Source organism: Pseudomaricurvus alkylphenolicus (assembly GCF_011683955.1).
GTDB lineage: Bacteria > Pseudomonadota > Gammaproteobacteria > Pseudomonadales > Cellvibrionaceae > Pseudomaricurvus > Pseudomaricurvus alkylphenolicus.
This window is the reverse complement of the sequence record NZ_JAAQPI010000010.1, coordinates 173,014-230,684: the sequence shown is the minus strand read 5'-3', so window position 1 is coordinate 230,684 and position 57,671 is coordinate 173,014. Positions and strand designations below refer to the sequence as shown.

The window sequence follows — 57,671 nt, the reverse complement described above, 5'->3', positions numbered from 1 at the left end:
TCGACGAAGATCGCGTACTGATCTCCAACGGAGGTCAACACGGTTTCTTTACGGCTCTGCTCGCGCTATGCCAGCGCGGAGACACCATTCTCAGCGATGGCCTGACCTATCCCGGTTTGATCAACACCGCCCGGCAGCTGGGTCTGCGATTAATTGGTCTGGATATGGATGAGCAGGGTTCCACGCCGGAGGCTCTGGAGCTGGCGTGCCAACGCCACCAGCCCCGCGCCATTTACCTGATGCCGCGTCTAAACAATCCCACCAGTCGGCAGATGTCTCGCGAAAGGGTGGAGGCGCTTGCCACCATTTGCCGCAAACACCGGTTGCATATTATCGAAGATGATGTGCAGGGATGCCTGACAGACACCGAGCACACCACGTTTACCAACGTCGCGCCGGATATCTCCATTTTGGTGAGCAGTTGCTCAAAAGCCCTGGTGGGCGGGCTCCGGGTCGGTTATATCCACCCCACAGAGCAAACATTCGAGCCCATCGCTAATGCCCTTAAGTCCAGCTGCTGGATGATAGCGCCGCTGCCTACAGAAGTGGCGAGCCGCTGGATCACCTCTGAACGTGCCGGGCAAATCATTGAGGCTCAACGCAACGAGCTGGAGATCCGGCACCAGATTGTGGCAGAGCACCTCCAAGACTACCGCTATGAATCCGTATCCAGTGCCTTTAATGTCTGGTTGCATCTGCCGGAACAATGGCGGGCCGCTGAGTTTGCAAGACGTGCGGCAGAAGTCGATATTTTACTGAAACCGGCAGAGCTGTTTGCCGCCGGCCAATACCCGGCACCGCAGGCTGTGCGGTTTTGTGTGGGTGGAGAATTAAGCCGGGAAAGATTAAAGTCCGGGCTGGTACGACTGGTGGAAATCCTCGGCGAAATGCCTGGAGGCACAGAAGGTCTGGTTTAGCGCGGGAAACTCTAGAGCTCTATCTCCAGAGCCTCAAACACACTACTGCGAGGGTAACCGTCCGCCACCATCTCGCGACTTTGTTGAAAAGCGCTGATGGCCGTACGGGTCGCCGGTCCCAGAATACCGTCAGGATTGCCAGTGTCGTACCCCATAGCATTGAGACGGGTTTGTAGCTCTTTGACCTGGGCGATACTCAGACGCTTAAGATCTTTAGGAGGCGAGCGTTGCAGTTTGCCGGCACCATTTATGCGGTCAGCCAGGTGCCCGACGGAAAGTGCATAGTAAACGGATCGGTTCCAACCCATGATGACATCGAAGTTGTGGTACACCAAGAACGCGGGACCGCGATACCCGGCGGGCAGCAGCACCGAAGCCGGCAAATCCAGATCAGCGAGCTCGGCGCCTGTTGCAGTGCGCAAACCCATGGCCCGCCACTGCTTCAGAGAGCGTTTTTGCTTAAAGCCCAACAACGTGAAATCAAAACCATCCGGCAGTTGCACTTCCCTGCCCCAACGTAAGTCCCTTTGCCAGCCCAGGTTATTGAGAAAGTTAGCCGCAGAGGTGAGTGCATCGGGGATACTTCCCCACAAATCCTTTTTGCCGTCGCCGTCGCCATCTATAGCGTACTTAAGATAAGCGGTGGGCATAAATTGTGTGTGCCCAACAGCACCGGCCCAGGAGCCCCGCATGGGATGCTCGACTCCAGGCACTTGTAACAGTTTCAGGGCCTCCATCAATTGGGCGGTAAAAAAGCGACTGCGACGTTGGTCACAAGCCAACGTGGCAAGGGAGTCCAGAGTCGGCATCTTGCCAAGATAACTGCCATAGTTGGTTTCCAGCCCCCAGAAGGCAACCAGATACTGAGCAGGAATACCGTATTCTTTAACCAGCTGATTAAGTAATTCACGGTGTTCGCGCAGCATTTTTCGGCCACGGGCTACCCGCCGGTGGTCAACCCGACGGGTGATGTAACTGCTAAAGGTAGTCGTAAATTCCGGTTGACGGCGGTCGAGCTCAATCACCTTGGGGACGTATTGAATCCCAGCCAGGGGACCCTGAACGATATCACTGGGAATCCCCTTATCGAGCGCCTCTTGTTGCAGGCGAACGACGCACCCATCCCATTGCTCTGGCGTGATGGTCTCGTCGCTGGGTGTCTCTGCGCTGGAGACCGCGCCTGACAACACCAGCCCGCAGGCTGCCAACCATTTCCCTACTAACTTTCCTGTTATTCGCCCTGATCCGTATGACACCGTTTTGACACCCGACTGCATTTAACACTGCGCCATTATAGGCCAATTCGCCCCAAAAACTTAACCCATCGTCAAGTTCCGGATGTGCACAAAAGCCTCGGCGAGATTCTTTTCCAGCTTATCTGCTTCGCCCAAATCTTGTCCTGCGGAAAAATCATTCTCAACAGCTATGCAGTATAATCCAGCGTTCTTGGCAGATTTGATTCCAGTCTCTGTATCCTCCACCGCTACACACTCACCGGGCTTTAATCCAAGCCGCTCCTGCGCCAGCAAATACACATCAGGAGCCGGTTTACTGTTTTGCACATCGTCCCGTGTGGCGATGGTTTTGAAAAAGTGACGCAATCCATAAGCTTCCATCGTCAAATCAATCTCACGGCTACCTGCTCCAGTCGCTATGGCGAGCGCATAACCGGCATCAAAGCTGTTTTGCAGGGTCTCCTTGGCAAAAGGCATCAACGGGCTGGGTTGCGCTGCAAAGCGATCGCGCGCCAGTGACAATTTCTTGTGAGTCAAATCGGTCGGTTCAACCGCTAACCCGTAGGTTTCAACGATAATCTCCGCATTGCGAATAGTAGGCACACCGTTGTGCTCGCGAATATATTCCTGCAACGTAAAATCAACATCGTAGTCCACCAGAATATCGCGCCAGCTTTCATAGTGCATTTGCTCGGAGTTGATCAGTGTTCCATCGTGATCGTAAATAATGCCTTTGATCATGTTGAGTCCCAGTGTAATGTATCTCAGGTACCACAAAAGGTTTCATAAAAACGGTCGCCGTCTTCGGGTGGTGTTTGATAAGCCTGAGTCTGTTCGGTTTGCGTATAGGGTTGGCGTAACACATCCAGCATTTTCAGCGCCGAAGCAGGATCACCACTCTCTTCGCATTCCTGAAGCACCGCCTCTACATGATGATTACGAGGAATAACCACTGGATTGCTGCGGCGCAAACATGCGTGTGTTTGTTCAGCGTCTTGGGTACTGATTCGTTGGTGCCAGCGTTCAATGACTTCACCCAATTGCGTGGCAATTTCGCCGCGAGCCTGCTCGCACTTCACAGAGCGAGTCAACAAATCAAAACTGATGGTGTAATCCAATTTGGCATCGGCAATGCCCTGCAGCAGCAGATCCATTAATTCGTCGTCGCTGTCTTCTACTTCAAGCAGGCCACATTTCGCTGCGACCATACTTCGATGTGCCTGCTGAAAACGCTCCGGGAAATTGTTAATCAGACCGGTCAGCTCCTGCATCAAAGATTCATCTTCCGTATCCAGCAACGGCAGCAGACTCTCCGCGAACCGAGCCATGTTCCAGTGGGCAATATGGGGCTGATTCCCAAACGCATAGCGCCCCTGATGATCAATGGAACTGTATACCGTTGCCAGATCATAGACCCCCATCATGGCACAGGGGCCAAAATCAATGGTTTCTCCGGAGATAGCGGTATTGTCAGTATTCATAACTCCGTGAATAAAACCAACACGCATCCATTCCACGATCAGTCTAATCTGGTTTTCGATAACACGATCGAGCAGCGCTACGCAGCGATGCTTTTCTGAATTCTTTACCTCGGGATAATGGCGCTCGATGGCAAAATCACACAGAGCTGACAGTGAATCCGCATCTTTCCGTGCAGCGAAAAACTGAAAAGTGCCAACCCGCAAATGACTGGTGGCGAGGCGAGTTACCACCGCGCCGGGGTGAGCCCCCTGACGAAACACCTTTTCTCCAGTAGTCACCACCGCCAGACAACGGGTGGTGGGCACCCCCAGGGCGTGCATGGCTTCGCTCATAATAAATTCGCGAACCGCAGGCCCAATGGCACAGCGACCGTCCCCACCCCGTGAAAACGCACTGGTACCGGAGCCCTTAAGCTGCAAGTCCCAACGCTCACCTTCGACCGTGAGCACCTCGCCCAATAAATGCGCCCGGCCATCCCCCAACTGTGGATTAAAACTGCCAAACTGATGGCCGGCGTAGGCGGTGGAAATGGGTTCCGCACCCTCAGGCGTTTGATTGCCGGCAAAGATCCTGGCCAAAGTGTCCTTATCGTTTATAAGGTCATCTGTTATGCCGATATGTTCGGCCAGCGCATGGTTCCACAGAAACAACTGTGGATCGTCCACCTCGGTCGGGTCATTTCTGTGGAAAAAACGCTCACCCAAGGTCACGTAAGAATTGTCAAACTTCATAAAGTCCCAACCGCCAAAACCATCGCTAGTGGAGACGTATGATAGCGCCGTGCGCTCAGGCTGGCACGCAGTTTTACGGTGGTTTATGATCCCCGCAGACATATCAACGCACCCTAAAGTGGCAGAATACCTATGCAACCCGAACTGCGCTCGAAATTACCCCACGTTGGCACCACCATCTTTACCGAAATCTCGCAGCTGGCGCTGGACTGCCAGGCGATAAACCTGGGGCAGGGCTTCCCGGATTTCGACGGCCCGGATCTACTGCGTGAGCGCCTCTGCCACTACGTGCAACAGGGCTTTAACCAATACGCGCCGCTGGCCGGGATTCCGAAGTTACGTGAGCAAATCGCATCCAAGGTCAAACGCCTGTACGGATACAACGCCTGCCCGGATACCGAAGTAACTGTGGTACCGGGTGCCACTGAGGCCATTTATTGTGCAATTACAGCCTGTGTGGGTAGCGGCGATGAGGTGATCGTTTTCGATCCGGCCTACGATTGCTACGAACCCACAGTGGCCCTGTGCGGCGGCAAAACCATTCACATTCCCCTGCAACCACCAAAGTTCGGCATTGACTGGCAACGGGTCAAGGACGCCGTCTCACCCCGTACCCGCATGATCATCCTGAACTCTCCTCACAATCCTACCGGTGCGCTCTTGTCGGCAGAGGATATGCAAACGCTGCGGGAAGTGGTTAAAGACACCAATATCCTGCTGTTATCAGACGAGGTATACGAACACCTGGTATACGATGGGCAACAACACGAGAGTCTGCTGCGATATCCCGATCTGATGCAGCGGGCGTTTGTGGTGTCATCATTTGGAAAAACCTATCATGTGACCGGTTGGAAAACCGGGTACTGTGTAGCACCGTCCCTCCTGACAACCGAACTGCGCAAGGTGCATCAGTACGTGACCTTTGTGGGTATTACTCCCATTCAGTGGGCGCTGGCAGACTTTATGGAAGCCTGCCCGCAGCACTGCGATGAGCTGCCGGCGTTCTACCAGAAAAAACGCGATATTTTTCTGGATGCTATGGCGAGCTCCCGCTTTGACATGATTCCCACTCCAGGTACCTATTTTCAGTTGGCTGAATACAGTGCAATCAGCGACAAAACGGATCGGGAAATGGTGCAATGGCTGACCCGCGAACAGGGCGTGGCCGCCATTCCCATCTCTGTGTTCTACCAGCAAGCGCCGGACATGCGCTACGTGCGTTTTTGTTTTGCCAAATCGGAAGCGACCTTGGTTGAGGCGGCGAAATTACTTTGTCAGCTATGAAATTGCTTTGCCGGCCATAGACATTTGCGGTCACTCATCCATGAATGTCCGCGCCGTTTGGCAAGCCATCTCAATCAACTCGCCCGTCATTTCGCGGGCGGTTTCGGTCTCGCGTCGCGATTGCACCCAACCGAGATATGTGAGGCCGCGAGCCGTCAAAAACAGAGGCAGCAGTGCCACATCCGAATCGCTTAACGGACGCAGTTGGCGATAACCGGCTATCAACGCCTCTCTGGCGGCATCGAAGTAATCTTCGCCCTGAACAAAGTACAAGGCCGTCGCCAATTCAAAAAGATGCCAGCCAAAACCGGCATCATCAAAGTCAATCACTCGAACATGGTCGCCGTCTACCATCAGGTTTTCGGGTACCAGATCCGCATGAATCATGCTGTAGTTGTCGGCGGACTGACCATAGCGTTGCAGACCCTCCGCTACCGCTTTTCGGGCGCGATTGATCAAACCCCGCTGCTGCTCCGACAATTCGGGCAGCTCCCAGAAGCGTCCCCAGAACGGCAAATCCCCGACCAGCCCTTCCGCGTCCCAGGCATGACGCTGAAATCCCTGGGGTAAATTCCAACTGCATGCCTGATTGTGTAACAGCGCCGCCTCGCGGCCTATGGTGGTAAACACGGAAACCACCTGCCCCGGTTCACTGCTCAGATCAATGGCCCCCAGCGGTTGGCCGCTGACCCAGGCAAAAAGATCCACCTGGCGCTTCTCCGCCAGAACATTTCCGCTGGCGAGCACAAACAGCTCACCCTCCGGCGTCGGAATCACATCCGGCACCTCGATACCGGCTTCCGCCAACGCCCGAATCCATTGCAGCTCCGCGTCCAATGCGGCATCACTGTGATATCCCGGCCGGTGAATTCTCAAGGCATATTGGTTGCCCTCAGACGTGGCCACCCGATAAACCGCATTTTCACGAAACTTCAGCAACGATAATTCTACCGGCTCAAGATCCCAGGCCTGTAAGGCATTGCTGGCAATCTCTTGCAGATGCTGCAATTGATCCGAGGTACTCAAATCTTCAAAAACGCTCATCGGACCACCTCCGTTTCTACCCATGCCAGGGTTTCATCCAGCTTTTGCAGCAACAGATCAGCGTGCTCCGGCTGGAATGGCATCGGCGGGCGCAGCTTGAGAATGCTGTCGTCACGACCAATCTTGCTGATCAATACACCTTCTTCGCGCATGCGGTTCACTAACAGGTGAGTGGCCTCCGGTGCCGGCGTTTTGTTGTCGCGGTCCTTAACCAGCTCTACGGCGAAGAACATGCCCAGGCTGCGAACATCGCCAATCAGCGAGTATCTCTGCTGCAGTTTTTTCAGTCCTTCAGTCACATAGGCGCCGGTAGAGACGGCGTTATCCAGCAACTCCTCCTGCTCCAGTACATCAAGCACCGCCATGCCCACCGCGGTGGAGACGGGGTTGCCACCAAAGGTATTGAAGTACATGGAAGAAGCGGCAAAACAATCAACCAACTCGCCGCGCGCCACCACCCCGGCCAGCGGATGGCCGTTGCCCATGGGTTTACCCAGAGTCACGATATCCGGCACCACGTCATACGCCTGATGCGCCCACATATGATGACCACTGCGACCGAACCCCGCCTGAACCTCATCGGCGATAAACAATCCACCGGCATCACGCACCAATGCAACCGCCTTTTCCAAAAAACCCGGGGGAACCTTAAGTAAACCCTCATTGGCAAAATCCGGGCACACCAACATCCCAGCCAGCTTAATGCCATCCGCCTCGAACGCCGCGATCGCCTCAGCGACCTTATCGGCGTATGCCTGAGCCAGAGCCTCGCCTTCGAGGCCGTCCATGCCACGGTAGGAATCCGGGATGGGAATGGAACGCACCCGGGCGCTGGCTTTGGCCTCCGCCATAAACGCGGTACCCAACTCTGCCACCGCCTCGGTATTGCCGTGATAGGCAAAGTCCGTGACCAGAATGCCGCTGCCGCCGCTACAATACCGGGCCATGCGAAGAGCCAGCTCATTGGCCTCACTGCCACTGCAAGTAAACATCGCCATCTGCAAGGAATCGTCAAACGTTGCGGTTAACCGCTCTCCATAGCGCACCACATTTTCGTGCAGATAGCGCGTATGGACATTCAGCGTCGATGCCTGCCGGCTCAGGGCCTCCACCACATGAGGATGACAATGGCCCACATGAGGAACATTGTTATAAACATCAAGATAACGCCTGCCGTCGGCGTCATACAGCCAGACGCCCTCCCCCCGGACCAGGTGCAGCGGATTATCGTAAAACAGCGGGGAATGCTGCCCCAACACCCGACGGCGTCGCTCTAACAGAGTTTGACTTGTGCTCATGAAACCTTCCTCACTCGTGCAATCCTTAAAAATTGTGTACCGAATGACCATCAGTGTAGGAATTGCGGTGATGGTCGCCTATCAGCCAAAGGGATGAGGTGAGAAATCAGGCCAACTCCTCTAGACTTAGCCAAGTCCAATCAGGCCTCAAAGGAATCGTGTAAAGGTGTCAGCTTCCCAGGTGAACGAGCTACCTCTGATCATTGCCGGCCCCATCCTGCGTCGTTGCGACAAAGAGCGATTTACGCTCTGGCTGGCAACCACCCAAGCAGTCAACTGTCGATTACAGCTGCAAGCGGGGCAAACGCCCATTTTTGAGCAATCACTAACCTGCCCGGATCAACAAAGACAGATTGCTATTGGAGAAAGAGGCTATATACAGCTGATCAGCGTATCGGCCGACATCCCCGAAGACCAGTCGATCCACTATGAGCTATGGCTGAAAACCGAAGGTGACTCGCAAGAAAGAGCGCTATCGTCACTGATACCACTGGGGCTCGATGACGGGCCGCGCCCCAGTTTCTTTATCCCGAGCCGCAGCCGCCAGATCCTGCACGGCTCCTGCCGCAAACCCCACTATGCCGGCCCTGATGCCCTGACCCGGGCCGAAAGCCTGCTGCGAGAAACCGCCGGCGACCCGAACCAACGCCCCTCACTGCTACTGATGAGCGGCGACCAGATCTACTGCGACGACGTCGCCGGGCCCATGCTGGACGCTATCTTCCAAGTGATCAAACTACTGGGACTCTTCCCTGAAAAACTGCAGGGCGCCATCGTCGACGATACCGAGGCACTCTACCAACACGCCTACACCTTCTATCACCGCGAACAACTGCTGCCCCTGTGCAGCGACACACCCTCACCGTTCAACCAACTGTTCAAAGGTGCGCGCAAACCCATCTTCACCAGCATTGCCGCCCACAACCACCTGGTCAGTGCCGCAGAAGTATTTGCCATGTACCTGCTGGTCTGGTCACCTCAGCTCTGGGCCTTTATTAGCTTCGACAACCAGCGGGTCGACGAAGACTTCCGCCAGCGCTACCAGAAAGAACAAACCGAAATCGAACGCTTTCGTGACGGACTCCCCCAAGTACAGCGAGCACTGGCCAACATCCCCGTCTGTATGATCTTCGACGACCACGACATCACCGACGACTGGAACCTGACCCGAGGCTGGGAAGAAGCCGCCTACCAGCACCCCTTCTCCCGCCGCATCCTCGGCAACGCCCTGCTAGGCTACTGGCTCTGCCAGGGCTGGGGCAACCGACCAGAAGCCACCCCGGAACCCTGGTTTGACCTGTTCCGTCCCTGCGACCAAGACTGGACCGACGATGCCCACAGCCAACTGATCGACGAACTCCTGCACCACAACCAATGGCACTACAGCCTGCCCACAACCCCACCCATCGTCGTCATGGACACCCGCACCCACCGCTGGCGCTCAGAAAGCAATCCGGACAAACCCTCGGGACTGATGGACTGGGAATCCCTCAGCGACCTACAGCAACATATTATTCATCAGGAATCGGTCATTCTGGTTTCCGCAGCGCCCGTATTCGGCGTCAAACTGATCGAAGTCATCCAGCGCATCTTCACCTTCTTCGGCCGCCCGCTCATGGTGGACGCCGAAAACTGGATGGCCCACCCGGGCGCCGCCAACGTGCTGCTTAACATGTTTATGCACATCAAAGCCCCCCAAAACCTCATCATCCTCTCCGGAGACGTCCACTACTCCTTCGTCTACGACGTCAGCATCCGCCGCAAAAAACGCCTGCCACAGAGCAACAAAAGCGCGCAGATACTGCGCGATCGGGAAATTTGGCAAATCACCGCCAGCGGCATCAAAAACGAGTTTCCGGCAACGCTGATCCGCTGGTTTGACCGATTTGACCGCTTTCTCTATAGCCGCAGATCGCCACTGAATTGGTTTACCAAACGTCGTCGTCTCTCCATCCGCTCGCGCAAACCCAGCAACTATGCGCCGTTGAGACTGGTGAATCGCTCCGGATTGGGGGTTTTAAAGCTCAACGATATTGGCGAACCTGCACAGATCAGCCTGTTACATGGTGATGGGACAGAGACCGTATTTCCGCCGAGAGGCAAATAACCACCCTCTAAAAAGTCATAAGTGGCCAGAATCGATAGGAGGGGGCCTACAGAATCGGAGGAACCGGCGGATTACGCCGCTTTGCGGCTATTCCGCCCTACGAATCTACAAATCCATAAACAGAGGTCAGTCGTTTCATTCCTTGAGGCAGACAACTCAGCAAACCTCGGTGTGAGCGGCGGCTGGGGGTTTCGTTTTCAGAGCATCAAAGAGGGCGCCGAAAGAGCCAAAAAGACCGGCGTGTTTTGCCGGGCTTTTTGGCGACTGAGGGAAGGCCGGAGGGCCGCCCGACCGCTCTGAAAACGGAACCCCCAGCCGACGCGACTTGGGGCACCCAACTCCAAGCCCAGAAAACAAAGGGGCCAGGCCGCCGCAGATTGAGGTACCCAACTCCAAGCTAAGAAAACAAAGAACCAGCCGATACGTCTCAGGAAACCCAACTCAAAATCCGGGAAATCCGACCCTGGCACCTTGCCAGCACACCTCCTCCTTTGGTCTGATTTGGGCCCCACCCCACCCTGGGTTAAACTTCCCTACAGCACAAAATAACAACGCAAGAGACAACCATGAGCACTGACATCTCAAACCTAAGAAAATTTGTCTCCCCCGAAATCATCTTCGGCGCCGGCGCCCGCAAAACCGTCGCCAACTACGCCCACACCTTCGGTGCCCGCAAAGTCCTGCTCGTCTCCGACCCTGGCGTCGCCAAGGCAGGCTGGCTCAGCGACATCGAAAACCACCTCGCCGAAGAAGACATCGACTACGTCACCTACACCAACGTCTCCCCCAACCCCAGAGCCAGCGAAATCATGCAAGGGGCAGACCTCTACCGCGAACAAGGCTGCAACGTCATCGTCGCCGTGGGCGGCGGCAGCCCCATGGACTGCGCCAAAGGCATCGGCATCATCCACGCCAACGGTGGCAGCATCCTCGACTATGAAGGCGTCGACACCATACACATCCCCATCCCGCCGCTCATCTTCATACCCACAACCGCGGGAACCTCCGCAGACGTCTCACAGTTCGTCATCGTCTCCAACCCCGAAGAACGGGTCAAATTCTCCATCATCAGCAAAGCCGTGGTGCCCGACGTCGCACTCATCGACCCCGAAACGACGATGACCATGGACCCGTTCCTGAGCGCCTGCACCGGCATAGACGCCATGGTCCACGCCATTGAGGCTTTCGTCTCCACCGGCGCCGGACCACTGACCGACATGCACGCCCTCGATGCTATGCGCCTCATCAACACCAACATTGCCGACCTGGTGGCCGACCCCGGAAACATACAACTGCGCGAAAAAATCATGCTCGGCTCCATGAAAGCCGGACTGGCCTTCTCCAACGCCATCCTCGGCGCTGTGCACGCCATGGCCCACAGTCTGGGCGGCTACCTGGACTTGCCCCACGGTCTCTGCAACGCCATCCTGCTCGAACACGTCATCGCCTACAACTACCCGGAAGCGCCCGAACGCTTTCGTGCCGTGGCCGAAGCACTGGACATCGACACCCGCGGCATGACACCCAAAGACATACAAAAACGACTGATCGAGCAAGTGATTGGACTGAAACAACAAGTCAGCCTCACGCAAAAACTGGGTGAAAACGGCGTCAGTGTGAGCGACATTCCCATGCTCTCCCACCACGCCCTGCAAGACCCCTGTATCCTTACCAACCCGCGCCAGTCCAACAAACGCGACGTAGAAACCGTGTATGAAGAAGCCCTCTAACAAAGCCGACCTCACCGTAGAAAGCCTGATCGGCCTGGGCAACCACTCGGCCCGAAAAAACTACTACCCCGAACTTAGCGCCAAACTCGACGAACTCGAACAAGAACGCAATCGCTACAAATGGTTGTTCGAAAATGCCCTGCACGGCATCTTCCAGGCACAGCTCGATGGCGGCATACTCGTGGCAAACCCCGCCATAGTGCACATCTGCGGCTACCTTAGCGCCTCACAGCTTTATCTGGAAGTCACCGACATCGGCGAACACCTGTTTGTAAACCCCGAAAGCTACGCAGAATTCCGCACTACGCTGCTCGACCAGGGCCATGTATTTGGTTACATCACCCGCTTTCGCCGCCGTGACGGCAACAACATCTATGTCTCCATGAACGCCCTGCTCAAAGAAGAAAACGGACAAAGGGTGATAGAAATATTTGTACAGGACATTACCGAACGAGTACTGGCTCAGGAAAAACTGCAACGGCTTAACGAAGAACTCGAAGAGCGGGTCGCCCTGCGCACCAAAGAACTGGAAAACCTCAACACCCAATTACGCCAGGAAATCACCGAGCGGGAACAGATCCAGCAACAGCTCAAAATCGCCAAAGAAGCCGCCGAAGACGCCAACAACAGCAAAGACAAATACCTGGCCGCCGCCAGTCACGACCTGCTGCAACCCATGAACGCCGCACGCCTGCTGATCTCTACCTTGCGCGAACGACAGCTCGCCGATCAGGAATCCCACCTGGTCGAGCGCATACACATGGCGATGGAAAACGCAGAAGACCTGTTGGCCGACCTGCTGGACATATCCCGACTCGACCAAAATGCCGTCACACCGGTAATCACCGAATTCGACCTCAGCCAGCCACTGCACGCCATGATCAGCGAATTCCAGCCGGTGGCCGACAACAAAGGCCTCGACCTTCGAGCCGTGCCCACGCGACTGGCCGTGCGCAGCGACTCCCGCTTGCTACTCAGAATCCTGCGCAACTTTATCAGCAATGCCATCCGCTACACCCATGACGGCCGCGTACTGGTCGGCTGCCGGCAGCGGGGCGATAACCTCAGCATCCAAGTCTGGGACACCGGCGATGGCATTCCCGAAAATCAACAACAAGACATCTTTCGGGAATTTCACCAACTCGACCAACACAAAGGCAAAAACCGACACGGCGTGGGTCTGGGCCTCGCCATTGTGGAACGCATGGCCAAGGTACTCGACCACCAACTCGAACTGCGCTCAAAACAAGGCCGCGGCTCCATGTTCGCCATCGAAGTCCCCGTAGCGGAACAAGCCCCCCAGAACGAAACTGCTGAGCCCACCCCCGCCTTCACCTCCAACCAACTTGAAGGCCGGCGCATACTCGTTATCGACAACGACGAAAATATTCGCGTCAGTATGGACGCGCTGCTCAGCCGTTGGGGTTGCAACGTTATCACCGCCGCCGGCGAGGACGACGCCAAACAACGCTGCCAAACGCAAATGCCCGAGATCATTTTGGCCGACTACCACCTCGACGACGACAAGCTCGGTATCGCAGCCATCAACGGACTGCGGCTCAATTTCGGCCAACAAATCCCGGCCGCCATCATCACCGCAGATCGCAGCAGCCACAGCCTGGGATTATTCAAACAATTGGGGTTTCCTGTATTGAACAAACCCCTTAAACCAGGAAAGCTGCGCGCCTTAATGACACATATGTTGAGAGAAGGTTAGGAAGGTTTCCTCCTATGGATTCACTGCCGGCAGCCGTGCGGTCCCAACTCAGCGTACCTGAGCTACTGCCAATGCCCAACCATATGCCCGACCAACTGCGGTACAACCTCCAGAGGCAGGTTATGAGCCATCCCCTCAATCACCTCCATACGCGCGTTGGGAATCAACCTGGCCGTATGCTCACCATGAGCCAGCGGCAGAAGGCCATCATCGCGACCGTGAATCACTAAAGTCGGTGCACGAATTGCCTTGATAGCAGCCGAGCGATCACCGGCGTCCAATACTGCAAGAATCTGCCGCGGAACCCCCTGCGGATAAAACCCCCGCTCATTAACCGCCGTCAGTTCCTCTTCACTGGTAAAGGTGGCATTTTCGAGACTCTTTTGAGCCTCAGGCGTGGGTTCGGGCAAATGCTCCGCACCACTGGTGGACATAATCGACACCAGACTCTTCACCCGTTGAGGTTGCTCCACTGCCAGCACCTGAGCAATCATTCCGCCCATAGAGGCACCCACTACATGCGCCCGCTCAATCTCAAGATGATCCAACAGCGCCGCCGCATCCTCGGCCATGTCGCTCAAGCTGTATACCGCATTTACCCCAAAGCCGAGATTATTCTTTAGCAATTGCCACCAGAGTACCGGGTCACCCAAATGATCCATACGCTGAGAAGCACCTACATCGCGGTTATCAAATAGAATCACCCGGTAACCCGCGTCCGCCAATCCCTGGGGTAATTTCTCCCCCCATAAGCGGTAGGAACTGCCAAGCCCCATAATCATCAATACCGGCTCCCCCTGGGGATCGCCAATCTCAACCATCGCCAGCTTTACGCCATTGGCCTCGATCACCTCAGGTGACAAGTCCCGAATGCCCGCCAGGCTGGCTGTGCTGAAGGTGAGCAACGCCGCAAACGCCGCCAGGGTAGAAAGCAAAATCTGAAACCGTGGAAGGAAATTCATACAGCGCTCCCGATAAAAAATTTGCGTTGTTATACCCCGAATCGAGTATCTGGGACAAGCGTCCAGAGCGTTCAACTTAAACGGTTAAAAAAATCTTTCTGCGACCCAATAGTCATTAGACTATTTTGGATTATATATAAGACTCAAGAATTACTTATGATCATAAAAACCGGTTTTTTTCCACTGTTTATGCCGGTTTACCCCTAAGCCGATGTCGCCACAGACCGCATTATTCGTGGAAAGTTGTAAAGTTCATGAATGTCAAGCATCAGAAATGACCAAGAAAATGACCGATTCCGCCCCGGTAGTCAGAATTGTCCTGTGTGCATTAAGCTTGCGGCTGGCTGTTTTTCTGTGACGTAGATGTTTTTGTGAGCTGCATCCAGCCCGCCGGGGTGAGAGCCGGTGAGGAGTAAACAGACCCGCATATAAAAAATAATGTCGTGCACATCGAGAGGAAATTCTAATGATAAAGCCCCTTGCCTCCCCGTTGTCGCTGTTGGCGGCTTCCATCTGCCTGGCCAGTTCCGGTGCCCTTGCTGAGCGGGTACTCGAAGAAATTGTGGTCACTGCGCAGAAGCGGGAACAAAGTCTTCAGGATGTCCCTATTTCCGTCAGTGCGTTCACCGGCGAACAGCTGGAAGAAGCAGTGATCCAGGATATTTTTGATCTGCAAACCAACACCCCAGGCCTGCGCGCCAACCAGAACCAGAATGCAACCTCCGCCAACTACAGCATTCGAGGAGTCGGCACCTCGTCACAGAACTTCGGCCTGGAATCCTCGGTCGGCCTGTACGTGGATGGCGTCTATCGTTCACGCCAGAGCACCATGGTTAACGACATGGTGGATATGGAGGCGGTGGAGGTGCTGCGGGGACCGCAGGGTACGCTGTTTGGTAAAAACACCCCTTCCGGTGCCGTGTTATTCCGCACCAAAGCCCCGGACCACGAGACCGACGGTTTCGCCAGAATTACCGGTGGCAATTACAACGCGGTTAATCTCTCCGCCGGCGCCAATCTGTCGCTGATAGAAGACGTATTGGCGGTGCGCGGCACCGTCTACTCCAGCCAGCGCGACGGTTACACCGACGTCGAGGGCTTTGGCAGTGACGTAATCAATGATCGCGACCGCGAAGGTGCGCGCTTGCAGGCGTTGTTTACACCCAACGATGATGTCAGTGTTCGCGTTATTGCCGATTACTCAGAGATCGATGAGGTGTGTTGCACGGCACTGACTTATGTTGACAGTGTGGTTGCCAAAGGCCGCACCGACGCCCAGGGCAATCCCATACCTGGTACCGATTCCGTGCTGGCGTTACTGGGCGGTACCGTCGCAACCGGAGACCAAACGGATAACTACGAAACCACCCTGAACCAGTTGCCGGTATCCACCGCACGCGACCGTGGACTGTCCGCCGAAGTGAAGTGGGATCTGAACGACGATGCAACGTTCGTTTCGATCAGTGCCTGGCGCAAATACAATTCCTTCGATTCTATCGACAGTGACTTCAGCGATGTGGATATCATCCGCACTGCCAATGATGCGCACCAGGAGTCTTTTTCTCAGGAGCTGCGACTGGATTACACCGGCGATAAACTCAACGCCGTGGTGGGACTGTATTACTTCCAGCAGGATCTGGACCTGAATTACACCCTCACTGGTGGTGATGCACTCGACCCCTATGCCGGATTGGCCTTTGGTCTGGATGCCTTTGTACAGGGCATGAATGCGATCAGCGCCGCTACGGGCGGACTCTTCCCTCAAGCCGCCAGCGCTTATCCCAATGACTTTGAGGCCTTTCACACGGCCAGCCAGGAACATGAGAGCTGGGCCATCTTCGGTCAATTCGATTACAGCGTAACCGACGACATTATCCTTACCATGGGTCTGCGTTATACCGAAGAAGAAAAGGACCTGCGCACCGTCTTTAACGAATCCATCGGTGGCGAAGTCTGGAACGCGGGACCACAGACCAGCCTGGCGCAAGTCGGTGCGGCCGGTGTCGCGCTGGGTCAGCTGGGTGCCGACCTGGCGGTGGGTGATCCCAGCAAACTGTTTGATCCGACTTTTGTGGGCCAGTTTGCGCCCTACACGGTTGCCGGTTGGGGAGGTTGGCTGTTCCCGGGTCTGACACCTCGCGATGACGTGATCGCCGAGCTAACCGATGAACAAATCACCGGTACCCTGAAGCTGGCCTGGCAAGTGAACGACAACTCAATGATCTACGCCTCTTACGGTACGGGCTACAAATCCGGCGGTACCAACACCGACCGTATCCCACTGGGTTTCAATCCGGTTTTTGATGCGGAAACCTCCGAGTCGTTTGAAGTGGGTGCCAAGCTGGAATTTCCGGATCAGGCCCTGCGTATAAACACCGCGGCCCACTACACCACAGTGGACGATTTTCAGGAAAACACGTTTGCGGGTAACGGCTTTATTCTGCAAAACGCCGGTGAGCTGGAAACCTATGGCGCGGAGCTGGATGTCTTCTGGAAGCCGGCGGACAACACCACAATAACCTTTGCCTACGCTTATACCGTGGCGGACTTCAAGTCGTTTGAAAAGGGCAACTGCTGGAACGCCTACTCATGGCACAACGGTGTAGCTGACCCCGGTGCAACTCCCGGTGAAGCCTTCTGCGACCGCTCCGGTGATCGCGTCTCCATGAACCCGGAACACAATGGTACCCTGGGTATCCAGCAGGACTTTGTGCTGTCTGACAGCCTGGAAGGCTATATCTACGGTGAATACAGCTTCCTGTCTGATATGGTGCTCGATGCCAACAATGATCCGTTCAAAGTTCAGGACGACTACGGTCTGGTTAACCTGCGCGCCGGTCTGAGCTTTACCGAACTGGATTTGGATGTGACCTTGTGGGTTCGCAACGCACTGGATGAGAACTACAAGCGCACCACCTTTGATGTTCCCGTCCAGTCCGGCAAGTTGATGGCTTACCCCAGTGTGCCTCGCACCTTTGGTCTGACTCTGAACAAAGCGTTCTGATACCAGGTTTTCGAAGAACGTTTACGAAATCACTCCGGTCTCCTGTTTGACAGGAAACCGGAGTGATTACTCAGGGCGGTGTTTTTGCTTCCGCTCTCAATTCTGTAACGACACGCCCGCCAATGCCCCAATTATCGGTGTTGACTTCATCGATAACGACTAACGTTGTGCTGGGATTCTTGTCCAACACCTCCACCAGCAATTGCGTAGCGCCTTCAATCAGGCGCGCTTTTTGTTCAGAGGTCACCTGCTCATTGGTGATCTTGATATTGACGTAAGGCATGATGCTCTCCTTTCTCCGTATGATCTGTAACAACTACCTGACTGCGGCTGGCATACCAGGCTCCACCACTGACCAGTACAAAACCCAGCAACAAAATCGAATTTGCCGGTTCATTAAAAATCACCAGAGCGGCAATGCCGGACAATACCGGCACCAATGCCATCCAGGTTCCCACCCGTGCGGGTCCCAGTAATTGAACCGCCTTTACATAACAGAACATCTGCACAATGGTGGCCAGTACACCTTGATACACCGCCTGCAGGGCTACCTCCTGCCACAGCTGTGGAGAGACAGTCTTAGGCAGACACAGTAAATACACGGGCAAATACAATGCGGCGGTATACACTGCCAGTGACACCGTAGCCTGCCACGGCGTAATCTTCCAGCGCCGCACCAGCACGGAAAACAGCGACCAGCAGAGGGCACCGCCCATCAGCCAGGGGTCTCCCGCTGCGATACCGCCCGCAGACCAGAGCTGCAACGCCAACAACAGCGCAATTCCGAAAGTGATCACCCCCATCCCGAACCACATGTTTGGCGAGGGCCTGTCATCGCCGCTCGCGGCCGATATCAGCGCGATGGTAACCGGCATTAACCCGGGTAGCAGCAGCGCGGCATGGCTGGCGGGTGCCAGCTCAAACCCCTTGAACGTCGTGACTGCATAAGCCAGCCCGCCCACCAGACTGGCAACCAATAATCGAAGATCCAGCAGTTGGAAGCGAAACCAGAACCACCACAGTGGCAACAAAACGGCAGCGCAGGTCAGATATCGAATCGCGATCACATCAAAGTGGTTCAGCCCGCTCAGCCCTCCGTGACGGGATACCAGGATAAACCCGGTCCAGATCAATACTGCGGTAGAGGCAAACAGGTAACCAGAGGTTTTGGAGTTTGAAATCGTCATCGAAATACCCTCAGCGGAAATCCCCGTCAGAATATCGGATTTGATCATTCATAAATAATGAATAATACTGAATGAGTCATTCTCAAGTAATGAAAGCTATGGAACTCTCTGATCTGGCGGTATTCACCCAGGTGGTGGACTGCGGTGGCATTACCCGGGCGGCTGAGAAACTCAATCGAGTGCCCTCGAACGTAACCGCCCGCATCCAAAAACTGGAAGACGAATTGGGCAAACCGCTGTTTCTGCGGGACCGCAACCGTTTGCGCATCTCCGCAGCGGGCGAACAATTTCTGGGACGTGCCCGAGAGATTCTGGAGCTGGCGCGCTACGCGGTGGAGGAGTTCCAGGACACTCGCCCGACAGGCGTTCTTGCGGTGGGCGCCATGGAAGCCGTGGCCGCCACCCGTCTGGTCGCCCCCATGGTGCAGTTTCATCGCGATTATCCGAATGTGGAACTGAATGTGACAACAGCGCCCACCGGAGATCTGATCGAAAAGGTGCTCGATGGTGACGTGGATCTGGCCTTTGTAGCCGATCCGCCTCCCGATCCGCGGCTGGACTGTCAACCGGTGTTTAGAGAAGAGCTGGTGATGGTTTCCAGCCTGGGACACCGTTCCATCCGCAAACCGCAGGATCTCGGCCCCTCACCCACCATGTTGGGGTTTGGCCACCGCTGCGCCTATCGTACGCGCCTGAGCGACTGGCTGCGCCAGGGCGACAGCCAGGCGAAAATCCTTGAAATCAATTCTTACCACACGCTGCTGAGCTGTGTCGCGGCTGGAATGGGTGTTGGCATTGTACCCAGAGCCCTGTTGGAGCATTATCCCTTTAGGGATGATCTCCGTGCCCATCCACTGCCTGCCAAGTGGCGCAAGAGCACCACCGCGATTATCTGGCGGCAGGACAATCTCAAGGCCAGTATGGAAGCTTTTATCAATTCTGTGGTCTAACCCCCCATGAATGTCTCCAAACATGCCAGTAGTCTGCGCCAGGCTATTATTGTGACAAGTGGCTTTGTCCTCGTATTGTGGCTGATTGAATTAGCGGATTTCGGTTTGGATCTGGGGCTGGCGGTGTACGGTGTACTGCCCAGAACCGAACAGGGCCTGACCGGCATACTGCTGGCACCCATGATCCACGGCTCCTGGGAACACATCGTCAGCAACACCCTGCCCCTGCTGTTGCTCGGCAGCATACTGATCTATGGCTACCCCCGCTCCAGGGTACCCGCGCTTATGGCCATCTGGCTTATTTCAGGCGCCGGAGTCTGGCTGTTCGGGCGCACCAGCTACCACTTCGGCGCCAGTGGTCTCACCCACGGCATGTTTTTCTATCTGTTCGTCAGCGGAATGCTGCGACGAGACCGGCGCTCAGTGGCCCTGTTGATGATCGCCTTCTTTATGTACGGCGGCATGCTGTTAACGATCTTTCCCGGCGAGCCGGGCGTCTCCTTCGAATACCACTTATTCGGTGCACTTGGTGGTCTGTTGGCGGCCATTGTGCTGCGTCGGCATGACCCTCCTCCCAAGCGCAAACGATACTCTTGGGAGGAGAGCGATGACGACGATTCTCAACCACACTAATCTTCTACTACACTTACAGGAACATCCAGACAGCCCACAGGGAAATAATGAGCTACGACCCCAACCAGCCCGATGCCTACAGCGTACACTTGGGGAACGTCAGTGAGCAGCAATCCTGCCGGGCCCAGCAAGACATATGCAACGATGAGGGTGTTCTGCTGGTCAAGCAGGGTACAACCCTGACCTCCAACATTATTGAAACACTGAGTTCCCACCGATTGGATCAGGCCATCGACAATGCCATCGGCCTCGACGAGGTGTTAGCGGCCGACACCCTGCTGCTGGCACTCAGATCACTGACTGAAGAATTTCAGGATTTGGCCGCCATTGAATCCCAGCTTCAGGCCAACAACCTTTTAGAGGAGCTGTGCGGTTACCAGCCCTTTCCCCCGGTACTGATCCAGAAGTTGACCGTGATGCAGTTGCAGCTACCGCAACTATTTCGTCATACGCTCACCGGTACTCTGCTCTCTGTGTATCTCGCCCAAGCGGCGCGTATGACCATGGGCAGTGTGCACCAGGCATTTTGCGCGGCCCTGTTTCGCGATCTGGGCGTGCTGCATATTAAGCCGGAAATCCTCAACACAGAAAATAAATTAACCCCCGAGGAACAGCGGGCGGAGCGGGCTCATCCCCGGATTTCCGAAAAAATCATCAGCAACGGCAGCGACTACGCCGAGGCGATAGCCATCGCTGTCGCGGAGCACCATGAACACCCCGCCGGAGTTGGCTATCCCGCCGGCAAATCCGTCGACAGCTCCAGTGATCTGGGCCTGGTGCTGTCACTGGCCGACTTCCTCAGTGTGAAACTGTTGAGTAGCCCGCAGCAAACCCTGGTGGATACCGGGCATTATCTAAAGGCCGCGGTCAGTATTTACCAGGTTCCCATCTTTCGTACCTGCTACCAATTGTTCGCCACAACTACCTTTCCCCATCAGGAAACACCTCACGGCAATGTGCAACAGCGCTCGGAGCAGGCGATCGAACGGTTGGTGTCCATCGGTGCCGTGTTCGCCTATATGATTTCGCTGCAGCACCAACTGTCAAAGCAACCCCTGGATAGTCGCGGCCAGCGATTCTCTCGCCGGGTGGACGTGGCCATCAGTCTGCTGCGCACCACCGGGCTGGCGACCATCGATCTGCTGGAATTATTGGATGAAATGAAGTCTGAGGAAGATTCGGGCGAACTGGAAGATACGGAAATTATTGAACTGGAATTCCTGCATATTGCAGAACACTGCTACCGCCTGGGCGCCAAATGGCTGTTGCAAAAGCCGCAGATGGACCTCGAAACCAAAAAGGAAATCGGTAGTCTTTTGCAGTTGATGGAAGATGTTATTCAGCAATGCGGTTGATAGGTGGGGACTCGATTTCCCGATACACGGATTCCGGTCTATTTTCATAGCGCTTGGAAAAGTGGAACGGCATCAGCTGTTTTACCTGTGCCTCGCGGGCAATTTGCGCACAGGCCACCGTACTCAGGTGTCCATTGGCCTTGGCCAATTCAATGTCCTTCAACCGGTAAGGGGCCTCGCAAAACAGTAAGTCGGCTGAACGGGCGAGATCAATCAGTGCGGCGCGGTTGCCCCCATGGTCCGCCAGATCCGTGGCATACACAATTTTTTCACCCGGCCCCGCCACCAACAGATTCTTCGACAATGTTTCCACCGTTTCGGGGCGCCCGCCAGGCAGCGATATCAGTGCCTCTTTATCACCTTGCTCCAGTCCGGCCTTTAGGGCCTGTAGCCAGGGGCCTGGAGCCTCGTGGTAGCGAGCCAGTTTATCCTTGCAAATATGAAACCGCGGTGCCATTTCCACTGCGTAGGCCAGTACCGGTGTCGGCTCCGTCGCCCCCACTGCAACCCCGTGATCAAGCTGTACGGCTTTGATGACAAAATCCCGTTGACGCAAAATGATCTGCCCCTTCACTGGTTTTTCGGGCAGCGCTTCCATGGTTTCAACACCGGCTCTAACCAGACAACGCTGCAAATGGTCGCCATGGAATTCGTTTATCTCAAACTGAGGCCCCCGGTCCTCCACCCGATCCCATAGAAAGGCATTCACCAACCCCAGGATTTTGCGGGCAATCCCCCTGGGACCAAATATCCGACAACAGGGGTAATAGCCGATTCTCGACCGCAACAACCACAGGAAGCCTCCAATATGATCAGCGTGAGCATGACTGATGCAGATATCGGTGGTCTGGTGAATCACCCGAGTCGGCAATCGCCCCGTTTCGCCGAGATCAAACAGTAAATGTCGTTTGCGATTATGCAGCTGCAAATGCAACAGCGGATCCCCGAATACACCGTTGACCATGGTCGCGGTCACCGTGGATAAATGGGCACAGAGAGGCTCCCCTGCGCGGGGATTGGCTGGGTTGTATGCTCGCGCCACAGAGTGTATCCGCGGCCTGGTTAATGGAAGTACCCTATTGTCCACATGCCGGGTGTGCAACTTACCCTGGGGGGAGACAACCGCGTCACGTACCAGTATTGCGTCGACCTGCTCCAGGTTTTCGCTATGCTTCACCATCACTGTCCAACGCTCTTGTCGTCGTCGGTGCACCGTGCCCATGGACAATAGCGTTTTACCGGCATAGAGCGCGCATTGCCGACCACTCCAATCGTCGTCCGGCAGACCAGCGGCCATCCCCAGGAGCGTAGGGTTGGGCAACACCAGTTGCTGCTCCTGCGCACCCTCCATATAGTTCTGCCAGCTTAAACTCCGGCATCGGGCTCTCTCTGGCTTATTGACGCGTACCGCGGTCACGGCAGATGTCATGGAATCCACAATTACGTTATGGGCATTGGCTTTCAAGGTGGCGAGAATTCGCGCTTCGGGTTTGGCACTGAGATAGCAGACACGATCCACGGTCGCGCAGTCCAACAGAGCGCCAAGCAGCTCTTCACCGGCCGCACCGGCGACCACACCGGGTGCATCAATAATCAGGGGAATGGCGTGTCGCCGATGATGCCGCAATAGTCGGGTAATGGCACTGAGCAGAGGCAAACGGTAACGAACAGCATCGAGGCTGCAAAGCGGCTCAAATGCCTGCAGACGCCAGCCCTGTGACTGGCGAAGCCCCAGGCTGACCACTCCCGGAGGCCCGAACGCCGGCGAGCCGGGGTCACCACTGAGGCAGTAGCTGCTCTGCCCCTGTTGCCACAGCCTTTGCCCCAGGGTCTCGGCCAGAGTCGATTTGCCTGCGCCTGACTCCCCATACAGCAACAAGGTTGCGGTTGTGTGACCACTGAGCCAGGTCAGCAGCGTTTCGGGGCAATAGTCTTGAAAAGACCCTTCAATATCCATGGCTCTCATAATGCGTCAGCCACGGACGAAAGCCTAAAACCTTTGAGAAATAAGGAAACTCCGGCTTATATCAGGCCCAATCCGGGGGAAAGCCCTGGAGATAACTCCGGGGCATGCCCCTCGCCTTCGGCCCGCAGAAACGCCTCCTGCGCCATGCGTTCATTGCCCATGCACTGGTAACAATCACCCAGCACCTGGTAGGCCGCCTCAGGGTGTTCGAGTCGCCCTTTGTCGAGTGCGATCCTCAAGAACTTGATCGCCTGCCCCCATTCATCTTTCTGAAAATGCCATACACCCAGTTGCATGGCAATCTCCCCGGTCTTGGCCTGTGTCTCCAAAACCCTCAGATAGGATATCCACCTAACCATACCACTCCAGCCACTCAGTCCATCAGTGTTACTCGGGAAAGTTTGTAACTCACTCTCTGCATTAATGGTAATGAGTTTTACTGTAATACCAGCACGACGTGAAAATCAACCCGATGCAAAGCACGAAATTTTTCGTTACTATGGCCTGCTAGTACTCTTTCAGAGAGTACTACTTGATCTTTTCTGACACCTTGTCGCAAAGGCTGTGCAAAAAGCCTATATCTTTAGTACTCAACTGCCCCAGCTTCTCTGTAGCCCATCGATACAGTGCCGAATCCGGTTCGAAGGTTAGAGCCGGCAGCAACTGCTCCAGCTTGGTCTTTAACGCCAACCACTGAGCGTCCTGGGCCTGAACATGGACGGCCCCGGACGGCTTCAGGATGGGGTTGAGCCGGCTCAGCTCATAGGCGTAGAGCATCACCGCCTGAGACAGGTTCAGGGAAGGATAAGCCACCGCCATAGGAATACCGGTAAGGAGGTCACAGGCTTCCAATTGCTCATTGCTCAGCCCGGACTCCTCACAACCAAAAACGATAGCTACCCTGGAGAGTGCATCCCCCTCTTTTTCTGAGGTCTTGTTGGCAATCACATCACGGACCTCAGCTGGCGACAACAGATCGCGCCAACCATGACGGGGTTTGGCTGTGGTGGCGATAGAGAGATCCACATCCGCCAATGCCTCTGGCAAGGAATCAAAACAATCGGCCTTTTCCAACACCTCGCCAGAACCATGGGCAAGGATACGGGCCTGTTTGTGCTGATGTTGTTCGGTATTGACCAGACGCAGCTGGTCAAAGCCCATGGTTTTAAGGGCCCGGGCACTGGCGCCGATATTTTCCGGAACCGCGGGTTCGACCAGGACAAAGAGTATTTGCATAAAAAAGTGAGTGCCGCTGCGACCGTTCGCAACGCATTCTACATGGCTTACCCCAGGGTGACAAAAAGGCAACTACATTGTGAGAGTTTTGTGATAAATCCGTGACGCCCGCGGGACATCGGTCCCGTAGCCTTGGTATCCGTGCTCTGGCAGGTTGTTTACAAGATCCAGAACCTAAAACCCAGTATCTAGAATCGAGGCCGATATTATGAAAAACAAGCTAAAAGCCGCTCTGGTAGCCTGCTGCATCACCGCGACGGGTTTCGTATCCACCGCGATGGCTAACCCCCTTGGGCGACACTTTGATATTGAAATCACCAACATCACCAAAGGCATTGTCTACACGCCCTTCCTCGCCGCCACTCATACCCGTCGTGTCAGCTTGTTTGAAGTCGGTGAGGAGGCCTCGGAGAGCGTCGGCCGGGTCGCCGAAGGTGGCGATATTGCCCCCCTTAAACTTGAGTTGGACGAGCACGAGAACGTCTTCGAAACTATGACGACTGAAGGCCTCTTGCAGCCTGGCGAATCCGTCAATCTGGAATTGACCGGTGTGGGCAACGCCAGCCTGGTCAGTATTATTTCCATGCTGCTACCAACCAACGACGGCATCGTAGCGTTACGTGGTGCCAAACTGCCACGTGGACAAGCGAGCTCAGTCACCTACTTTATGTACGCCTATGATGCCGGCACTGAAACCAATGACGAGCTGTGTATCAACATCCCCGGCCCTCAGTGTGGCGGTGTTCCCTTTTCTCCTGAAGATTTGGGTGAAGGGTATATCTATTCCCACCCCGGCATTCACGGCGAGGCGGATTTGAGCCGCTCCCAGTACCAGTGGGATGGTGCAATTGCCAAGGTGGTCATTACCCGCATGCGTTAATCGTTCTGCCTATTTATAGTCCTACCCGGTTTATACCCCATGATGGCTTAAACCGGGTAAGCACATCCGCTAGTCTTCTGATAGAAATGACTTGATTGCGGCCTTGTGTTCTTCCATATGAAAGCAACGCCACAACGCGTTGGACTCTCGTTCCCATACCTTGTCCAGCTGCGTCTCAAGGCTGTTTTGATCCAACAACGCTTTGGTCATTCGCAACATGGGAGCGGGATTGCCGGCGATATTCACGGCGATCTTTCTGGCCTCATCCAGCAGTGATTCCTCGGGATAGAGATAGTCCACCAGTCCAATGTCGTGCGCTTCCTGCCCGCCCACCGGACGCCCGCTCAGTAACAACTCCGATGCACGTCCGAACCCCACCCGTGCTGGCAAGTATTTGGTCGAACAGATTTCGGCAACAATTCCCACTTTTACAAACGAAAAGTGAAAGCTGGCCCGAGGTGAAGCCACCAAAACGTCTGCCGGTAAAAACAGGGTAACGCCCCCACCTACGGCGAAGCCGTTAAACGCCACTACGATAGGCTTGGACTGACGCAGCATCTGTACCCAGTCGGTGGACATTAGATTAATACCACCGGTATAGGGGTCGTTCTTGTCGTAGGGTATTTTCCCCGAGCTGCGTGGCAGGAAGAGCTCCTCCATATTGCCACCGGCACTGAAGCCCTTGCCTTCGGCCGCGAATAGAATGGCTCCGACAGCGTCATCTTCGTTGGCACGGGTTACTGCTGCCACCCATTCCTTAACGGACTCCACCGACTGAGTGTTTAAACCATCGGCGGAACATAACGTGATTTCCGCCACCCCGTTTTCAACTCGATAGCGGGTGTGTTTAAAGTTCTCCATGGCTGGCACCTATTATCTATTGGTTTGAGAAATATTCCGGTTTCGGGTAAGTCCAGAGATCACCCCAGTGGCGTGAACCACCATCGAGGTGAAGCACTTCTCCGGTAATGAAATTGGATGCCTCGCTCCCCAGGTACGCACACGCCTGGGCAATATCCCAAATGCTGCACGCGCGTTGCATGGGATTGGCCAAGTGAAATTTCTTACGCGCCTCTTCGCTATAGGCCTTCATGCCTGAAGAATCCGTCACTCCGGGTGCTACGCAATTGATGCGGATATCGTAGGGTGCCCATTCCACGCAAGCTTTTTGAGAAGCCTTGATAACACCGGCTCGAGCCGCACAGGTATGGACGATACCGTGCATACTGTCATCCGTAACCACCACCATATTGATGATATTGCCGGGTGTACCGGAATCTCGCCAGCGCTGTGCTGCCGCCTGCATCATAAACCAGGTGCCATTGAGGTTGTTGTTGATCACCGATGCCCAACCATTGGGGCTGAGGTCGATAGACAATTTCGGAAACTGGCCGCCCGCGTTGTTGACAAGAATATCCAGACCGCCACCGGCAAACACTTGATCCATCACCGTGGCGATTGTCTCAGGCTCGCGGATATCCAGTGTTTGATATTCCGCCCTGAGACCATGCTCGTGAAGTGTCGCCGCAGCGGTTTGCAGTTTGTCCTCGTTGCGTCCGGTCAGAATAACCGTGGCACCCAAGCGGGCAAAAAGCCAGGCGGTGGCGTAGCCGATGCCACTGCCACCCCCGGTAATCAACGCTCTCTGCCCTTTCAACAAATCCTGAGCGTAAATGGTCTTGGCCTCAGCCAGCTCAGCATCACTCATGCCATATGTAAACTGAATCTCGCTCATAGAGTGTGACTCCTATTTGAGCAATTCACCCGCGATAATCATCTTGCGAACCTCAGTGGTACCCGCACCAATTTCCAACAGTTTGGTTGAGCGGAACAGGCGGTTGATTTCCGACTCCCAGATATAGCCGTTACCGCCAAACACCTGCACCGCGTTATCCAACACCTGATTGCACATGTTGGCGCAATACATCACGGAAGCCGCCGTTTTCGCATGAATTTCACCACGCCCCGCCTGGGTTTCGTCAACCCCCGACACCTCGGACAAAACTGACCAACAATAGGTTTGCATGGTTTCCTTCCAGACGTACATATCCGCAAGCCGTGACTGCACCATCTGGAAACTGGCAATGGGCTGTCCAAACTGCTGACGTGTTTTGGCGAATTCCACAGACAATTCCAATGCGCGCTCTACGATACCCAAATTGATGGGTGAAATCATGGAGCGTTCGAAATCCAAACCACTCATCACGACTTGGTGACCTTCATTCAACACACCGACGATATTTTCCGCCGGCACTCGCATATCCTCAAACACCAACTCCGCCGTCTGGCTGCCTCGGAAACCCATCTTCTCCAATTTTTGAGCCACCTTAAAGCCAGGTGTATTGGTTTCCACCACAAACGCCGTAATACCCTTTGAGCCCTTGTCCATTTCGGTTTTGGCGTACAACAGACAAACGTCAGCGACGGGGCCATTGGTAATATAAATTTTGGAACCATTGATGACGTATTCGTCGCCGTCTTTAACTGCACGGGTTCGCATGGAACCCAGGGCATCGGAGCCAGCTCCGGGTTCCGTCAGACCCAGACAACCAATCCATTCGCCGGAACAGAGGCGCGGCAGGTACTTCTCCCGAATGGCTTCGTTACCGTTGTTGTAAATATTGTTGGCGCAGAGATTATCGTGAGCCACCCAGGACAAGGCGAAGGCGTGGTTATAGCGGGAAAAGGCCTGCAGGATAAGTCCCGCATCCATCATGCTCATACCGGTACCGCCGTATTGCTCGGGAATCGTGATGCCCAGCAGGCCCAGTTCGCCCAGCTGGGGCATAACGTCCTCGGGCCACCACTCTTCGTTGTCCATTTTCTCCGCCAGCGGTAACAGCTGCTCACGGGCAAACCGATCGGCGTGGTCCATCAGTTGTTGTTGTTCGGATGTTAGAGTAAACGCTGTCATGATGATGTCCTCTGTTAATCAGTAGCGCATAACGCCGTATTGGGTGCCGCCGAAGGGCGCGTTAAGGGATGCCGAAATAGACATACCCAGCGCATTGCGTGTATCCACCGGATCGATAATGCCGTCATCCCAGATCTCGGAACTGGTGGCATAGGCGCTGGTGGAGTTTTCGTAGTTACGCAATACCTCTGCCCGGATCTCTTCCAGCTCCTGAGGCGTCGGTTCAATGCCTTCGCGCTTCATCTGGTTGACCTTGATGGTGACCAGGGTATTGGCCGCCTGATCCGATCCCATCACCGCAATCTGACTCTGTGGCCAGGCGAACAGGGTGCGTGCGTCCCAGGAGCGTCCGCACATGCCGTAGTTACCCGCACCAAAGGAGCCGTTGGTCATTACCGTAAACTTGGGTACGTCCACGCCCCCCTGCACCATCAGCATCTTGGCACCGTCTTTGGTGATGCCTCGCTGTTCGTATTCTTTACCGATCATATAGCCGGTGATATTTTGCAAAAACACCAGTGGCACATTGTTCTGGTTACACAGCGCCATAAAGTGCGTGGCCTTGAGTGTACTGTCATTAAACAGAACGCCGTTGTTTCCCAGAATGCCCACCTTGTAGCCCCAGATATTGGCAAAGCCACACACCATGGTGGTGCCATAGTCAGGTTGATATTCAGCGAAACGACTGCCGTCGACAATACGTGCGATCACCTCGCGAATATCAAACTGTTTTTTGATATCGTTGGGAATAATACCGTAGAGTTCACTGGGGTCGTAATAGGGATCTTCCGGCGCTTCCCGCTGCAGCGCAAATTTCTGCGGCTGCTCCCATTGGGAAACCACTTCCCGACCGATGGCAATCGCTTCGCGTTCATTATCCGCATAGTAGTCACAGGTTCCCGAAACGCTGGTGTGCATGCGGGCTCCGCCCAATTCGTCAACGGTGACATCTTCGCCTGTGGCCGCCTTCACCAGAGGCGGTCCGCCGAGAAAAACCGCCCCAGTGCCATTAACGATCACCGAGTAGTCAGACAAACCCGGGGTATAGGCACCGCCCGCTGTACAATGGCCGAAAACCAGAGCCAGCTGCTTGCAGCCCAGTTTGGACAGTTGAGTCTGGTTACGAAAAATCCGACCGGACATGTACTTGTCACCGAACAGGTCGGACTGCAAAGGCAGATAACCACCGGCGCTGTCACACATATGAATCACCGGCAGACGGTTCTCAATGGCGATATCCAGCGCACGAACAATTTTCTTCGCCGTCAGTGGAAACCAGGCGCCGCCTTTGTTGGAACTGTCGGAGGCATTAATCACCACCTCACGCCCACCGACAATACCGATACCGGTGATGCAGTTGGCACTTGGCGCGGCGCCGTCGTAGGCTTCGCAAGCACCCAGCGAGGAGAACTCCAGAAACGGCGTGCCCGGGTCAAGCAGTAACTCCAGACGCTCCCTGGGCAGCATCTTGTTCTGCTTTGCCAGCCGATCAAGGTCGCGCTGGGGGCGCTCGTGTCTGGCTTTTTCCTGGCGACGATGAAACTCGGCCAACAGGCTCTGGTTGTGTTGCTTGAACTCCTTGAACTCAGAGGAGTTGGTATTGATATTGGATTTGATTCTACGCACGGTACAGATTCCTCAAGATTCAGTGGCTTCGTCGGCGTCGATATCGATCAGCACCGCGCCTTTATCAAAACTGGCACCCGCTTGCGCTCCAATGGTTTTCACCACCCCGGAAACAGCGGCCTTGATTTCGGTCTGCAACTTCATGCTTTCGATAATCAGCACCGCATCCCCCTCCTCAACACGACTGCCAACCGGTGCATAAACCTCGACCACGACACCGGGCATGGGCGCGGTCACAGCACCGGCGCTGTCCGCCCCCTCACTGGCACTTGAAAATTCATCCACCGACGTCAGATTCCAGACCTTGCCGTCAAAGTGAATAAACAGCTTATTGTCATCCTGCGCCGCGTAAAATTCATGCGGAGCACCGTTGATGGTGATTTCCCCATGATGGGCATCATGCCAGTGCAAACGGGCATCAAAGCTGTGGCCGTCCACATCCAGAGTTATCTGACTGTTACGGCGAAGGGGGGTAACCTTGTGCTCGTTGTCGTTCAGCGTATATATGGGCTGCATTGTTTTCCCCTCTCTGTTTTAGTTTCGCCAGTGGCCGATGGCCGCGTAGGGCTCTGGTGTTGCTTCCAACAGCAACTGTGTCGCCCTGTCACTCAGGTAAGCCGCCGCAAGCACCACCTGTTGTTGCTCCCGAGTGGGCTCCTCAGCGATCAAATCCTGCGCATGGGTATTTACAAAAGCGGTGTCAATATCGCCGCAACGGAATTGAGGATGTTCAAGCACCTTGACCAGATACTCGGTATTGACCTTGATACCCAACAGCACCAGCTGTTTAAGCGCAGCAATACAGCGTTCAATGGCCAGTTCCCGAGTCGGAGCATGGACGACCAGCTTTGCCAGCATCGGGTCAAAGGCAGTGGTAATCGCCTGGTTTACGTATAAGCCGCTGTCAAACCGAACGCCCTCTCCCACCGGTTCCTTAAGGTAGAGGACTTTTCCGGTCTCCGGCATAAAGTCATTAAAGGCATCCTCGGCGCACAGTCGGCATTCGATTGCGTGGCCGTCTTTTTGAATGTCATTTTGACGCAGAGACAATGAATTGCCGGCGGCTATCCGTATCTGCTCGGCAACCAGATCCACATCGTACACCAGCTCCGTTACCGGATGCTCTACCTGAATACGAGTATTCATTTCCAGGAAGAAAAACTCGCCCTCCGGTGTGTACAGAAACTCAACGGTTCCGGCGCTGCTGTAGTTGGCGGACTTGGCGATACCCACCGCCACCTCACAGATCTCCATGCGTTTTTCTTCACCAAAGGCTGGCGAGGGCGCCTCTTCAACAATCTTCTGGAAGCGTCGTTGAACCGAACATTCTCGTTCGCCGATGTGAATCGCTTCGACGCCGTCGCCCAGGATCTGCACCTCAATATGACGAGCGCTGGAGAAATATCTCTCCAGATAAACGCGGTCATCCCCAAAATATTTTTGCGCCTCAGAAGACGCAACACGCAGCGTCCCTTCCAACTCGTCAATAGAGTTGACAATGCTCATCCCCTTGCCACCACCACCGGCAGAGGCCTTCACCACCAATGGGAATTTCATGCCTTCCACAGAGTTGATCAGGCTCTCTATCTCGTCACGGCTCTTGTCCAGCAGGGTACTGTCCACCGTTAGCGATGGAGGCACCGGGTAACCACTCTCCTGAACAAAATTGCGCGAGGTAATCTTGTCGCCCATCAGTTCAATAACATCTGCTGAGGGCCCAATAAAGGTAATACCGGCCGCTGCCAGCGCTTTGGCGAAACCGGCGTTTTCGGACAGAAATCCGTAACCGGGATGCACACCGTCAACACCCAGGCGTTGGCAGATATCGATAATCTGCTGCACATCCAAATGCGCCGCCGTCGGGCTTTCACCAACGATTTCCACCGTCTCGTCCGCCTGGCGAACGACCGGCGAATGTTTGTCGCTGTCGTGATAGATTGCCACAGACGGAATGTCCAACTGCTGCAACGCGCGCAGTACCCGCAGCGCAATCTCTCCTCGATTTGCGATCAGAACTTTTTTAAATATAGCCATAGCTACACTCCAACTTGTTGATGTGCCAGCAGCGATCCAATGACCGCAGTATTGACAATGTCCTCAGTGCTGCAACCACGCGACAGATCCAGCCAGGGTTTTGCAGTGCCCTGAAGAACCGGACCAATGGCGTTGGCGCCCGCCAGTCGCTCGGTAATCTTGTAGGCGATATTACCGGCACCAAGGTTCGGAAAAATAAAGACGTTGCAGTCTCCGGCAACCGGAGAGCCGGGTGCTTTTTTCGCAGCCACCGTCGGCAAAAGAGCGGCGTCAAACTGCAGTTCTCCATCCACATCCAGATCCGGCGCCTGCTCTCGAACCAACGCCAGCGCCTGCCGTACGGTGGTGACATCCTCGTGTTGCGCCGATCCATTGGTGGAAAACGACAACAACCCCACCTTGGGTTTCTCACCGGTCAATGCGAAATGACTGGCGGCGCTGTCTATCGCAATCTGTGCAAGCTGTTGTGCGTTGGGACGGGGATTGACCGCACAATCTCCGAAGGTGAACACCTTGTCCGGCCACTCCATTAAAAAGGTACTGGAGACCAGTTGGGTTCCCACAGCCAACCCTACCCCTTTAATCGCCGCTCGCAATACATCGGCGGTGGTGGCCAAAGACCCGGCAACACCCGCGTCTACATAGCCCACTCGCAATAACACAGACGCCAAAAGCAGCGGCTCCTTGAGCGCCTCTCTGGCCTCGTCAACCTTCAGACGATGTTTGCCGGACCGATCTGTTAGACTTCGCAGCGCCTGCTCGTACCAATAGTCAGCATCTTCCCGATGAGTGAGAACCTCCACCTCCAACTCGTCACTTGGCGACAACAGAACAGGTTCACAGAGCGATTGAGCCTGCAGTGTTTTAATCGCCTCGATGACACGACGATCAGATTGCTCCGGAAAGATGACTCTCTTGGGCAAGGTGCTGACCTTTTGCTTGAGATCATCCATTAACGACTGAGTTGCGTTCATAGAGCTGGACTCATTAAGCCTCAAGCAGCTCGTCGGGTACGTCCATACGCATCTGCAGCAACCCCATGCCGTGAGTTTTGCCTTGAGCATCGGTAATCAGGGTTCCCGATCCACCGCCACTGAGTGAGTCTTCCAAGATGAAGTTCAGGGCTTTGAGGTTTGGCAACTCGTAGCGAGTCACCTCCCCTTTGCAGATTTCCCGGAAGTGCTCCTTCACAACCGCAGTAGTCAGGTTCGCCTCCAGATAGTTGTACAATGCCTCGCTCTTTACAAAGATACCGACATTACTGCCTGTACCTTTGTCACCGGAACGGCCGTACGCGATGTCCAACAGTCTTACGTTCACCATGATCAGGCCTCCTCAATGTAAAAGCGGGTGTTGATCAGCTCTTTGTCAATCAATGCCGGCCAATAGCCCACCACCTCGGTGGCTCTTGGTCGACCGCCAGCGAACCCGGTCAGCCCGGGAGGCCCGGAGGTAATGGAAGGTGCCAGCTCAATACCCAGGGTATTCAACGCACGCTTGTCCTTACCCATGGCACCTACTCTCAACATCACCTCGTGCGGCTGTTCATCGGCAGGCACGACACCTTTGTACAACACATTGGTACCAAACAGTTCAACAAAACGATTTTCTTCAGGAATGTCGTAGCCGTGCATTCCCACCCTGTCGAAGATCATGTCGGCGACAACATGGGCTTTTTCAACAGCGTCGGGACCGGGAATACACAAAGTGCCGAGAATTTTGTAGCCGTTTTCGTAAGCTACCGATACCTTGTAAGTCGACGTCGGCGCGCGTCCCTTGACCCCGGAAACAGCAACGCGGTTTTCGCCTGCCTGATTGATTTGAATGGTCGTAAAGTCAGCGATGCAATCAGGGCCGAGATAATTCTGTGGATCACCCAATTCATAGAGCAGCTGGGAGGTCACGGTGTCGACCGTCACCATACCACCGGTATTGTCGTGCTTGGTGACAACGAAACTGCCGTCTTGTGAGGCCTCGATAACCGGAAAACCAATGCGGGCCCAATCTTTCACATCTTTCCAGCCCACAAAGTTACCACCGGTACACTGGGCGCCACACTCCATGATGTGACCCATAACAGTGGCACTCGCCAATTTATCGTAGTCTTCCATGGACCAGCCAAACTCATAGACCAGCGGAGCCACTACCAGTGCCGGGTCAGTCGCACGGCCGGTAATAACGATGTCGGCGCCTTCTTTTAAGGCGTCGACAATGGATCGGGCACCGATGTAAACGTTGGCACTGCTGATTTTGTCGCGGATCGTGGCAATATCTGAGCCATCATCAAGGTTGGAGAGTTTTTCCCCGCCGTCGATGATTTCGTCCAGGCGTTCGAGAATATCATCACCCTCGACCGTCGCAATTTTCACGCCCGTAACGCCCTGCTCCTGTATCACCGCTTTTGTGGCCGCCAAACAGGCCGAAGGATTGATCCCTCCGGCATTGGCAATAATTTTGATGCCCTTCTGCTGACAGGTTTTGATAACGGAACCCACCATTTTGGGAAAATCCATGGCATAGCCCGCGTCCGGGTTTCGCGCCCGTTGCTTCTGCATAATGCTCATGGTGGTCTCGGCCAGATAATCGAACGTCAAATAGTCCACCGGCCCTTCTTCCACCAGGCGCCTGGGACCCAGTGGGGTATCACCCCAGAAGCCCTGGGCATTGGCAACCCGCACGATTTTGTTATCGCTCATTGCTCGCTCCTCACTTAAATCTCTGTTCAAAGTTGTATTCACACGTTTTACGCTTGCCAATTGGGTTTGCGTTTTTCCAGAAACGCACTCAACCCTTCGCGACCTTCATCGGAATCACGAATGTCGGCGATAAATTTCACGGTGGTTGAGATCACCTCGTCGTCGATCTCCTTGTCATGGACTTCGTTGATGATCCACTTGGCTTTGACAAATCCGCCGGGGGCATTGTTCGTCAACATGCCGGCAATCTCTTCAATGTGGTCGTCCAGTGCGTCTTCTGCTACCACCTCACTTAAGAAACCCACCTGCTGAGCGCGTTCGGCGTTGATCATTTCACCGGTCATAAAGAAACGTCGTGCCGGCTTTTCACCAATGGAGCGCACCACATAAGGCGCGATGGTGGCGGGAACCATACCGATTTTGATTTCACTAAGTGCCAGTCTGGCTTTCGGAGTACCCACGGCAATGTCGCAACAACAGACGAGTCCTACACCGCCGCCCATAGCGGCACCGTGAACCCGGGCAATGGTGGGTTTAGGCATAAAATTCAATGTCTTCATCAGCTTTGCCAGCCGTCCGGCATCTGCCAGGTTTTGCTCATAGGTATTGGAGCCCATGCTGCGCATGTAATGAATATCACCACCGGCCGAAAAGCTCTTGCCCTCCCCGCCAATCACAATCACTTTCACTTCCGGGTTTTCCGCGGCCCCCTCCAGGGCATCAATCAAACGTTGCTGCTGTTCAGCGTCAAACGCATTGTGAATTTCCGGTCGGTTCATCATCAGGCGCAGTACGCCATTGGGTGAGAGTTCCTGGATCAGTTCTGACATGGTGATTCTCGTGGTTGGCTCTTTTGATGCTTTTGAGTCTAACTCAATATAAAATTGAGAGTCAACCAATTGGAACAGTACTGATTTGACCTCACCCGACCACAGAAACTTAAATACGCCTTTATTATCAATATCTTATGAATTAAAAGTGTCGGAAATTATTTTTTGAGCCGAACTTAATTATAGGTAGAAATCGGATTATTCCTTTAGCATCACCAATACCCCTACACAGAGATTTGATGCCAGACTGGCCCCAACCTGTTAAGAATCACCACAGGGAAGTAGGCGCTTTGCACCTACCAATTCGGAACGCGAACCGCAAAACATCATTTTTGCGAACACTGTGGTATTCATCCATTTACCAACCCAAGGTCAGACCCCGGATTATGGATGGTGAATATTCGCTGCCTGGAGGGTGTTGAGGTGGACAGGCTTGAACCGCACCTGTTTGAGGGACGTAACTGGGACCAGTCGGTGGCGGCCCTGACTGGCGCTGGTCAGTCCTCGTAGCCTCTATTGCCGGGATTCATTAATCAAGGTTTTCGCGACTTCCGTCTATACTTAGACTCACTCCAAGCGATCTAGAAGTTGCAAATGATCAAGGCTGTTAATGGACAGATTGTCGCCATACTCTTCTGGTCGCTGACAACAGTGGCATGGGGTGCGGCTGAGCCCTCAAAACCTATCGCTATGGTTTCAGACGTCTGGTGTCCCTTTACCTGCTCACCAAGGTCCTCTCGCCCCGGTTACATCACCGAAGTGGCAAAACAGATATTGGAGCCGCAAGGATACCGGACCAGCTACCGCGCTCTGCCCTGGGTTCGTGCTATTCGCGAAGTAAAAGACGGTCAGGCAGATATACTTCTGGGCTCCAGCAGGGATGAATTCCCTGGCGGTGTGTATCCTCCTGAGCCCGTTGGCCTGGTCTATGATTCCTTCGTGGTTAAAGCCGACGACCCCTGGCGCTACTCAGGAGTGGAGTCCCTGCTGTCCCGCAGATTGGGAGTACCAAAAGGGTATGATATCGGGCTGTTAAACCGATATCTCGCGGCTCATCCAGAGAACGGATTGGTCTATATCATCGATGGTGAGAATGTCAGTAAACGCGGTCTGATGATGCTCAATGCCGGCCGTATCGATACCTATCTGGATGTGGCGGAGGTTGTCACCTATACCGCAAGAAAAATGAGACATTCGGAGGGCTTTCGTTTCGCCGGTAAGGTGCAAAATCAGATGAATATTTATTTGGTTGTTTCACCGACTCGCAATGACAGCGCTCAACTTGCCGAGCTTCTCGCCAGGGGGATCAGGAATTTGCGGGAGACTGGCGGCTTGAAGGAGATACTGTCCAGGTACGGTATGGCGGACTGGAAGCCGCCACAGTAGTGCCCCCGAAAAAGGGGCACTGAGCGACACACCATTAACCCTACCAGTCACCCTGTCGGCAAGACTAAGCCTCCAATCCGAGCAATCCCCGAACGTGATCGTTTAAAAACTTTCCTTCCGGATCCAGCTCCTGCCGGATTTTTTTAAACTCATCGATTTTTGGGTACACCGATTTAAGATCCTGATAGGTATAATTGTGAACCTTGCCCCAATGTGGCCGGCCTTCGTACTTGCGGAATATCTCCTGCACCTTGGTAAATACATTCCAGGGATCGTCCCCTTCACGATATCGATGCACTGAAATAGAAACGGATTTGCGGCCATAGAACTCACTCATCCAGGCGTCATCACCATCGACATAACGGTATTCAAGCGGTACAAAAAACTCCGGATGATTTGTTTCAATATAATCGACCACCTCGCGCATCGCCTGAGGCCCAGCCTCCAGGGGTAACTGATACTCCATTTCGTATACTGGTGTTGTACGCTCGGTGGACAGGGTTTTCCAGGGAACCTCGACATAATCCGGTGGCAGATCCACCGTTTTCATTAACGCCTTCAAAGCCACACGACGAGCCGTGGTACTGAACGAAAGCGTATCACGCAAGTTCTTCATGGTTTCCACCACGCTGTCGTCTTCAGGTTGTACTTCGGTTATCGGCTTGTTTGTCTTATCGGTAGTAAAACAATAACTCGTATCCGAAAAAGGGATATAGAAGAACTCAAAGTGGCGATGATCTCGTGCCAGTTGCTCCCCCCGGTCCAGAATGGAATCCAGATCCTCCAGCCAATACTTTCTTTCCACGCGGAAAAGATCCGGTGTTTTGAGCGTGTAGTCCGCAATAATGCCCAGTGAACCCAGGGAGACTCTCGCCGCATCAAACAATTCTGCGTTTTGGGTTCGGCTACACTCAACAACGTCGCCCCCAGCCGTCACCAACGTCAGAGATTCAATGCAATCATGCAAAGCGGGCAGCTCCAAACCGGTACCATGTGTGCCGGTGGCGAAGGCCCCTGCAAGACTCTGTTCATCAATGTCGGGCAGATTACACATGGCCATACCCTGCTCTTCCAGCGCCGGTCCGACTTTATTCAACTTGGTCCCTGCTCCGAACTTCACCAGGTTCTTTTCTTTATCGTATCCGAGCATGCCTTTAAAGCGACGCAGGGACAGTAGAGTTCCGTCAGTCGGTACCAGCGGCGACCAGGAGTGTCCGGATCCCACCGCTCTAATCGATCCTGTAGAGGACTTAATTACCGATGCCAGTTCATTAATTCCTTTGGGGGTCGATCTAAAGGCCGGTGTACAACTCTGGGTTCCAGCCCAATTTTTCCAGGGAATCGCTCGTCGGGAGGCACTGGTATTTGCCAAACTTATTCCGGGGGCGGCCGCAGCGGCAGAGGCGAGCAATATCGCTTTCAGTGTGTGGCGTCTGGTTAAAGTCATGATATTTCTCTCAATAGGAAGGGTACTTGGTCAAGAGTGAATTCAATGCTTGAATGTTCTGTAGCAGCGCGTTCTGAGCGCGACCGGTCGCCCTCGGAGCGGGCTGCTACGGAGTAAAGTGCCAAATGGGCTAATAGGCCATAGCTCTCAATGGGATTTATTGGTTTGCGATCCAATACCCGCCATAAAGGCAATCAGCGCTTCAAAATCTTCTGCAGTACAATCCGCGCAGGACCCCAACGCCGGCATGCCACGAATACCGTCAATGGTGTTGTTCAACAACTGCTCCATGCCCTGTTTCAATCGCGGTGTCCACGCGGCTTTATCGCCGGCCAGCGGTGCACCGGAATGCTCACTGGCGTGGCAGGCCATGCAGGAATCTTCGTAGAGTTCCGCAATATACGCATCTTCCGGTACTTGGGCAGAAATTGCGAAGGCCATACCCCATATAAGGGCTATGCTCGACACTTGGTTCTTGATGTTCATAAACACGATCTCCGATAAATACGGAACGACTATAGAAAGCGAACAACTTCTTTGACAATTTCAAAGTTTGAGTTCTGAATGCGTCTTAAGGTTGCCACCGCACGGTCAATATCACGCTCTGAGTTATAGATGTGTGGACTCAGGCGAAGGTAGGTCGGCAAATCATCTGACGGAGGTTGAGCCCGGGTTTCACAACATACCTTCGAGCCCGACACAAAAGCGCTGGCAATGCCCTGATTGTGCAACGCCAGAAACGCGCCATACACGGACAGACTGCTCCCCAAATCCGCAATAATGACACCATGCCCCAAAGGATGCCCCTTATCGGTCATTCGCGGCGTTTTGACTTTTATGCCGGCGGTATCGAATGCGTTTAGTGCATATTGGCTCAGCGACTGAATACGTTGTTCAACGAACTTGCTGCCACCCAACTGATTGTACAAATCGACGCAATGGCCAATCGCCGCATAGGGAGCCACATCACGTTGCCCTATGCATTCAAAGCGCCGGGCTGTCTCGGGAAGTTCTTCAAGCGGATAATCCATTAAAAAGTCGTACCCCAAAGTATTGGGCCAGATACGCGAAGCCCACTTTTTATTAACGTACAGAATCCCGGTTCCTCTGGGGCCCATAAACCACTTGTGAGCACTGGATGAAAAGCTGTCACAGCCCATATCCGACAATTTGAGATCCAGACACCCCCAACTCTGGGCACCATCCACATGCACCAAAATGTCGGGATTGTAATCGTGAACGGCACTGCACAGAGCTTTGGCCGGCATTCTCAAACCACTGATATTGGACAGCTCGCTAAAGGTCACAACACGAGTCTTCGGGTTCAAACGGGAAACAAAAGCGTCGATAATCTGTTGATTTGAAGTCACCTCTTCGGGCAACAACACTTCTCGGATCGCAAAACCCCGCCGCAGCTGTCGATACCTCCAGCTCTGGTAGTTGGTCGGATGGTTTTGGTTCCAGATTAAGACTTCATCGCCGCGGCCAAGATCCAGTCCGTTATTGATGACGGAATTGGCCTCACTGGTATTACGGACAAATGCCAGATCTTGCGGGTCGTCGATACCCAGCATGGTAGCCACTTTATCCCGTGAAAGAGCAACCTTGTCTGACACCATATTGCGACGATTAATAAATGAGACGTCCTGATTCAGCAAGCGGGCGTACTCGGTCACCTTTTCCGCAATGGGCAAAAGCAGAGGCGTCAGGTTGGCCGCATTCATGGGCGTGATGCTGTTGGTAATGGCAAAGGCGTTACTGGAAACCTTGCCGGTATTTGCCGATACCGGGGTAACCCGCGGCAGCACCGCTGCTGCGCCGATGGCAGTGCCCCATTTTAGTAGGCCACGTCTGTTGACGGGGTGACTCATATTGACTTCCCTAACGTTAATAGGCAAAAGAGACAGGAAAAATCTCGGGCCACTACACTAGTAACCCGAGTGTGCAATCACACCAAGAGAGGCCTGCTAAAACTGAAAGCCAACGTCGATGCCGTAAGCTCTCGGCGTATTGCGAATACTGGAGAAAGTTCCGACACCGCCGGTGTTGAAGTCAATCAGGTATTCTTCATCCGTAATATTTTGACCCCACAAAGACACCCGCCAGTCGCCTTCTGCACTTTCCAATGTTACTCGCGCAGCCAAATTGGTGTAGGCATCTTCCAAGTCACCGAGATACCTGCCCGTCACAGCCATGGCGACAGGGTCCGCCGGATCAACGGAATCCGTAGCGCCATCACGTTCGCCGACGTAGTTATAGTCTGTCCGCAACACCAACTCGCCCACATTGGCGATCGTCACGCTATACTCCGCGCCAATGCCGTAGGAATGATCGGCGGTACTGGGCAGGGACATACCGGTACGGTCATCCTCAGGATCTTCGCCTGGCAGAAGCGGGTATTTGGTAATGTCTGTATCCAGATAGTTGTAGTTGGCACTCAGGACCAGATTTTCCGTCACTGCCCAGGTGATATCCATCTCAAAACCGCTGCCTTCGGCGTCCTGGTTACGAATCGCCAGCACCGGTAAACCTACTGGCCCGGTATAGGTATCGTACTCCTGAAGATCATCGTACTCATAGGAGTAAACGGCGGCGTTGAAACGCAAGCGCGAATCCAGCCAGGTACTTTTCAGGCCCAGCTCCAGGTTGGTGACAGTTTCTTCATCAACTGGCTCGCCAATGCGCGTGGAGTTAAAGCCACCCGACTTATAGCCTGTTGCATAGCTCAGATACACCATTGCATCTTCGGCAAAAGCATAATCAAACACCAATCGATAGCTGACATTACTCCAGCTTTCGTCTTCCTCGTGCCCGGCGACGATGTCGCTGAACACCAACCCGAGAGGCAGAGGTGATGGGAGGCTGCCAGCCGTCGGTGAAGGTACCGTCAACTCATAATCCTTTTGATCACGAGTGTATCGAATACCCGCCGTCACACTCAGGTCTTCCGTCAGGGAATAAGTCATATCACCATAGGCCGCTGCACTGGTGCTCACCAAATCGCCACTGGCTATTTCGCGGTAAACCAAGCCGGGGTCAAAAACCGATCCGCCGAGAAACTCATTCACAATATCCGTGGAAAAGTTCACAATGGAGTCCTGCTTTCCGTGCTCTCTGGAATACATGGCTCCCAAGGTCCAGCGCAAGTTGTCAGCGTCATGGGAGCTTAAGCGCAACTCCTGGCTAAAAAAGGTATTTTCCTCAACGTTCTCCGTATTAAAGACAACGCCCCCCAAACCAGGGAAGAATTGATCAGTACCATCCTCGTCACGCAGATTGTTACTTTCAAAACGCTTGATTGCAGTAATTGAAGTAAAGGTCAGGGGATTCCAGTTGGATTCGACGGTGATACTGCCTCCCCACAACTCCAACGTCTCCTGTGGATCGGTATCCAAGGCGACATTTTCGTCATAAATATCACTGTGCGTCAGTGTCGATACGTCAACCGCTGCGCTCTGGCCGACATTGGCATAGTCAATTTGGAACAGCACATCAGTATCGGCAGTTGCCTGCCAGGACAGCATCGCGCGCGCGCCACCATTATTTTCATCTGCCAACTCCGCGCCCGTGACGGTATTGTCCAGATAGCCATCTGTGTGGTTATCCATCACGTTTACGCGCAGTGCCATAGTCTCACTCAGGGGCACATTCACCATCCCCTCAATTTTACGCTTGCCGTAATTGCCTATAGTGGCGCTCACACTTCCCTCGAAATCGTGATGGGGCTTATTGGAGATCAAGTGAATCGCGCCGGCGGCCGCGTTCTTGCCAAATAATGTACCCTGCGGCCCTTTCAATACTTCAACCCTTTCGATGTCCTGAAAGGCGGTCATGGAGGCGCCCGAGCGACCGGAATATACTCCGTCCACATACACCGCCACCGCCGGATCGGAGCCGATGCCAAAATCGTTGGTGGTGATACCGCGAACATAAATACGGGGTTGGGTCGCCTGGGTCACACGGGTTTCAAGACCCGGCGTGTGAATCCCCAGATCGTCGATGGTCTGAGCCCCCACCTTACCTACAAAGTCAGCCGACATGGCACTAATGGAAATCGGTACGTCCTGGACACTCTGCGCCCGTTTTTGTGCGGTAACCACTATCTCTTCCAGGGCGAAGGACTCCTCAGCCATCGTCTGGCCAGTAAGGACTAAAATCATTGCCGAAGCCAACGTTGCTTTTTTAAACACGTTGCAGCTCATTTCAACTCTCCTGAATCGTTATATTTGTGTTGAAAAGCTCCTAATCTTAGAGCTTGATGCCACAAACAATACCAAATATCGTTATATTTATGACATTAATAGCAAGACTACTCTTGCAGAGAGTCCTGGTCAAGCCATTATTGTCATATTTATAACGATTTTGGGTAATGAAAAACAGAAATGCGCTTTTGTGAAAATATATGTGTTATATTTGTCACAATATTCACTTGGCGAGGTAACACATGCCGGAAGCGGTCTCCACCAACAAGCGAATCCCCAAAGTACCCACCCAGCAACGTAGCCGGGAGCGATTTGAGCACATTCTGGATTGTGCCGAGACAATACTGGAACAAGGGGAAATCGAAGAAATCGCCATCTATGAAGTGGCGGATAAAGCCGAGCTGCAGGCGCAATCCGTCTATCGTCTGTTTCCTTCCGCTGCCGCCATCGTCTACGCGCTGGCGCAACGCTACCTGGACCGGATGACAGAGAAACTGATGGCGGCGGATTACAGCCAAAACTCAACCTGGCAGGGAAACCTTGAATACGGTCTCACCCTTACCCGGGAGTTTTATCAAGACTACCCATTGGCGATGGAATTGATTCTTGGCTCATCCGTTTCCAAGGATGTGCGCATTGCCGATAGGGCAAACGTCACGCGACTGGCTGAAAATGCCATTCAGAATTTGCAGGAACGTAGCGGTGGCATGGCCATTCCTATTGAACAGCTCGAAATTTCAATTGATATTGTCGACGCGATATGGAGTCAATCTTACTTCTCACAGGGAGGGATTACAGACTTCTATTTTAGGGAGAGCATACGGGCGGCAACGACCTACCTGGAGCTGTATTTGCCGCGTCATATTGCCGGGCAATCCTAACCGAACACCCTCGTCAAATGCTCATTAAGCATTTTTCCGCTGGGATCGAGTTCACGGCGCATCTCAGTAAACTCCCGCCAGTGAGGATATAAACCGGCAAGTTGCTCCGATCCCAGGGTATGAATTTTACCCCAATGTGGTCGGCCTTGGTACTTCCAGAAGATGGGTTCGATTTCTGCGAACAAGGCTTTGTAGCCGCGATCACCATATTGGTGAATCGAAATGGAAGCTCCGTCCTTACCCTCGAACATCGACAGCCAAATATCATCGGATTTTACATGGCGGTACTCGATGGGAAAGGATAACGGCAGATTTTTCTTGCGCACCACAGATAATATTTCCCGCAGACAATCCGGCCCGAACTCCACAGGTACGGTGTATTCCATTTCGCGAAAGCGGAAGATGCGGTGATGGGCAAATACCTGATAAGAAGGACCGGTGCGAACCGTGTCCGACTCTCCCGCCAGAATATTGCTGATTGCCCGCTCGTAAATCGCCGGACCAACGACCGGCATCCAATCCAGCGCGTCAAACGCCTTTTTCAGCTGATTGACGGCACCGGGATCTTCCTCACCCTGATTATTGTCTCCCGGTCGCGCCGGATCGGTGTACACCGCCAATGACAGGTCGGTATAGGGAATGGGGAAAAATTCAAAGTGGCGATGCCCGGAAAAACGGTTATCGAGGTCATCCAGCAGGTCTTCTGTGGCTTCAACCCTGGTTGTCTCGGTCAGCTCAAACGCTGATACATTCTGCAGAGTCACACTGGCAATCACCCCCAGCGCACCCAGCGAAGTGCGAGCTGCTTTAAACAGTTGCGGATTGCGCCCGGCCGAACACTCCACCAGATCGCCGTTGGGTGTTGCCAGTTTCAGCCCCACCACATAATCCGACATGGAACCGAACTTAATGCCGGTACCATGCACCGAGGTGGAGACGGCACCGGCAATTGTCGGGTAGTCCATGTCCGGTTGATTAGGCAGAGCCTGACCGACACCGGCCAACAGAGGCCCCAGATTATGAATACGGGTTCCACCCCAAACCTCAGCCTGTTGCCGCTCCGAGTCGTGACTGATCACCCCACTCATCAGATCCGTGGCAATCAGAGTATCGTCGGTGGGCACTACCGGTGAGAAAGAATGGCCGGAACCCACCGGTCGTACAATCCCCTTGGCATTTTTCAGCGCATCGACCAGCTCTTGCTCATTGGTGGGCGACAGCTTCTGCTGAGGGTGGCAGCGATGGTTGGCCGCCCAGTTGGTCCAAGGCAAAGGCTTGCCCGCCTCCACCGCCGACACTTGCGGCAGGGCTGAGGTGTCGATAGCCGACTCCCGACAACCAGTCGTTAGTGAAGCGGCGGCGGCACCCGCCGTCAGTATCGCACTCTTTTTCAGAAATTCTCTACGCCCCGTCATACACTCACCTCATTGTGCAGCCATCAATCGCACGATGGCCCGCAAATCTTCTTCGCTGCAGGAACTGCAGTAACCCATGGGCGGCATGGAGCCCAACCCGTTGACCACATTCAGAATCACCTGGTCTTCACCCTTGCTGAGGATGCGCTGCCAGTGCTTGCTGTCTCCCATTAGCGGTGCTCCCAACTCGGGGTTGGCGTGGCATTGAGTGCAGCTGTTACTAAGCTGCTGAATCTGTTGAGGGCTGATCTGCGCTCGGGCACTGGAGCCCAATGTCGTAAACACACAAACCGCCATCAGTGTTGAAAATAATTTCACCGATTCACCTCTTCGGTTGTCGCACAATTGAGTGGTCAGGCGCTAAACACCGGCCAGGAACCGACAATGTCACCGTCTTCATAAACAGCGATATCGCCAAACTGCAGAAATACCGACTCGCTTTGCGTCGGGCGGAAAAACATCCAGTCGTCCGGTGCCAGATTCACGCTGCGCGAACCGTTGTACATTTCCTGGTTACTGGAGCGGCCAAACAGTGGATTAATGCTTAAGCCCTGCGGAGACCAGGGGATCGCTTTCCAGTATCCGCCATAGGTATAAAAGGTCTGCTGTCGATTGGGATTCCAGAGCGCCATGGCCTTGCTGACACCGGACGGACCCGGCAACTCAGTGCGTGACAGGGACTTTAGCACCGGCGTTGCGATAAAGGCCGCTGGCTGGTGCTCTGCCAATACCGGCGAGTCGAAGTCCGACGGTTTGACCAGGCAAGACCCCGCCGCCAACTCATTGAGAGGAAAATCACCGCGATCATAATATCGGTAAGTGGGGCTGCCCGCGCCGTTGAGGGTCAGTTGCCGAACACTGCGTCCCAGTGTCGCCTCCGCGGCCTGCAACCGTTGTTCATAAATTGCCATGGCCTGGTCGCGCCATGCCAGCTTGTCCCCGGGCAACTTGGCGACGTGTGGCTCGTAACCCATAAATCCACTCAGATTCAAACCGGCATCCTGCTCGATCAGGGTCAACATGCGGCCCAATTCCGCATCGGATTGAACACCGCCGCGGTGGAAACCGACATCCAACTCAATGTTAACGTTGACCGGGGTTTTCAGATCCGCAACCAGGCGCTGATACTGCAGCAATCGCTCTTCACTATCGATCAACCACTGCAGCTGACGCTCAGGTGCGAAACCGCTCTGCGCTGACCACTGTTGGTAGAAATTCGCCGCGGCACGGACTGGCATAGGCTTGCCCAACAACACCTCCGCGTGCGGCAGGCGACGAGCCACCAGGTTCAAAAACGGTTGATGAAACATCATCAGTCGACGGCTGCCCGACTGTTGCATGACTTCCTCCAGCAGAGGAACCGAGGGCAAGGACTTGCCGACAATACGATAATCGAAGCGCCCCTGCATAAATCCTGTCAGTGCGGTGATATTGTTGCGCATCAGCTGCCGATCAATCACCAGCGTTGGCTTCGACAGCCCTGCCTCGTCCAACGCCCGGCTCAGGTTCATAAAATAACGGTTGTGGCTTGCACCACGGTCCCCCGGACGCAACGCGGCAATGGTGGCTAACGCGCCCAACCCGAGACCGGCGGTAATGAGTTTGCGTCTGGATTTATTCATCGACCGTCACCTTTGCTCATCCCACCAAACCTCGAATCTTGCTGCCAATTTGTTAATTTTTTCACATTTTGGAACTATGCTATACCCAATACCCGGAGATATCAACCCGTTTATGGTAATTTATTCACATATAAACTGAAAAATCTGGCTTGTAATGGTGTAGCGCCTCCGCATAATGTACAATTTTTCACATTTCTCAGGTGCCAGACTTGATGACAAGCATTATCGAAGACAAACGGGTACCCAAGGTCCCAAGCCGCCAGAAGAGCAAGGAACGGTTCGAATTCCTGCTCTACTGCGCCGAAGAGCTGTTGGAAAGCGGTACTCCCCCGGAGGAACTGAGTATTCCCGAGGTTTCCAAAAAGGCAGAGCTTCCCCCCCAGGCCGTCTACCGCCTGTTCCCCTCCCCCGCCGCACTCTTGCACGGCCTGGCTGATCGTCATATGAAACGACTGTTGAAGTTGTACCGCGAATCAGACCTGGGAAACATTACCAGCTGGCAAGAGGGAGTGAACCTGTGTGTCGACCGCTGTACCGACTACTACAACCGCCACCCCATGGCGATGGAGCTGATCCTTGGCAGCGGTGTGTCGCGGGAGATTCAGATTGCCGACCGCACCAATAACCAACTGCTGGCAGAGCAAGCGGGATTGTTTTTGTCTGAGAGTACCGGGATGGAAACACCCGAAGGTTTACTCAAGCGCCTGGAACTTTCGCTGGATATTGCTGACGCGATTTGGAGACATTCGTACTTCGAGCATCGTTGTATCACGCCGTTTTATATTTCGGAGAGCAAGATCGCGTTGATCAGTTATATGGAGCAGTATTTGCCGCGTCGGAGTTATTAATTTTGAGCCTTTCGACTTATTTTCTGGGCGAGTCCCCAAGCAAAAATTAACCAGCATTAACTCTTTCATACTTTGTCGCAGTGGAAAACGCGCTTTCGAAATATTGAGGCAGGTTTGGAGAAAGATTTTCCTTTTCGTAGGGAGACTGGTTCGCACGCTGGCAATTCTGTTGATCGATCGTCCGAAGCGGACGGTTTAAAAGGATAGATATAAGCCATAGGAAATACCGGTACCTACCCGTACCTGACCTTCTCGGCTCACAATATTCAATATTCTCGTCGATAAATGAAGTTAGGCTATAGAACCGAATCCTGAAATCGCCATATAGGCTGTTTATTGTGTAGGGTGGATTAGCGATAGCGTAATCCACCAATTACTCTCCGGTTGCTCCGATGTCTATCTCTATATCTCCACCCCAATCAATTGGTAACACGCCTTCCTCTACATACCGATGAAATGTTGAACAAGGCCAATCCTTAACCCGAGATACCAATCCATGCTTTACAGGGTTGATATGCACATAGTCAACGTGAGCATTGAAGTCTGATTGATTTCGAATCTTGTGCTCCCAAAAGCGTCGTTGCCAGATGCCTGCTTCTTTTCGGCCATTACGAATAAAGGAGTTTGACTGGTTTTTCAGTATAGTCTTTGAGAACGCTGTTTTCAGTAAGCGCAATCTTAAGGAAAAATCAGAATCACCTTCAGGAAGCGTCCATACACAATGAAAGTGATCAGGTAAAATAACACACGCGTCAATTTTGAAGGGGTAACGAGAACGAACATTTCTTACGACCTCTCTCAGGACATCGATGTTCTCTACCAACAGATTTTGATTTCTATTCTTTAGGTTAACCGTGAAGAAATAGCTTCCACCAGAGACACGGAATCTCTTGTAGCTTGGCATATAACAATCCCTTTTGTCGCTGCTATAGAGTTTTTGGTGGATTACGCTTCGCTAATCCACCCTACGCGATCTCAGAACGCGTGCTGTGCCGGCAGCTAAGTATACCTCAGGTGCCATTCTCCACCCTAAGGCGAAAGTATGAATTTAATTTCCGTTCATGGCTGACTACAGACCAGCAAGACTCGACGCCCATAGTTTTCTCTTTTTAGACTTTGGGAAGATAAGGCCCGCCCGATCCACTGAATGGACTGACGGAATTGCCCGATCTTGGCAAATAGAACAAAGCGCCTAACACGAGCCACGCGCAACAGCAATATTTCTGAAAACCCAACAACGCTGACAGGCAGTAATCCGGTAACCGTTAGGTTACTGTCTATATTCGGCTTATTTCTCTTTAAGCGTCGCCACCAACACCGCCGGCAAGAATGTCAAACTGATCAGGGTCGATACAAAGATCCCTGTCAGCACAACAATCCCCACACCTCTGTAGAGTTCAGTCCCCTCACCCGCAGTCAGAACTAATGGTGCCAGCCCAAAAATGGTCGTCGATGTGGATATCAGGATAGGTTGCAGACGGCGCTTGATGGCTTCTTCCACCGCCTGCTTTACCGCCATCGCTTCTTCGGTGACCAACCGCCGCACCTGATCAACGATAAGAATGGGATTATTAACCACCGTTCCGAGTAAAATCAGAAAACCGAGCATCGTAATCATATCGAAGGGCTGATGGAATACTTTGATTCCCATTGACGATAGCCCGGCGGAAACGGTGTTCACCACTACCAACCCCAAGAGACCACCGGCCATACCCAAAGGGATGGTTGCCAGAATATACAAAGGAAATCGCCAGTGATTCAAAATGGCAACCAGTAGCAGATAACTCAACACAATCGCAATCAGAAAATTGCCGCTCAAGGATGTTTGCGTGGCTTCCAATTGATCCGCCGCTCCGGTAATCGTCAGTTTGATTCCCTGGGCGATCTTTCCCTGTTGCCACAACGAAGGAATTAACTTTGTGCGTACGATCTCTTCTGCTGTCTCCAGCGCAATGGTGCGCGGAGGAATAATAAAAACCGTAACCGTGCGATTGCCATCCACCCGACGCACGCTGTTATTGCTTTTGCTTTCCGTCAATTCGGCGAGTGCATCCAGCGGTAAGATATGCCCGCTGGGGGTCACCACCGGCGTGGACGCCAGGCCTCTGATGGACTGTTGATTGCCGGACTTGGAAAACAAAAACACGTCGATTTTGTCGTCGTTGATAATGACCTCATCCACAAACGCACCATCACTCATGGCCGCAACGGTATAACTGAATTCCCCGTTGCTAATGCCGGTCTCAGCCAAGCGGTTCCAGCGAGGATGAATTTCGATCATCGGCTGATTGAGCTCCAGCGAGCGGGGATCTGAGTTGATTTGTGGGTCGTCAAAGAATACCCCGGCCTCTTGATAGACCGCCTCGGCAACGGCATAGAGATCATTAAGGTCGCTGCCGGCAATATCCACAGCAACGGCCCGTGTACCGCCATCGTTACTGGAGATAATGGATCCCCGCGAGGAAAACGCCCGCATGTTTGGGTAAGACCTGAATTTCTCGGAGATGGCGTTCATCATGTCGTTAATATGGCCTGGGTCTACCGGCGCACTGAGTATCCAGATACGGCCCACCGACACCCTCATGGAGTAATACGCCAGCGGCGGCATCGTCGTCTTGCCCTGAACATAGTCCTCTTCATCCGCCAGGATAAAGCCGTCTAGATACCGGCGCAGCTCCGCGCCGATTTTGGCCATTTCGGTAAGGTTGTAGTTCGGCGGTGCAATCATGGTGGTGAAAGCCTTGGGTTCCTCCCCTTCCGGCAGGTATTCGGCCGCGGGCATCACCAGTGCCGCGATCAAGGGGATACTCAGGCCCAACCCGACGGTGGCAAACAGCGCACGCCGGCGACTGGTGAAAAATTGCCGGCTTAGCGATATCAATCGCTGTTTACCTCGTGGCAGCGCATTTGCCTCGGTATCGCGCACATCAACCACTGCCAGCGCAGCAGGCACAACAAACAGGGCAACCAGCATCGAGGCAATAATGGCCCCCGAAATAGCAATGGCAATATCAGAATACAATTGCCCGGCTTCCTGCACCACAAACAGAATCGGAGCGAATACCAGCACCGTGGTCGCCGTTGATGCTAACACGGCGGGCCAGACATCTTTGACACCGTCGATGGCCGCACGCTGCCGGTCCAATCCCTTGCGCCGGTGCTGTACGATCGATTCCAGCACCACCACCGTGTTATCGACGGTCATGCCGATGGCAAAGGCGACTCCGGCCAGCGAGATCACGTTAATGGTGCGCCCAAACAGGTGTAAGGCGAGAAAGGCCGCAATGGTACAGATCGGAATACCCAACACCCCCACCATGGTTGCGCGGCCCGAGCGCAGAAAGAAGAACATCACCAGCGTGGCCAGGGTCGCCCCCAGGCTGAGGTTGAACCAGACGTTGCCGAGCGAGGCGCTGACGTACTGGACGTCATCCGTCGACAGCGCCATCTCGAGTCCATTGGGTTGCAACAGGGATTGGTTGAGGTCCTCAACAATGGGCAGCAAGTCTCTTTTGATGGCAATTACATTGGAACCACTTTCCCGCCGCACCGATACACTCAAGGTGCGCTCACCGTTGGAGAACGACAAACCACGGGTTTCAAAGTGATCGAGCGTGACGGTGGCGATGTCTTTAAGCCGTACGATACTGCCGTTGGTTTCCCTGACGATCAGTTCTCGCAAGTCGGCAACGGATTCAAATCGACCAACCACGCGGATCAGGTAACGGCTTTTTTCACTCTCCATATCCCCGGCGGACACGTCACGGTTGCGCGCGCGTATGGCATTGCGAACATCGCTGATGCTGAGGGAGCGAAGCGCGAGACTGTTCGGATCCAGCATTATCTGTATCTGTCGCTCAGCACCACCATACACCCGCACTTCCGACACGCCCTCAACACTTTCCATGCGCGGGCGAATATAGTCATCCGCGTAGTCGCGCAACAAGTCCATATCGAGCTGCATGGGGTTGCCCGACAGAGGCCTTAATTGGAAATACAGAAACGCGTTGCTGGAAAACGAGCTTGAGGTAATCCTGGGCTGATCGACATTTTCGGGGTAAGCCGGTACCTGACTCAGGGCGTTGTTCACCCGGATCAGTGCGTCATTCACCTCTACCCCAAAGGGAAATTCCAGCTCAATCGTGCCCGACCCCATATCACCATAGGACGTCATGCGTTTAAGGTTGGGCAGACTGCGCAGGTAACGCTCCTGCTCAATCAGGATTTCCTTTTCGATATCCTGGGGCGTGGCGCCGGGCCATCCCGTGCGCACGGAAATGGTTCGCACCTCCAGATCGGGAATCATCTGCACCGGGATGGTGAGACTGGCAACAATACCCAGCAGGCAGGTGATAAGTACAACAACGGCTACCAACAGGCCGCGTTTTACGGCCGCCTCAATCACAGTTCAAACTCCCGGGTATGGGTAATGCGCAGTGCCATCCCGTCTTTGATTAACTCGACCCCGGTCGATACCACCGGTGCCCCCTGGGGAATGCCGGTGACCAGGGCAACATGGTTGCGGTTTTCGACAATCGAGACTTTCAGGCGCTTGGCTTTGCCATCGACGACCGTAATCAGACTATTACCGCCGTCCGGGTGTATCTTCAGTGCACTGACGGGTACCCAGACGTTGTTGTTATTGTCGGCGCCCAGGGTAATCACCACTTCGGCGGACATGCCGGGCACAAGGGGGCTTGCGGGTGGCAGATTAATCAATGCCGGCATGGAGCGGGTGGTCTGCTGGGATACCGGCACCAGACGATCGATGGCCAGCCCGATCAAAGGAGACGCCAGTTTATCGTGGTGAACGGCAACATCGGGGTCAGGGCTGTGACGGAGAGAAAAGTAATACTCCTGCGGTATGTGAATACGCACCCGGAGTGTATCGCTGCTGACCAGCCGGAACGGCACCGATTGGGGCGTCAACCACTCCCCCACGGACACGGCCCGATCTTCCACCAGACCGGCAAAGGGCGCCATCAGGGTGTGCTTGTCGACAATCTTGCGACGATAAGCCAAAGTGGCCTGCTCCTGAGCCAGGGTTGCGGTGGCAGACGCCAGCTGAGCGCGGCGCTCTTGCACCACAGTCGCGGCGATAACCTGTCGCTCCGACAGGGGTTCGACTTCCTGCAGCAAGCGCCTGGCTTCGGCCACCGCAATTTTTGCCGCCTCCACCCGCGACGCGGTTTCTGCCGCCGTCAGTTTTGCCAGAGAATCGTCCAGCCGAAGCAAAGGCTGGCCCCGCTTGACGGTATCGCCGACTTCCACATAGATGTGATCGACGCGACCGGGCTGCTCACTGGCCAGTTGCGCGTGCTGCACCGCCTCCACCGTACCCACCAGCCGCAACGACGGGCCACGCCGCTCCAGCTGTGGATAGACCACCTCGACTTCTGTTGGATCGGTTGAGCTGTCAGCGAGGGCGTAAGTGGTCAGCAGGATGTTCTGAATGAAAAGCAGGCCAAGGGCTATTGCACGAACCATGGTCAATCTCGGTAACTCCATATACGTCGCGTATAGTCGCACGAATAGGCTGGAGGTCCAAGTTTACCCCGGAGTTCTACTCTTCGATAGCAAAGTGATAGGGGCCCTTCCAACGATACAGCTGCTGGCCGATTTTCAATTTGTGGCGTTTGGATGCCGATACGTCTTTATTGGCAACGATAAACACACTCAGCTGTTTCTTTCTGTCTTCGATAGCGACGGCCGTATAGTCACTATTGTCGGCCATCACCTTAAGGTTGGAAATATTGCTGCTGGAATTGACAGACAATTCGGACACCGGGCTATAGCTGCCGTGGGGCTCGATTGCCGAGGCAAATACCGTGTTACCCGTATCTCTCCGGCGAATAATCAGTGCGGCATCCCTGCGAAGATTGAAGTCGGGGTCATTGGCGCCCAATCTGGCGAACAATAACTCATCCGTCGTGCTCGTGCTGGAGGTCAATGTATAAAACTTGCCTTGATTCAACCAGCTGAGCTGTGTGGTTTCGGAAGCCGGATAGCCTTTCGCCTCCAGATACAGGTGCTGGTAGCCATTTTTATTACCCAGTGGATTCAAGCTCGGTGGCGACTGATACGCAAAGTTCGTTTTCATCACCTGCCCCATGAAATAAAGCGGCAGGTCGTATTCGTTGCGGGTACCCGACACCACCTTCATGATGTCCAGAACAAAAGGTTTCTCAAAAGTCGGACTCTTGATCATTGCCATGGTCCGGTGCATTTCCGTACCCGGATACGCGTTGGTTTCCCTTGCGCTTAACACCTGTACATCACTGCGAGACGCATCGAAAAAGTGCAGTTCCGAGTGATGTTGGCTGCCCGTGGCATAGTCGCCGTTAAAGTGAGACGCCTGGTTCAGCGTCAAGGTGTTATGGGCGATGGTCTGCTTTGCCCAGGTTTTGTTTTCCTTTAAATAGTTGCCGCCACCTTTTTGCTCAATATTGACAAAGCGGGTGAGACCGTAGTCCTGAATAACCTCATCGCCCTTGTCATACAAAGAGTAGGATAACTTGTCATAGTGACCATGGCTCAAGCCCTGTGCGGCGTATTTAAACACCAGGCTCAAGTCTTCGTCGCCGTAACGCAGTACGCCAACACCACCCTGGGTGCCATCCGGCCCGTCGGTAAGATTCACGGATTGCTTGAGAAACGGTTGGGTTTTTCCGTCGCGAATATCCATGGCAACCTGTAGACCCGCCTGGTCCAGCAGTACCTGATTTTGCGTGTGGGCAATACTGAGCAGTTGCGGATTCCTGTTGCCATAGTGATAGGCAATATCAACAGCGGTCACCAGACTCCCGGAGTGATAGGACATACCCTTTTGTCCATCGTTCAATGGGAAGAACTCACCATCGGCATCCGTAAGATTCAGCAACGCATCAACCGCTTTGAGCAGTACGCCATCCTTGTGTTCAAACACTTTCATTTCCGGCCTGGCGTTGTGCATGGCAATCGCGAAGATCAAAAACGGGTACATGGCGTAACGCTGGTAATAGGGCCCTTCTGTGTAGTAGCCATCGGGGGAGAAAGGTTCCTCCAGATTGGCCAGAAACCCCGCCTTCTGCCCTTCTACCTTGATAAAACCACCATCGTCATCCTTGAGACCCGCTTCCAGTCCATCATCAGCAATACCGTACAATGCTCTTGCGATCAGTTCCTCATCGTTCATCACCAAGCCGATCATACCCACGGCCGCATTCCCCCAGGTGCTGTGGTTATGGACCCGGTTGTAGAACTTTGGATTTTGCAGAGAGATAAAGTCGGCGAAGGGCCGGAACAGATTGCGATTCAATTGCTGCCGTTCACGTTCAGACAGCCAGGTGTAGATGGCATCGTAGGCCTGGGCCATAAATACCAACCAATTGCTGTCATTCAGGCACTGCCAAAAGAGTTTGCCACGGGCATAAGAGCGCTCTTTGGGGTGAACCGGCAGGTCCTTGTACATGGCTTCATACTGGAACAGCATATCCCGCACGTAGCGAGCGTACTTTTCATCCTGCAGGATCTGGAATAAGGCGCCGGCTTGCTGGGCGGTGCGAAAGTTACGCTTATGCCGTTCGTGGGTATAGCCGCCGGAGTAATCCCTCGGGATGGGGGTATCGATACCCAGCGCAATTTCCGCGTCCACCGCTTCCTTGACTCGCTCTACCGAGGCGTCAAACAGCGGCACCTGGCCCAGGTTCTTTCTGATGGTGTCGACACCGTCCTTGGTCAAAATCAGGCGCGGATGCTCCGATGCGTGCCCGATTAATGGGAAGATTAGCGTCATCAGCGTCAGAAGCCGTATTACGTTGTTTACGATCATCGTCATTGTTGTTCGCAGTTACCTGCCTTTTTTAGGGAGAAAGGGGGAAATTCAGCCCATTAATTCAATGGGCTGATAACTTCTCAGCACTGACTTCGGCATCCTTGGGTTTCAGCGGTTCGATTTTCGGACACAAGAGCCAGATACTGGCCATCGCCGTTACCGCCAGCCCGGCACCAATCACAAAAGCCGGCGTATAGTTGCCGCCGGAAGTCAGCCAGGGCACCAGTGAAGTCAGTGCAGCCGCGGCCAACTTGGCCGCCATACCGGCAAAGCCCGCCAAGGTTCCCACGGTACTGCCTCCGTAAAGATCACTGGGCAGGGTTTGAACATTGCCGATTGCGGTTTGAAACCCAAACAGAATCACAGCCATCAACAGCACGGCGTTCACCGGCTCTCCGGGGTTGGCCATCGCCAACAATGCCGGCAACATGGTCAGACAGCCCAGCGAGATGGTGAATTTGCGGGTGCGATCCACAGACCACCCCACCTTAAGCCGGTTTTGTGCCAGCAGCCCGCCAAACCAGGCGCCGAGCATGGCCCCAACATAGGGAACCCAACCATAGATACCAATGGTTTTGACATCCATGCCAAAGACTTCGGACAGGTAAATCGGAATCCAGAAGACAAACAGCCACCAGATCGGGTCAATGGCTGCCGATGCAATAATCACCGCCCAGCTCTGCTTGCGCGACAGCATTTCCGAAGTCGAGGGATTGTAACCATCCTCACCGCTGGCAGCGTCTTCGAGCTGAGTGTTTTGCTGCCCGTTAAGAATGTATTCACGCTCCTCCGGCGTTATCCAGGGGTGCTTCCTGGGGGGCGCTTTCACCAGGATCATCCAGGGAATCAGCCACAACAAACCAACGGTGCCCACCAGAATAAAGATGGCTTTCCAGCTGAAATGCACGGTGAGAAACGCAATCAACGGGATGGAGATAATGCCACCGATGGCTGCACCCGAGTTGAAAATCCCCTGGGCCAGCGCGCGTTCCTTGGTCGGGAACCACTCGGCATTGCCCTTGGTCGCCCCCGGCCAGTTGCCCGCCTCGGCAACGCCCAAAATCGCCCGAAAGATACTGAAGGTCACCAGCCCGCGAGCCAGTGCGTGAGCTGCCGTCGCGATGGACCAGATACCGATTGACAGTGCAAACCCGATACGGGTGCCAACCCAGTCAAAAATCTTGCCAAAAATCGCCTGCCCAAAAGCGTAGGAGAAAACAAACACGACGGAGATAAACGCATAGATCTCTTTGCGCTCGTCATCGGTTTTGTCCGGGTAGAGCTCTACGGATATCTCCGGCCACAACACATTAAGGGTTTGGCGGTCGATGTAATTGATAATGGTGGCCAGAGCGATCAATGCGATCACCCACCAGCGGAGATTTTTCACCTGCATACTTCATCCTCTCCGAATAAGTTGACTGTTTATGGGAAAAAAAAGGGTGGGCCGGGAGTTTTCCCCCGTACACCACCCCTGGTTGTTTAGATCTTGGCGCTCAGACCGATAAAGACCCTGGGGCCATAGACATTCAATTCACCCAGGTTGTCGTCCGTATAGAAGTATTGGGTTTTGGGTTCATCGAAGAGGTTGATCGCCTCAAACGAGAGTCGCAGGGTATCGGTCAGCTGGTAGGACGCTCTCGCCTCCCAGACACCCACGTCGCCCACATATCTCAGGCGTGTACCATTGGAGGTGTAGGGCTGGAAGTACTCGCTGCGATACTTGTAGATCAACGAGGCATCGAAGTCACCGATCTGATAGTAGATCTGGCCAGAGAAAGTCTCCTCCGAAAAGCCGGGAATGTTCGCCGGTGCCACGATACCCACATTGGTTTGAACAAACTGGCCATTTTCGTCGGTAAAACCGCGCTCACCCAGGTTACTGTCTTCGAATTCGAAATCCGAGTCCGCCCAGTTGTAGCTGACTTTGGCACCCAACCCGTTGAAAGGCTCGGGCAGCATTGAGAATCGTGTCGATGCCGTCAGCTCAAAGCCGTACAAGGTACTTTCGTCCTCGTTGGTCTGGCTAATGGTCACCGGTACGGTGATCTGGGTGCCGTCAACGGTATAGGTCTCGTTGGTGACCACGTTTTCGAAACCACCCACGAAGTCTTTATAGTAAACCCCCAGGGCGACAATGGAGTCTTCGTTGGGGTACCACTCGAATGACAGGTCATAGTTCCAGGACGTGAGAGGCTCGAAGCCGGGGTTTCCGGAAGCATTGACGCTGGAAATCAGG

General features: G+C 54.1%; 47 protein-coding genes (2 of these 47 only partly in view). 13 read left to right on the top strand and 34 right to left on the bottom strand.

Annotated features, from left to right (window positions below; translation table 11 throughout):
- Positions 1 to 917, top strand: partial view of an aminotransferase-like domain-containing protein gene (locus HBA55_RS23495; RefSeq protein ID WP_166996383.1) — the 3' portion only. The gene continues 478 nt to the left of window position 1, outside the view; only the last 917 of its 1,395 coding nucleotides appear in the window; the start codon falls outside the window, past its left edge; it ends in the stop codon at positions 915 to 917.
- A gap of 11 nt (positions 918 to 928) precedes the next feature.
- Here HBA55_RS23495 and HBA55_RS23490 read toward each other — a convergent pair whose 3' ends face one another.
- The 3 genes from HBA55_RS23490 to HBA55_RS23480 all read right to left on the bottom strand — a co-directional run bounded on the left by HBA55_RS23490 (position 929) and on the right by HBA55_RS23480 (position 4,365).
- The gene (locus HBA55_RS23490; RefSeq protein WP_206019940.1) at positions 929 to 2,125 is read right to left on the bottom strand and encodes a lytic murein transglycosylase; all 1,197 of its coding nucleotides are present in this window, start codon (positions 2,123 to 2,125) and stop codon (positions 929 to 931) included.
- Positions 2,126 to 2,233: 108 nt separating this feature from the next.
- Positions 2,234 to 2,893, bottom strand: a complete 660-nt coding sequence (locus HBA55_RS23485; protein WP_166996379.1) for an HAD family hydrolase — start codon at positions 2,891 to 2,893, stop codon at positions 2,234 to 2,236.
- A gap of 23 nt (positions 2,894 to 2,916) precedes the next feature.
- Positions 2,917 to 4,365: a protein adenylyltransferase SelO gene (locus tag HBA55_RS23480; RefSeq protein ID WP_166996377.1), complete on the bottom strand. Its 1,449-nt coding sequence runs from the start codon at positions 4,363 to 4,365 to the stop codon at positions 2,917 to 2,919.
- 132 nt (positions 4,366 to 4,497) lie between these two features.
- Here HBA55_RS23480 and HBA55_RS23475 point away from each other — a divergent pair, with 132 nt between their 5' ends.
- Complete coding sequence (locus HBA55_RS23475) at positions 4,498 to 5,649, top strand: pyridoxal phosphate-dependent aminotransferase (protein ID WP_166996375.1); 1,152 nt, start codon at positions 4,498 to 4,500, stop codon at positions 5,647 to 5,649.
- Positions 5,650 to 5,679: 30 nt separating this feature from the next.
- Here the strand turns inward: HBA55_RS23475 and HBA55_RS23470 are convergent, their stop codons facing one another.
- Both HBA55_RS23470 and HBA55_RS23465 read right to left on the bottom strand, forming a co-directional pair.
- Entirely contained in the window at positions 5,680 to 6,693 is a 1,014-nt protein-coding gene (locus HBA55_RS23470) for a phosphotransferase enzyme family protein (protein ID WP_166996373.1), read from the bottom strand.
- Complete coding sequence (locus HBA55_RS23465; RefSeq protein WP_166996371.1) at positions 6,690 to 7,991, bottom strand: aspartate aminotransferase family protein; 1,302 nt, start codon at positions 7,989 to 7,991, stop codon at positions 6,690 to 6,692. Before HBA55_RS23465 ends, HBA55_RS23470 begins: the two co-directional genes overlap by 4 nt.
- Positions 7,992 to 8,157: 166 nt before the next feature.
- Here HBA55_RS23465 and HBA55_RS23460 point away from each other — a divergent pair, with 166 nt between their 5' ends.
- The 3 genes from HBA55_RS23460 (at position 8,158) to HBA55_RS23450 (ending at position 13,545) form a co-directional block, all read left to right on the top strand.
- Entirely contained in the window at positions 8,158 to 10,098 is a 1,941-nt protein-coding gene (locus HBA55_RS23460) for a metallophosphoesterase family protein (RefSeq protein WP_338109442.1), read from the top strand.
- A gap of 566 nt (positions 10,099 to 10,664) precedes the next feature.
- Positions 10,665 to 11,828, top strand: coding sequence for an alcohol dehydrogenase-like regulatory protein ErcA (ercA, locus tag HBA55_RS23455; RefSeq protein ID WP_166996369.1), 1,164 nt, complete (start codon positions 10,665 to 10,667; stop codon positions 11,826 to 11,828).
- Complete coding sequence (locus tag HBA55_RS23450) at positions 11,812 to 13,545, top strand: PAS domain-containing hybrid sensor histidine kinase/response regulator (protein ID WP_166996367.1); 1,734 nt, start codon at positions 11,812 to 11,814, stop codon at positions 13,543 to 13,545. Before ercA ends, HBA55_RS23450 begins: the two co-directional genes overlap by 17 nt.
- Positions 13,546 to 13,607: 62 nt before the next feature.
- Here the strand turns inward: HBA55_RS23450 and HBA55_RS23445 are convergent, their stop codons facing one another.
- A complete protein-coding gene (locus HBA55_RS23445) occupies positions 13,608 to 14,507 on the bottom strand; it encodes an alpha/beta fold hydrolase (RefSeq protein ID WP_166996365.1) in 900 nt (299 codons plus the stop codon).
- A gap of 466 nt (positions 14,508 to 14,973) precedes the next feature.
- Here HBA55_RS23445 and HBA55_RS23440 point away from each other — a divergent pair, with 466 nt between their 5' ends.
- A complete protein-coding gene (locus HBA55_RS23440) occupies positions 14,974 to 17,511 on the top strand; it encodes a TonB-dependent receptor (protein WP_166996363.1) in 2,538 nt (845 codons plus the stop codon).
- Between the two features lie 70 nt (positions 17,512 to 17,581).
- Here the strand turns inward: HBA55_RS23440 and HBA55_RS23435 are convergent, their stop codons facing one another.
- Positions 17,582 to 17,794 carry a 2-hydroxymuconate tautomerase family protein gene (locus tag HBA55_RS23435; protein ID WP_166996361.1) on the bottom strand — a complete coding sequence of 71 codons (213 nt, stop codon included), beginning with the start codon at positions 17,792 to 17,794 and terminating at the stop codon, positions 17,582 to 17,584.
- A complete protein-coding gene (locus HBA55_RS23430) occupies positions 17,763 to 18,698 on the bottom strand; it encodes a DMT family transporter (protein ID WP_166996359.1) in 936 nt (311 codons plus the stop codon). The genes HBA55_RS23435 and HBA55_RS23430 overlap by 32 nt, the downstream gene beginning before the upstream one ends.
- Before the next feature lie 71 nt (positions 18,699 to 18,769).
- On the opposite strand from HBA55_RS23430, the gene HBA55_RS23425 reads away from it, so the two are divergent.
- Genes HBA55_RS23425 through HBA55_RS23415 form a run of 3 tightly spaced genes read left to right on the top strand, consistent with a single transcriptional unit; the run spans position 18,770 to position 21,636 of the window.
- A complete protein-coding gene (locus tag HBA55_RS23425) occupies positions 18,770 to 19,648 on the top strand; it encodes a LysR family transcriptional regulator (protein ID WP_166996357.1) in 879 nt (292 codons plus the stop codon).
- 6 nt (positions 19,649 to 19,654) lie between these two features.
- Positions 19,655 to 20,281: a rhomboid family intramembrane serine protease gene (locus tag HBA55_RS23420; RefSeq protein WP_166996355.1), complete on the top strand. Its 627-nt coding sequence runs from the start codon at positions 19,655 to 19,657 to the stop codon at positions 20,279 to 20,281.
- 47 nt (positions 20,282 to 20,328) lie between these two features.
- On the top strand, positions 20,329 to 21,636 hold the full coding sequence (locus tag HBA55_RS23415; RefSeq protein ID WP_166996353.1) for an HD-GYP domain-containing protein: 1,308 nt from the start codon (positions 20,329 to 20,331) through the stop codon (positions 21,634 to 21,636).
- Here the strand turns inward: HBA55_RS23415 and HBA55_RS23410 are convergent.
- The 3 genes from HBA55_RS23410 to HBA55_RS23400 form a co-directional block, all read right to left on the bottom strand.
- Complete coding sequence (locus tag HBA55_RS23410; RefSeq protein ID WP_166996351.1) at positions 21,617 to 23,602, bottom strand: Clp1/GlmU family protein; 1,986 nt, start codon at positions 23,600 to 23,602, stop codon at positions 21,617 to 21,619. The two genes, HBA55_RS23415 and HBA55_RS23410, sit on opposite strands and share 20 nt — an antisense overlap.
- A 56-nt stretch (positions 23,603 to 23,658) precedes the next feature.
- The gene (locus HBA55_RS23405) at positions 23,659 to 23,898 is read right to left on the bottom strand and encodes a tetratricopeptide repeat protein (RefSeq protein ID WP_166996349.1); all 240 of its coding nucleotides are present in this window, start codon (positions 23,896 to 23,898) and stop codon (positions 23,659 to 23,661) included.
- A gap of 232 nt (positions 23,899 to 24,130) precedes the next feature.
- The gene (locus tag HBA55_RS23400) at positions 24,131 to 24,838 is read right to left on the bottom strand and encodes a tRNA/rRNA methyltransferase (RefSeq protein WP_166996347.1); all 708 of its coding nucleotides are present in this window, start codon (positions 24,836 to 24,838) and stop codon (positions 24,131 to 24,133) included.
- 208 nt (positions 24,839 to 25,046) lie between these two features.
- On the opposite strand from HBA55_RS23400, the gene HBA55_RS23395 reads away from it, so the two are divergent.
- Positions 25,047 to 25,718: a spondin domain-containing protein gene (locus HBA55_RS23395; RefSeq protein WP_166996345.1), complete on the top strand. Its 672-nt coding sequence runs from the start codon at positions 25,047 to 25,049 to the stop codon at positions 25,716 to 25,718.
- Positions 25,719 to 25,787: 69 nt separating this feature from the next.
- Here HBA55_RS23395 and HBA55_RS23390 read toward each other — a convergent pair whose 3' ends face one another.
- Genes HBA55_RS23390 through HBA55_RS23345 form a run of 10 tightly spaced genes read right to left on the bottom strand, consistent with a single transcriptional unit; the run spans position 25,788 to position 35,818 of the window.
- Positions 25,788 to 26,579 carry an enoyl-CoA hydratase/isomerase family protein gene (locus HBA55_RS23390; protein ID WP_166996343.1) on the bottom strand — a complete coding sequence of 264 codons (792 nt, stop codon included), beginning with the start codon at positions 26,577 to 26,579 and terminating at the stop codon, positions 25,788 to 25,790.
- Between the two features lie 16 nt (positions 26,580 to 26,595).
- The gene (locus HBA55_RS23385; protein WP_166996341.1) at positions 26,596 to 27,453 is read right to left on the bottom strand and encodes an SDR family oxidoreductase; all 858 of its coding nucleotides are present in this window, start codon (positions 27,451 to 27,453) and stop codon (positions 26,596 to 26,598) included.
- A gap of 12 nt (positions 27,454 to 27,465) precedes the next feature.
- The gene (locus HBA55_RS23380; protein WP_166996339.1) at positions 27,466 to 28,632 is read right to left on the bottom strand and encodes an acyl-CoA dehydrogenase family protein; all 1,167 of its coding nucleotides are present in this window, start codon (positions 28,630 to 28,632) and stop codon (positions 27,466 to 27,468) included.
- Positions 28,633 to 28,650: 18 nt separating this feature from the next.
- Entirely contained in the window at positions 28,651 to 30,258 is a 1,608-nt protein-coding gene (locus HBA55_RS23375; RefSeq protein WP_166996337.1) for a carboxyl transferase domain-containing protein, read from the bottom strand.
- Between the two features lie 12 nt (positions 30,259 to 30,270).
- On the bottom strand, positions 30,271 to 30,774 hold the full coding sequence (locus tag HBA55_RS23370) for an acyl-CoA carboxylase biotin carboxyl carrier protein subunit (protein WP_166996335.1): 504 nt from the start codon (positions 30,772 to 30,774) through the stop codon (positions 30,271 to 30,273).
- An 18-nt stretch (positions 30,775 to 30,792) separates the two neighbouring features.
- Positions 30,793 to 32,292, bottom strand: coding sequence for an acetyl-CoA carboxylase biotin carboxylase subunit (locus HBA55_RS23365; RefSeq protein WP_166996333.1), 1,500 nt, complete (start codon positions 32,290 to 32,292; stop codon positions 30,793 to 30,795).
- A gap of 2 nt (positions 32,293 to 32,294) precedes the next feature.
- A complete protein-coding gene (locus HBA55_RS23360; RefSeq protein ID WP_240946235.1) occupies positions 32,295 to 33,266 on the bottom strand; it encodes a phosphotransacetylase in 972 nt (323 codons plus the stop codon).
- Positions 33,267 to 33,279: 13 nt separating this feature from the next.
- Positions 33,280 to 33,615 carry an AtuA-related protein gene (locus tag HBA55_RS23355; RefSeq protein WP_166996331.1) on the bottom strand — a complete coding sequence of 112 codons (336 nt, stop codon included), beginning with the start codon at positions 33,613 to 33,615 and terminating at the stop codon, positions 33,280 to 33,282.
- A 2-nt stretch (positions 33,616 to 33,617) separates the two neighbouring features.
- The gene (locus HBA55_RS23350) at positions 33,618 to 34,988 is read right to left on the bottom strand and encodes an acyclic terpene utilization AtuA family protein (protein WP_166996329.1); all 1,371 of its coding nucleotides are present in this window, start codon (positions 34,986 to 34,988) and stop codon (positions 33,618 to 33,620) included.
- Between the two features lie 47 nt (positions 34,989 to 35,035).
- Positions 35,036 to 35,818, bottom strand: coding sequence for an enoyl-CoA hydratase-related protein (locus tag HBA55_RS23345; protein ID WP_166996327.1), 783 nt, complete (start codon positions 35,816 to 35,818; stop codon positions 35,036 to 35,038).
- Between the two features lie 594 nt (positions 35,819 to 36,412).
- Between HBA55_RS23345 and HBA55_RS23335 the strand changes: the two genes are divergently transcribed.
- The gene (locus tag HBA55_RS23335) at positions 36,413 to 37,204 is read left to right on the top strand and encodes a substrate-binding periplasmic protein (RefSeq protein WP_166996325.1); all 792 of its coding nucleotides are present in this window, start codon (positions 36,413 to 36,415) and stop codon (positions 37,202 to 37,204) included.
- Between the two features lie 64 nt (positions 37,205 to 37,268).
- Here the strand turns inward: HBA55_RS23335 and HBA55_RS23330 are convergent, their stop codons facing one another.
- From HBA55_RS23330 to HBA55_RS23315, 4 genes are all read right to left on the bottom strand, one after another.
- A complete protein-coding gene (locus HBA55_RS23330; RefSeq protein WP_166996323.1) occupies positions 37,269 to 38,651 on the bottom strand; it encodes a D-arabinono-1,4-lactone oxidase in 1,383 nt (460 codons plus the stop codon).
- Between the two features lie 147 nt (positions 38,652 to 38,798).
- Complete coding sequence (locus HBA55_RS23325; protein WP_166996321.1) at positions 38,799 to 39,137, bottom strand: c-type cytochrome; 339 nt, start codon at positions 39,135 to 39,137, stop codon at positions 38,799 to 38,801.
- Positions 39,138 to 39,166: 29 nt separating this feature from the next.
- Positions 39,167 to 40,522 (bottom strand): aminotransferase class V-fold PLP-dependent enzyme, encoded by a 1,356-nt coding sequence (locus HBA55_RS23320; RefSeq protein ID WP_166996319.1) that lies wholly within the window; start codon positions 40,520 to 40,522, stop codon positions 39,167 to 39,169.
- A gap of 96 nt (positions 40,523 to 40,618) precedes the next feature.
- Positions 40,619 to 42,853, bottom strand: coding sequence for a TonB-dependent receptor (locus HBA55_RS23315; protein ID WP_166996317.1), 2,235 nt, complete (start codon positions 42,851 to 42,853; stop codon positions 40,619 to 40,621).
- Positions 42,854 to 43,095: 242 nt separating this feature from the next.
- On the opposite strand from HBA55_RS23315, the gene HBA55_RS23310 reads away from it, so the two are divergent.
- Entirely contained in the window at positions 43,096 to 43,734 is a 639-nt protein-coding gene (locus HBA55_RS23310) for a TetR/AcrR family transcriptional regulator (RefSeq protein WP_166996315.1), read from the top strand.
- Here the strand turns inward: HBA55_RS23310 and HBA55_RS23305 are convergent.
- Genes HBA55_RS23305 through HBA55_RS23295 form a run of 3 tightly spaced genes read right to left on the bottom strand, consistent with a single transcriptional unit; the run spans position 43,731 to position 46,771 of the window.
- Complete coding sequence (locus tag HBA55_RS23305) at positions 43,731 to 45,149, bottom strand: D-arabinono-1,4-lactone oxidase (RefSeq protein WP_166996313.1); 1,419 nt, start codon at positions 45,147 to 45,149, stop codon at positions 43,731 to 43,733. The genes HBA55_RS23310 and HBA55_RS23305 overlap by 4 nt on opposite strands.
- A gap of 9 nt (positions 45,150 to 45,158) precedes the next feature.
- Positions 45,159 to 45,467, bottom strand: a complete 309-nt coding sequence (locus HBA55_RS37890; protein WP_166996311.1) for a c-type cytochrome — start codon at positions 45,465 to 45,467, stop codon at positions 45,159 to 45,161.
- Positions 45,468 to 45,502: 35 nt separating this feature from the next.
- Positions 45,503 to 46,771 (bottom strand): DSD1 family PLP-dependent enzyme, encoded by a 1,269-nt coding sequence (locus HBA55_RS23295; protein ID WP_166996309.1) that lies wholly within the window; start codon positions 46,769 to 46,771, stop codon positions 45,503 to 45,505.
- Between the two features lie 212 nt (positions 46,772 to 46,983).
- On the opposite strand from HBA55_RS23295, the gene HBA55_RS23290 reads away from it, so the two are divergent.
- A complete protein-coding gene (locus tag HBA55_RS23290) occupies positions 46,984 to 47,619 on the top strand; it encodes a TetR/AcrR family transcriptional regulator (RefSeq protein WP_166996307.1) in 636 nt (211 codons plus the stop codon).
- 373 nt (positions 47,620 to 47,992) lie between these two features.
- Here the strand turns inward: HBA55_RS23290 and HBA55_RS23285 are convergent, their stop codons facing one another.
- From HBA55_RS23285 to HBA55_RS23260, 6 genes are all read right to left on the bottom strand, one after another.
- The gene (locus HBA55_RS23285; protein WP_166996305.1) at positions 47,993 to 48,523 is read right to left on the bottom strand and encodes an REP-associated tyrosine transposase; all 531 of its coding nucleotides are present in this window, start codon (positions 48,521 to 48,523) and stop codon (positions 47,993 to 47,995) included.
- A gap of 384 nt (positions 48,524 to 48,907) precedes the next feature.
- Positions 48,908 to 52,024: an efflux RND transporter permease subunit gene (locus HBA55_RS23280; protein ID WP_166996303.1), complete on the bottom strand. Its 3,117-nt coding sequence runs from the start codon at positions 52,022 to 52,024 to the stop codon at positions 48,908 to 48,910.
- Complete coding sequence (locus HBA55_RS23275; RefSeq protein WP_166996301.1) at positions 52,021 to 53,106, bottom strand: efflux RND transporter periplasmic adaptor subunit; 1,086 nt, start codon at positions 53,104 to 53,106, stop codon at positions 52,021 to 52,023. Before HBA55_RS23275 ends, HBA55_RS23280 begins: the two co-directional genes overlap by 4 nt.
- A 76-nt stretch (positions 53,107 to 53,182) precedes the next feature.
- Positions 53,183 to 55,435 carry a heparinase II/III domain-containing protein gene (locus HBA55_RS23270; RefSeq protein WP_166996299.1) on the bottom strand — a complete coding sequence of 751 codons (2,253 nt, stop codon included), beginning with the start codon at positions 55,433 to 55,435 and terminating at the stop codon, positions 53,183 to 53,185.
- Between the two features lie 58 nt (positions 55,436 to 55,493).
- The gene (locus HBA55_RS23265) at positions 55,494 to 56,828 is read right to left on the bottom strand and encodes an MFS transporter (RefSeq protein WP_166996297.1); all 1,335 of its coding nucleotides are present in this window, start codon (positions 56,826 to 56,828) and stop codon (positions 55,494 to 55,496) included.
- An 86-nt stretch (positions 56,829 to 56,914) separates the two neighbouring features.
- On the bottom strand, positions 56,915 to 57,671 hold the end of the coding sequence (locus HBA55_RS23260; protein ID WP_206019939.1) for a TonB-dependent receptor. The gene runs 2,303 nt beyond the window's last position; the window shows 757 of its 3,060 coding nt (coding positions 2,304–3,060); its start codon lies off the right edge, out of view — the gene reads right to left on this strand; the stop codon is at positions 56,915 to 56,917.

Excerpts from the sequence above, each read along its gene's own strand:
- HBA55_RS23450 (WP_166996367.1), top strand. The coding sequence starts at position 11,812 with ATGAAGAAGCCCTCTAACAAAGCCGACCTCACCGTAGAAAGCCTGATC.
- HBA55_RS23305 (WP_166996313.1), bottom strand. The coding sequence starts at position 45,149 with ATGACGGGGCGTAGAGAATTTCTGAAAAAGAGTGCGATACTGACGGCG.
- HBA55_RS23295 (WP_166996309.1), bottom strand. The coding sequence starts at position 46,771 with ATGAATAAATCCAGACGCAAACTCATTACCGCCGGTCTCGGGTTGGGC.
- HBA55_RS23330 (WP_166996323.1), bottom strand. The coding sequence starts at position 38,651 with ATGACTTTAACCAGACGCCACACACTGAAAGCGATATTGCTCGCCTCT.
- HBA55_RS23380 (WP_166996339.1), bottom strand. The coding sequence starts at position 28,632 with ATGACAGCGTTTACTCTAACATCCGAACAACAACAACTGATGGACCAC.
- HBA55_RS23415 (WP_166996353.1), top strand. The coding sequence starts at position 20,329 with ATGAGCTACGACCCCAACCAGCCCGATGCCTACAGCGTACACTTGGGG.
- HBA55_RS23310 (WP_166996315.1), top strand. The coding sequence starts at position 43,096 with ATGCCGGAAGCGGTCTCCACCAACAAGCGAATCCCCAAAGTACCCACC.
- ercA (WP_166996369.1), top strand. The coding sequence starts at position 10,665 with ATGAGCACTGACATCTCAAACCTAAGAAAATTTGTCTCCCCCGAAATC.
- HBA55_RS23265 (WP_166996297.1), bottom strand. The coding sequence starts at position 56,828 with ATGCAGGTGAAAAATCTCCGCTGGTGGGTGATCGCATTGATCGCTCTG.
- HBA55_RS23345 (WP_166996327.1), bottom strand. The coding sequence starts at position 35,818 with ATGTCAGAACTGATCCAGGAACTCTCACCCAATGGCGTACTGCGCCTG.
- HBA55_RS23480 (WP_166996377.1), bottom strand. The coding sequence starts at position 4,365 with ATGAAGTTTGACAATTCTTACGTGACCTTGGGTGAGCGTTTTTTCCAC.
- HBA55_RS23360 (WP_240946235.1), bottom strand. The coding sequence starts at position 33,266 with ATGAACGCAACTCAGTCGTTAATGGATGATCTCAAGCAAAAGGTCAGC.
- HBA55_RS23405 (WP_166996349.1), bottom strand. The coding sequence starts at position 23,898 with ATGCAACTGGGTGTATGGCATTTTCAGAAAGATGAATGGGGGCAGGCG.
- HBA55_RS23395 (WP_166996345.1), top strand. The coding sequence starts at position 25,047 with ATGAAAAACAAGCTAAAAGCCGCTCTGGTAGCCTGCTGCATCACCGCG.
- HBA55_RS23350 (WP_166996329.1), bottom strand. The coding sequence starts at position 34,988 with ATGAGCGATAACAAAATCGTGCGGGTTGCCAATGCCCAGGGCTTCTGG.
- HBA55_RS23485 (WP_166996379.1), bottom strand. The coding sequence starts at position 2,893 with ATGATCAAAGGCATTATTTACGATCACGATGGAACACTGATCAACTCC.
- HBA55_RS23410 (WP_166996351.1), bottom strand. The coding sequence starts at position 23,602 with ATGAGAGCCATGGATATTGAAGGGTCTTTTCAAGACTATTGCCCCGAA.
- HBA55_RS23470 (WP_166996373.1), bottom strand. The coding sequence starts at position 6,693 with ATGAGCGTTTTTGAAGATTTGAGTACCTCGGATCAATTGCAGCATCTG.
- HBA55_RS23400 (WP_166996347.1), bottom strand. The coding sequence starts at position 24,838 with ATGCAAATACTCTTTGTCCTGGTCGAACCCGCGGTTCCGGAAAATATC.
- HBA55_RS23435 (WP_166996361.1), bottom strand. The coding sequence starts at position 17,794 with ATGCCTTACGTCAATATCAAGATCACCAATGAGCAGGTGACCTCTGAA.
- HBA55_RS23425 (WP_166996357.1), top strand. The coding sequence starts at position 18,770 with ATGAGTCATTCTCAAGTAATGAAAGCTATGGAACTCTCTGATCTGGCG.
- HBA55_RS23365 (WP_166996333.1), bottom strand. The coding sequence starts at position 32,292 with ATGGCTATATTTAAAAAAGTTCTGATCGCAAATCGAGGAGAGATTGCG.
- HBA55_RS23315 (WP_166996317.1), bottom strand. The coding sequence starts at position 42,853 with ATGAGCTGCAACGTGTTTAAAAAAGCAACGTTGGCTTCGGCAATGATT.
- HBA55_RS23335 (WP_166996325.1), top strand. The coding sequence starts at position 36,413 with ATGATCAAGGCTGTTAATGGACAGATTGTCGCCATACTCTTCTGGTCG.
- HBA55_RS23325 (WP_166996321.1), bottom strand. The coding sequence starts at position 39,137 with ATGAACATCAAGAACCAAGTGTCGAGCATAGCCCTTATATGGGGTATG.
- HBA55_RS23440 (WP_166996363.1), top strand. The coding sequence starts at position 14,974 with ATGATAAAGCCCCTTGCCTCCCCGTTGTCGCTGTTGGCGGCTTCCATC.
- HBA55_RS23320 (WP_166996319.1), bottom strand. The coding sequence starts at position 40,522 with ATGAGTCACCCCGTCAACAGACGTGGCCTACTAAAATGGGGCACTGCC.
- HBA55_RS23270 (WP_166996299.1), bottom strand. The coding sequence starts at position 55,435 with ATGACGATGATCGTAAACAACGTAATACGGCTTCTGACGCTGATGACG.
- HBA55_RS23370 (WP_166996335.1), bottom strand. The coding sequence starts at position 30,774 with ATGCAGCCCATATATACGCTGAACGACAACGAGCACAAGGTTACCCCC.
- HBA55_RS23290 (WP_166996307.1), top strand. The coding sequence starts at position 46,984 with ATGACAAGCATTATCGAAGACAAACGGGTACCCAAGGTCCCAAGCCGC.
- HBA55_RS23475 (WP_166996375.1), top strand. The coding sequence starts at position 4,498 with ATGCAACCCGAACTGCGCTCGAAATTACCCCACGTTGGCACCACCATC.
- HBA55_RS23275 (WP_166996301.1), bottom strand. The coding sequence starts at position 53,106 with ATGGTTCGTGCAATAGCCCTTGGCCTGCTTTTCATTCAGAACATCCTG.
- HBA55_RS23430 (WP_166996359.1), bottom strand. The coding sequence starts at position 18,698 with ATGACGATTTCAAACTCCAAAACCTCTGGTTACCTGTTTGCCTCTACC.
- HBA55_RS23390 (WP_166996343.1), bottom strand. The coding sequence starts at position 26,579 with ATGGAGAACTTTAAACACACCCGCTATCGAGTTGAAAACGGGGTGGCG.
- HBA55_RS23445 (WP_166996365.1), bottom strand. The coding sequence starts at position 14,507 with ATGAATTTCCTTCCACGGTTTCAGATTTTGCTTTCTACCCTGGCGGCG.
- HBA55_RS23420 (WP_166996355.1), top strand. The coding sequence starts at position 19,655 with ATGAATGTCTCCAAACATGCCAGTAGTCTGCGCCAGGCTATTATTGTG.
- HBA55_RS23465 (WP_166996371.1), bottom strand. The coding sequence starts at position 7,991 with ATGAGCACAAGTCAAACTCTGTTAGAGCGACGCCGTCGGGTGTTGGGG.
- HBA55_RS23355 (WP_166996331.1), bottom strand. The coding sequence starts at position 33,615 with ATGGTGAACGTAAGACTGTTGGACATCGCGTACGGCCGTTCCGGTGAC.
- HBA55_RS23285 (WP_166996305.1), bottom strand. The coding sequence starts at position 48,523 with ATGCCAAGCTACAAGAGATTCCGTGTCTCTGGTGGAAGCTATTTCTTC.
- HBA55_RS23385 (WP_166996341.1), bottom strand. The coding sequence starts at position 27,453 with ATGAGCGAGATTCAGTTTACATATGGCATGAGTGATGCTGAGCTGGCT.